General features: G+C 68.6%; 54 protein-coding genes and 1 pseudogene (1 of these 55 running past the window's edge). 22 read left to right on the plus strand and 33 right to left on the minus strand.

The features are described from left to right. The coding region (locus tag HWX55_RS20465; protein ID WP_175977075.1) for a DUF3683 domain-containing protein at positions 1-539 on the minus strand (539 nt) is incomplete at its 3' end. 588 nt (positions 540-1,127) lie between these two features. Between HWX55_RS20465 and ilvA the strand changes: the two genes are divergently transcribed. Both ilvA and queF read left to right on the plus strand, forming a co-directional pair. Further along, on the plus strand, positions 1,128-2,651 hold the full coding sequence (gene ilvA / locus HWX55_RS20470) for a threonine ammonia-lyase, biosynthetic (protein WP_124453573.1): 1,524 nt from the start codon (positions 1,128-1,130) through the stop codon (positions 2,649-2,651). Positions 2,652-2,663: 12 nt separating this feature from the next. Further along, positions 2,664-3,494 (plus strand): NADPH-dependent 7-cyano-7-deazaguanine reductase QueF, encoded by an 831-nt coding sequence (queF, locus tag HWX55_RS20475; protein ID WP_175977076.1) that lies wholly within the window; start codon positions 2,664-2,666, stop codon positions 3,492-3,494. Positions 3,495-3,557: 63 nt separating this feature from the next. On the opposite strand, the gene HWX55_RS20480 is transcribed toward queF, so the two are convergent. The 6 genes from HWX55_RS20480 to HWX55_RS20505 form a co-directional block, all read right to left on the minus strand. Next, entirely contained in the window at positions 3,558-3,995 is a 438-nt protein-coding gene (locus tag HWX55_RS20480) for a hypothetical protein (RefSeq protein ID WP_175977077.1), read from the minus strand. Next, positions 3,989-4,510 carry a peptidoglycan recognition family protein gene (locus HWX55_RS20485; RefSeq protein ID WP_175977078.1) on the minus strand — a complete coding sequence of 174 codons (522 nt, stop codon included), beginning with the start codon at positions 4,508-4,510 and terminating at the stop codon, positions 3,989-3,991. The genes HWX55_RS20480 and HWX55_RS20485 overlap by 7 nt, the downstream gene beginning before the upstream one ends. Positions 4,511-4,693: 183 nt before the next feature. After that, positions 4,694-5,047 carry a DUF1493 family protein gene (locus HWX55_RS20490; protein ID WP_175977079.1) on the minus strand — a complete coding sequence of 118 codons (354 nt, stop codon included), beginning with the start codon at positions 5,045-5,047 and terminating at the stop codon, positions 4,694-4,696. A gap of 282 nt (positions 5,048-5,329) precedes the next feature. Beyond that, a complete protein-coding gene (locus tag HWX55_RS20495; RefSeq protein ID WP_050016655.1) occupies positions 5,330-5,716 on the minus strand; it encodes a RidA family protein in 387 nt (128 codons plus the stop codon). Between the two features lie 78 nt (positions 5,717-5,794). Next, complete coding sequence (locus tag HWX55_RS20500) at positions 5,795-7,276, minus strand: D-aminoacylase (RefSeq protein ID WP_175977080.1); 1,482 nt, start codon at positions 7,274-7,276, stop codon at positions 5,795-5,797. A 2-nt stretch (positions 7,277-7,278) separates the two neighbouring features. Next, positions 7,279-8,217 (minus strand): MurR/RpiR family transcriptional regulator, encoded by a 939-nt coding sequence (locus HWX55_RS20505; RefSeq protein ID WP_175977081.1) that lies wholly within the window; start codon positions 8,215-8,217, stop codon positions 7,279-7,281. Positions 8,218-8,335: 118 nt separating this feature from the next. Here HWX55_RS20505 and HWX55_RS20510 point away from each other — a divergent pair, with 118 nt between their 5' ends. Beyond that, the gene (locus tag HWX55_RS20510) at positions 8,336-9,616 is read left to right on the plus strand and encodes an amino acid deaminase (RefSeq protein ID WP_175977082.1); all 1,281 of its coding nucleotides are present in this window, start codon (positions 8,336-8,338) and stop codon (positions 9,614-9,616) included. A gap of 157 nt (positions 9,617-9,773) precedes the next feature. Continuing rightward, a complete protein-coding gene (locus tag HWX55_RS20515; protein ID WP_089435629.1) occupies positions 9,774-10,355 on the plus strand; it encodes a DJ-1/PfpI family protein in 582 nt (193 codons plus the stop codon). A gap of 137 nt (positions 10,356-10,492) precedes the next feature. Here HWX55_RS20515 and HWX55_RS20520 read toward each other — a convergent pair whose 3' ends face one another. Both HWX55_RS20520 and HWX55_RS20525 read right to left on the minus strand, forming a co-directional pair. Continuing rightward, positions 10,493-10,939: a MarR family transcriptional regulator gene (locus tag HWX55_RS20520; protein ID WP_124557571.1), complete on the minus strand. Its 447-nt coding sequence runs from the start codon at positions 10,937-10,939 to the stop codon at positions 10,493-10,495. Between the two features lie 54 nt (positions 10,940-10,993). After that, positions 10,994-12,589 carry an MDR family MFS transporter gene (locus HWX55_RS20525; protein WP_175977083.1) on the minus strand — a complete coding sequence of 532 codons (1,596 nt, stop codon included), beginning with the start codon at positions 12,587-12,589 and terminating at the stop codon, positions 10,994-10,996. A 107-nt stretch (positions 12,590-12,696) separates the two neighbouring features. On the opposite strand from HWX55_RS20525, the gene HWX55_RS20530 reads away from it, so the two are divergent. After that, positions 12,697-13,539, plus strand: a complete 843-nt coding sequence (locus HWX55_RS20530; protein ID WP_124557572.1) for an EcsC family protein — start codon at positions 12,697-12,699, stop codon at positions 13,537-13,539. On the opposite strand, the gene HWX55_RS20535 is transcribed toward HWX55_RS20530, so the two are convergent. After that, on the minus strand, positions 13,509-14,471 hold the full coding sequence (locus HWX55_RS20535; protein WP_175977084.1) for an alpha/beta hydrolase: 963 nt from the start codon (positions 14,469-14,471) through the stop codon (positions 13,509-13,511). The two genes, HWX55_RS20530 and HWX55_RS20535, sit on opposite strands and share 31 nt — an antisense overlap. An 89-nt stretch (positions 14,472-14,560) precedes the next feature. Further along, a complete protein-coding gene (locus tag HWX55_RS20540; RefSeq protein WP_175977085.1) occupies positions 14,561-14,995 on the minus strand; it encodes a CHRD domain-containing protein in 435 nt (144 codons plus the stop codon). Between the two features lie 490 nt (positions 14,996-15,485). Between HWX55_RS20540 and HWX55_RS20545 the strand changes: the two are divergent. Continuing rightward, positions 15,486-16,498: pseudogene (locus tag HWX55_RS20545) on the plus strand (hypothetical protein). A 27-nt stretch (positions 16,499-16,525) separates the two neighbouring features. Here the strand turns inward: HWX55_RS20545 and HWX55_RS20550 are convergent. The 3 genes from HWX55_RS20550 to HWX55_RS20560 form a co-directional block, all read right to left on the minus strand. Then, positions 16,526-17,299, minus strand: coding sequence for a class II aldolase/adducin family protein (locus HWX55_RS20550; protein ID WP_175977086.1), 774 nt, complete (start codon positions 17,297-17,299; stop codon positions 16,526-16,528). Between the two features lie 236 nt (positions 17,300-17,535). Further along, positions 17,536-19,158, minus strand: coding sequence for a phospholipase D family protein (locus tag HWX55_RS20555; RefSeq protein WP_175977087.1), 1,623 nt, complete (start codon positions 19,156-19,158; stop codon positions 17,536-17,538). A 148-nt stretch (positions 19,159-19,306) separates the two neighbouring features. Then, positions 19,307-20,023 (minus strand): FadR/GntR family transcriptional regulator, encoded by a 717-nt coding sequence (locus HWX55_RS20560; protein ID WP_175977088.1) that lies wholly within the window; start codon positions 20,021-20,023, stop codon positions 19,307-19,309. Between the two features lie 128 nt (positions 20,024-20,151). Here HWX55_RS20560 and HWX55_RS20565 point away from each other — a divergent pair, with 128 nt between their 5' ends. Genes HWX55_RS20565 through HWX55_RS20580 form a run of 4 tightly spaced genes read left to right on the plus strand, consistent with a single transcriptional unit; the run spans position 20,152 to position 24,864 of the window. After that, positions 20,152-20,949 (plus strand): (Fe-S)-binding protein, encoded by a 798-nt coding sequence (locus HWX55_RS20565; RefSeq protein ID WP_175977089.1) that lies wholly within the window; start codon positions 20,152-20,154, stop codon positions 20,947-20,949. Beyond that, on the plus strand, positions 20,946-21,671 hold the full coding sequence (locus HWX55_RS20570) for a lactate utilization protein C (RefSeq protein WP_175977090.1): 726 nt from the start codon (positions 20,946-20,948) through the stop codon (positions 21,669-21,671). Before HWX55_RS20565 ends, HWX55_RS20570 begins: the two co-directional genes overlap by 4 nt. Then, a complete protein-coding gene (locus HWX55_RS20575; protein ID WP_175977091.1) occupies positions 21,668-23,113 on the plus strand; it encodes a LutB/LldF family L-lactate oxidation iron-sulfur protein in 1,446 nt (481 codons plus the stop codon). Before HWX55_RS20570 ends, HWX55_RS20575 begins: the two co-directional genes overlap by 4 nt. A 50-nt stretch (positions 23,114-23,163) precedes the next feature. Continuing rightward, complete coding sequence (locus HWX55_RS20580; RefSeq protein WP_175977092.1) at positions 23,164-24,864, plus strand: lactate permease LctP family transporter; 1,701 nt, start codon at positions 23,164-23,166, stop codon at positions 24,862-24,864. Positions 24,865-24,974: 110 nt separating this feature from the next. Here HWX55_RS20580 and HWX55_RS20585 read toward each other — a convergent pair whose 3' ends face one another. From HWX55_RS20585 to HWX55_RS20605, 5 genes are all read right to left on the minus strand, one after another. Further along, entirely contained in the window at positions 24,975-25,736 is a 762-nt protein-coding gene (locus HWX55_RS20585) for a M48 family metalloprotease (protein WP_050016683.1), read from the minus strand. A 203-nt stretch (positions 25,737-25,939) separates the two neighbouring features. Beyond that, the gene (locus HWX55_RS20590) at positions 25,940-26,722 is read right to left on the minus strand and encodes a glycosyltransferase family 2 protein (RefSeq protein ID WP_175977093.1); all 783 of its coding nucleotides are present in this window, start codon (positions 26,720-26,722) and stop codon (positions 25,940-25,942) included. Between the two features lie 125 nt (positions 26,723-26,847). Continuing rightward, positions 26,848-28,140, minus strand: a complete 1,293-nt coding sequence (locus HWX55_RS20595) for an endoribonuclease L-PSP (RefSeq protein WP_175977094.1) — start codon at positions 28,138-28,140, stop codon at positions 26,848-26,850. Positions 28,141-28,177: 37 nt separating this feature from the next. Then, positions 28,178-28,894, minus strand: coding sequence for a 3-oxoacyl-ACP reductase FabG (fabG, locus tag HWX55_RS20600; RefSeq protein ID WP_050016689.1), 717 nt, complete (start codon positions 28,892-28,894; stop codon positions 28,178-28,180). A 67-nt stretch (positions 28,895-28,961) separates the two neighbouring features. After that, on the minus strand, positions 28,962-29,246 hold the full coding sequence (locus HWX55_RS20605) for a phosphopantetheine-binding protein (RefSeq protein WP_080334357.1): 285 nt from the start codon (positions 29,244-29,246) through the stop codon (positions 28,962-28,964). 545 nt (positions 29,247-29,791) lie between these two features. Between HWX55_RS20605 and HWX55_RS20610 the strand changes: the two genes are divergently transcribed. The 10 genes from HWX55_RS20610 to HWX55_RS20655 all read left to right on the plus strand — a co-directional run bounded on the left by HWX55_RS20610 (position 29,792) and on the right by HWX55_RS20655 (position 40,181). Next, positions 29,792-30,445 (plus strand): hypothetical protein, encoded by a 654-nt coding sequence (locus HWX55_RS20610; protein WP_175977095.1) that lies wholly within the window; start codon positions 29,792-29,794, stop codon positions 30,443-30,445. Positions 30,446-30,504: 59 nt separating this feature from the next. Further along, positions 30,505-32,265, plus strand: coding sequence for an acyl-CoA synthetase family protein (locus tag HWX55_RS20615; RefSeq protein WP_175977096.1), 1,761 nt, complete (start codon positions 30,505-30,507; stop codon positions 32,263-32,265). Further along, complete coding sequence (locus HWX55_RS20620) at positions 32,262-33,239, plus strand: acyl-CoA synthetase (RefSeq protein WP_175977097.1); 978 nt, start codon at positions 32,262-32,264, stop codon at positions 33,237-33,239. Before HWX55_RS20615 ends, HWX55_RS20620 begins: the two co-directional genes overlap by 4 nt. After that, the gene (locus HWX55_RS20625) at positions 33,236-33,892 is read left to right on the plus strand and encodes an outer membrane lipoprotein carrier protein LolA (RefSeq protein WP_175977098.1); all 657 of its coding nucleotides are present in this window, start codon (positions 33,236-33,238) and stop codon (positions 33,890-33,892) included. The genes HWX55_RS20620 and HWX55_RS20625 overlap by 4 nt, the downstream gene beginning before the upstream one ends. After that, a complete protein-coding gene (locus HWX55_RS20630) occupies positions 33,892-36,360 on the plus strand; it encodes an MMPL family transporter (protein WP_175977099.1) in 2,469 nt (822 codons plus the stop codon). The genes HWX55_RS20625 and HWX55_RS20630 overlap by 1 nt, the downstream gene beginning before the upstream one ends. Next, the gene (locus HWX55_RS20635; protein WP_175977100.1) at positions 36,357-37,241 is read left to right on the plus strand and encodes a polysaccharide deacetylase family protein; all 885 of its coding nucleotides are present in this window, start codon (positions 36,357-36,359) and stop codon (positions 37,239-37,241) included. The genes HWX55_RS20630 and HWX55_RS20635 overlap by 4 nt, the downstream gene beginning before the upstream one ends. A 63-nt stretch (positions 37,242-37,304) precedes the next feature. Continuing rightward, the gene (locus HWX55_RS20640; RefSeq protein WP_175977101.1) at positions 37,305-38,528 is read left to right on the plus strand and encodes a beta-ketoacyl-[acyl-carrier-protein] synthase family protein; all 1,224 of its coding nucleotides are present in this window, start codon (positions 37,305-37,307) and stop codon (positions 38,526-38,528) included. An 8-nt stretch (positions 38,529-38,536) separates the two neighbouring features. Then, positions 38,537-39,355 carry a beta-ketoacyl synthase chain length factor gene (locus tag HWX55_RS20645; protein ID WP_175977102.1) on the plus strand — a complete coding sequence of 273 codons (819 nt, stop codon included), beginning with the start codon at positions 38,537-38,539 and terminating at the stop codon, positions 39,353-39,355. Beyond that, positions 39,352-39,855, plus strand: a complete 504-nt coding sequence (locus HWX55_RS20650; RefSeq protein ID WP_175977103.1) for a hotdog family protein — start codon at positions 39,352-39,354, stop codon at positions 39,853-39,855. Before HWX55_RS20645 ends, HWX55_RS20650 begins: the two co-directional genes overlap by 4 nt. Further along, complete coding sequence (locus HWX55_RS20655) at positions 39,852-40,181, plus strand: hypothetical protein (RefSeq protein ID WP_175977104.1); 330 nt, start codon at positions 39,852-39,854, stop codon at positions 40,179-40,181. Before HWX55_RS20650 ends, HWX55_RS20655 begins: the two co-directional genes overlap by 4 nt. 100 nt (positions 40,182-40,281) lie before the next feature. Here the strand turns inward: HWX55_RS20655 and HWX55_RS20660 are convergent, their stop codons facing one another. The 9 genes from HWX55_RS20660 to HWX55_RS20700 all read right to left on the minus strand — a co-directional run bounded on the left by HWX55_RS20660 (position 40,282) and on the right by HWX55_RS20700 (position 48,079). Further along, positions 40,282-40,488 (minus strand): hypothetical protein, encoded by a 207-nt coding sequence (locus tag HWX55_RS20660; protein WP_175977105.1) that lies wholly within the window; start codon positions 40,486-40,488, stop codon positions 40,282-40,284. Positions 40,489-40,595: 107 nt separating this feature from the next. Continuing rightward, a complete protein-coding gene (gene phbB / locus HWX55_RS20665; RefSeq protein ID WP_175977106.1) occupies positions 40,596-41,339 on the minus strand; it encodes an acetoacetyl-CoA reductase in 744 nt (247 codons plus the stop codon). A gap of 218 nt (positions 41,340-41,557) precedes the next feature. Continuing rightward, positions 41,558-42,739 carry an acetyl-CoA C-acetyltransferase gene (locus HWX55_RS20670; protein WP_089488936.1) on the minus strand — a complete coding sequence of 394 codons (1,182 nt, stop codon included), beginning with the start codon at positions 42,737-42,739 and terminating at the stop codon, positions 41,558-41,560. A 263-nt stretch (positions 42,740-43,002) separates the two neighbouring features. Continuing rightward, positions 43,003-43,587: a TIGR01841 family phasin gene (phaP, locus tag HWX55_RS20675; RefSeq protein WP_175977107.1), complete on the minus strand. Its 585-nt coding sequence runs from the start codon at positions 43,585-43,587 to the stop codon at positions 43,003-43,005. 497 nt (positions 43,588-44,084) lie between these two features. Beyond that, positions 44,085-44,849 carry a ParA family protein gene (locus HWX55_RS20680; RefSeq protein ID WP_175977108.1) on the minus strand — a complete coding sequence of 255 codons (765 nt, stop codon included), beginning with the start codon at positions 44,847-44,849 and terminating at the stop codon, positions 44,085-44,087. Between the two features lie 126 nt (positions 44,850-44,975). After that, positions 44,976-45,599, minus strand: a complete 624-nt coding sequence (locus HWX55_RS20685) for a DNA-3-methyladenine glycosylase (protein ID WP_175977109.1) — start codon at positions 45,597-45,599, stop codon at positions 44,976-44,978. Beyond that, complete coding sequence (gene mug, locus HWX55_RS20690; RefSeq protein WP_175977110.1) at positions 45,586-46,116, minus strand: G/U mismatch-specific DNA glycosylase; 531 nt, start codon at positions 46,114-46,116, stop codon at positions 45,586-45,588. The genes HWX55_RS20685 and mug overlap by 14 nt, the downstream gene beginning before the upstream one ends. A 122-nt stretch (positions 46,117-46,238) precedes the next feature. Further along, positions 46,239-46,790 (minus strand): single-stranded DNA-binding protein, encoded by a 552-nt coding sequence (locus HWX55_RS20695; protein ID WP_175977111.1) that lies wholly within the window; start codon positions 46,788-46,790, stop codon positions 46,239-46,241. Positions 46,791-46,891: 101 nt separating this feature from the next. Further along, entirely contained in the window at positions 46,892-48,079 is a 1,188-nt protein-coding gene (locus HWX55_RS20700) for an MFS transporter (protein WP_021162585.1), read from the minus strand. Positions 48,080-48,342: 263 nt separating this feature from the next. On the opposite strand from HWX55_RS20700, the gene uvrA reads away from it, so the two are divergent. Together uvrA and HWX55_RS20710 are read left to right on the plus strand one after the other, a co-directional pair. After that, positions 48,343-51,228, plus strand: coding sequence for an excinuclease ABC subunit UvrA (gene uvrA / locus HWX55_RS20705; protein ID WP_124593407.1), 2,886 nt, complete (start codon positions 48,343-48,345; stop codon positions 51,226-51,228). 240 nt (positions 51,229-51,468) lie between these two features. Beyond that, on the plus strand, positions 51,469-52,551 hold the full coding sequence (locus HWX55_RS20710) for a hypothetical protein (RefSeq protein ID WP_175977112.1): 1,083 nt from the start codon (positions 51,469-51,471) through the stop codon (positions 52,549-52,551). Between the two features lie 93 nt (positions 52,552-52,644). Here the strand turns inward: HWX55_RS20710 and purU are convergent, their stop codons facing one another. The 5 genes from purU to HWX55_RS20735 all read right to left on the minus strand — a co-directional run. Next, positions 52,645-53,529 (minus strand): formyltetrahydrofolate deformylase, encoded by an 885-nt coding sequence (gene purU / locus HWX55_RS20715; protein WP_050014896.1) that lies wholly within the window; start codon positions 53,527-53,529, stop codon positions 52,645-52,647. A 64-nt stretch (positions 53,530-53,593) separates the two neighbouring features. Beyond that, entirely contained in the window at positions 53,594-54,460 is an 867-nt protein-coding gene (locus tag HWX55_RS20720) for an NUDIX hydrolase family protein (RefSeq protein ID WP_175977113.1), read from the minus strand. Between the two features lie 5 nt (positions 54,461-54,465). Next, entirely contained in the window at positions 54,466-55,080 is a 615-nt protein-coding gene (locus HWX55_RS20725) for a LysE family translocator (RefSeq protein ID WP_050014892.1), read from the minus strand. Positions 55,081-55,158: 78 nt separating this feature from the next. Next, complete coding sequence (locus tag HWX55_RS20730; protein WP_175977114.1) at positions 55,159-55,725, minus strand: adenine phosphoribosyltransferase; 567 nt, start codon at positions 55,723-55,725, stop codon at positions 55,159-55,161. Between the two features lie 77 nt (positions 55,726-55,802). Continuing rightward, positions 55,803-55,865, minus strand: partial view of a monovalent cation:proton antiporter family protein gene (locus tag HWX55_RS20735; RefSeq protein WP_175977115.1) — the final stretch only. The gene runs 1,944 nt beyond the window's last position; the window shows 63 of its 2,007 coding nt (coding positions 1,945-2,007); its start codon lies off the right edge, out of view; the stop codon is at positions 55,803-55,805.

The raw sequence follows: 55,865 nt of genomic DNA on the forward strand, positions 1-55,865 counted from the left end.
CGCGACAGCCCGTCGAAGCGGATGTTGTCCTTCTGCGTGCAGCGGCCGAGCGCCTTGGTCGCGCGACGGCGCAGCTCGGCCATCTTGTCGAATTCGTCAGCGAATTCGTTGACCGCGCGCTGCGCGGCGGTTTCGAGCATCTCGACGCGCGACGCGCGTTCGCGGCCGGCGTCGTCGCGGTGCGCGGTGAGATCCGCGCTGCGGCGCTTGCCGATCTCGGTCAGGCGGTGGTTCAGCGCCTCGATCAGCAGCGCGCGGCGTTTCGGGTTGTCGAGCAGGTCGTCCTGCAGATACGGGTTGCGGCGCACGACCCAGATGTCGCCGAGCACTTCATACAGCATCCGTGCCGAGCGGCCCGTGCGGCGCTCGGCGCGCAGTTCGTCGAGCACCGCCCACGCCTCTTCGCCGAGCAGGCGGATCACGATCTCGCGATCCGAGAAGGACGTGTAGTTGTAGGGAATCTCGCGCAAGCGGGGCGCGGGGTCGGCGGCGACGGCGGCGGCCGCGCCATGCGGATCGAAAACTTGTGGTGCGTTCATGTTCGGACGACTCGGAGGGCCGATATCCCGTGCACGGGCGTCGGCAAGCGCGTGGGCGCAATCTTGGGGAAATCTGTTCTGTTACCAGGCGCGCGGCTGTCCTTCATGGGGCCGGAGCGGGCGACTCGCCCCTCCTGGCCGGCGACAGGGCCTGGCGGCACTCGGGACCATCAGCACGATCGCGCGCGGCGCGCATGCCGTTCGGCCGCGGGGCTGGCTGCGCGCGGCGTCGGCTTCAACGGTGCGATCCGTGGGTGCCTCTGCATCTTCCGAATCCTTGATTCAAAACGGAATTCTAACCCATGATCGGGCAGCCCGTGACACGCCGGACAGGTCGTGGGGCTATCGCCGCGAGCCGCGCCGGGCGGGCTTCGGCGCGGTTTCGTCCGACCATTCGCCGTCCGTCCGGTCGGTAACCGTGCGGTTAAACCGGTAAAGCGCGCCGGTAAAAAGCGGCGCCCGGCGGCGCGGAGGCCCCGCCCGCCCGCGCACGCGACCGCCCGCCCGACATGCCGCTTGCGTGCGGGCGGACCCTTGGCGCTATCATTGACCCTTTACCGTCTGCATCCGAACTGCACGCGAGCGCCCATGGCATCCCACGATTACCTGAAGAAAATCCTCACCGCGCGCGTCTACGACGTCGCGATCGAGACGGAACTCGAACCGGCCCGCAACCTGTCGGCCCGGCTGCGCAACGCCGTTTACCTGAAGCGCGAGGACAACCAGCCGGTGTTCTCGTTCAAGCTGCGCGGCGCGTACAACAAGATGGCGCACATTCCGACGGACGCGCTCGCGCGCGGCGTGATTACGGCGTCGGCCGGCAACCACGCGCAGGGCGTCGCGTTCTCGGCGGCCCGGATGGGCGTCAAGGCCGTGATCGTCGTCCCGGTCACGACGCCGCAGGTGAAGGTCGACGCGGTGCGCGCGCACGGCGGCCCGAGCGTCGAGGTGATCCAGGCGGGCGAATCGTACAGCGATGCGTACGCGCACGCGGTCAAGGTGCAGCAGGAGCGCGACCTCACGTTCGTCCACCCGTTCGACGATCCGTACGTGATCGCCGGCCAGGGCACGATCGCGATGGAGATCCTGCGTCAGCACCAGGGTCCGATCCACGCGATCTTCGTGCCGATCGGCGGCGGCGGGCTCGCGTCCGGCGTCGCCGCGTACGTGAAGGCGGTGCGCCCGGAGATCAAGGTGATCGGCGTGCAGGCCGAGGATTCGTGCGCGATGGCGCAGTCGCTGGACGCGGGCGAGCGCATCGAGCTGAGCGAAGTCGGCCTGTTCGCGGACGGCACCGCGGTGAAGCTCGTCGGCGAGGAAACCTTCCGGCTGTGCCGCGAATTCCTCGACGGTGTCGTGACGGTCAACACCGACGCGCTGTGCGCGGCGATCAAGGACGTGTTCCAGGACACGCGCAGCGTGCTCGAGCCGTCCGGCGCGCTCGCGGTCGCGGGGGCGAAGCTGTACGCGGAACGCGAAGGCATCGAAAACCAGACGCTGGTCGCGGTCACGTCCGGCGCGAACATGAATTTCGACCGGATGCGCTTCGTCGCCGAGCGCGCGGAGGTCGGCGAGGCGCGCGAAGCGGTGTTCGCGGTCACGATCCCCGAGGAACGCGGCAGCTTCAAGCGCTTCTGCTCGCTGGTCGGCGATCGCAACGTCACCGAGTTCAACTACCGGATCGCCGATGCGCAATCCGCGCACATCTTCGTCGGCGTGCAGATCAAGCGCCGCGGCGAATCGGCGGAGATCGCCGCGAACTTCGAGTCGCACGGCTTCAAGAGCGTCGACCTGACGCACGACGAGCTGTCGAAGGAACACATCCGCTATATGGTCGGCGGCCGCTCGCCGCTCGCGCTCGACGAGCGCCTGTTCCGCTTCGAATTCCCGGAACGGCCGGGCGCGCTGATGAAGTTCCTGTCGTCGATGGCGCCGGACTGGAACATCAGCCTGTTCCACTACCGCAACCAGGGTGCGGACTACAGCTCGATCCTCGTCGGGCTGCAGGTGCCGCAGGCCGATCGTGCCGAGTTCGAACGCTTCCTCGCGGCGCTCGGCTATCCGTATGTCGAAGAGAGCGCCAACCCGGCTTACCGCCTCTTCCTGTCGTAAAGGCGTCACACGATGAATCCCGAACATTCCCCGCTCGGCAAGGCCACCGTCTACGCGGCGCAGTACGACGCGTCGCTGCTGTTCCCGATCCCGCGCGCCGGCGCGCGCGAGCAGCTCGGCATCACGTCGGCGCTGCCGTTCTTCGGCACCGACATCTGGAACGCGTACGAGCTGTCGTGGCTCAACGCGCGCGGCAAGCCGCAGGTCGCGATCGCGACGTTCTACGTGCCGGCCGAATCGCCGAACATCGTCGAATCGAAGTCGTTCAAGCTGTATCTCGGTTCGTTCGCGCAGTCGAAGTTCGACTCGGTCGACGCGGTGCGCGACGTGCTGAAGCGCGACGTATCGGCCGCGTGCGGCGCGAGCGTATCGGTGCAGCTGGTGTCGGCGCACGATTTCCGCAAGCTGCAGATGGACGAGCTCGACGGGTTGTCGCTCGACCGGCTCGACCTCGACACCGACGTGTACGAGCCCGATCCGTCGCTGCTGTCGGCCGCCGACGGCGAGAACGAAGCGCCGGTCGAGGAGACGCTCGTGTCCGACCTGCTGCGCTCGAACTGCCCGGTCACCGGCCAGCCCGACTGGGGCAGCGTGCAGATCCATTACGTCGGGCCGCAGATCGACCATGCGGGGCTGCTGCGCTACATCATCTCGTTCCGTAATCACACGGGCTTTCACGAGCAGTGCGTCGAGCGGATCTTCCTCGACATCCTGCATGCGTGCAAACCGGTGAAGCTCGCGGTGTATGCGCGCTATACGCGCCGCGGCGGGCTCGACATCAACCCGTTCCGCACGAATTACAACCAGCCGATGCCGGATAACGCACGGACGGGGCGGCAGTGAATGAGTGGGTTGGCGGACATTTTCGGTCCGCCAACACTGCTCGCTTGCGGAAGGCGCGCTTCGCTAATTCGGTGCGAATACGTCGGCCCGGCACTTCGGACAATACAGGTAGATTGTTCGACCATCGGGCAGGGAAATGAAGCCTCGCCTTGCCTGGTCTATCCTCCATTTCGCCGCGCCACCACCCGCTAGCCGCGCTTCGCCTTCGGCATAGCAACGCGCGGCGTCCAGGTCATGGCTGTACGCCCGTTCTGTTACGCGGCCCGCACGCTTGAAAAATGCGCTGACATCCGCACGCCGAAGAACGAACGTACGACACATATCCGCCGTTTCGTCCCCGCTGATGTCAGCCGACCACGCACCGTTCCTGACGATTTCGACTGACTCCGGCACGACAATGGGTAGCGCGCCGCCAGGCGATACCCTATTGGACAGCGTGCCCGCAACCGCACTGTGGCTGAGCGCGAGCGCCAACATCAAAACTGCGATCCGAATCACCATTGCACTCTCGCCGCCTCCGTCCGGTTCTTTCGCGATACTACCGGGTGACGAAAAACCTCTGTCACCGGAACACGTAGCGTTACCGAAAGGGCGTGGATGAGCCATCGCAACGAATCGTTCTGAGCTTCCGGCGCCGCGACGTAGGTTCGTCGATCAGGGTTGGGTTCATTGAGTGGCAGAGCTTCACCGACCAATTCCACGCCAATGCTGTCCGTATTGGAAGGGTAACGGTCCGGGACCGCCTTGCGCATCTCCCGCCGGTCTTCCCCACGCGGGTCAAAACGGCGAAGTTGCTCCAGTTCGACGGGCGTGCAACGCATTTCGGCAACACAGCGCGCCTTGATTCGACCAACATGCCAAGTCTGCTTCTTCAAAGATGCGGTCTGATAAATCGTTCCATCTTTTTCAATCAGAAAATGCGCGCCAGTGGCCGACGCATTCTGATAGCTGCTGAGCGCAGAAGCCGCAGTTGAACCACCTGTTTGATGGACGACAATCCCACTAATCCTCTGCATCGCACCGCGCTCAAATTTGGATTTTTCTGGCCCGCACTACGCGCGGAGTCACAACCATCCCGCTGGAATCAATCGACAACATCCAACACCCTCCGGTTTGATTACGGTATATCGCCTTGAGCTTTCCGCCTACCGCCTACGTTCAGTTCTCCGGAAGTCATGCGCACCTGCTCACTCGACTCTTCACGATAGTTCGGTCAGTTGCCGCGCATCCCATTTCCGTTCAATCGCTGCGCGGTACAGCACCGCCAGCGTGATCGGTTCCCGTTCGAGCGTGTGCGGTTTTCGGAGCGCCCATCGGCGGAACAACGAATAGAAGCCCCCTTCGCCCTCCATCAGGAAATACCGGTGAAAATCGAAGTCGCCGGCATCGACGGAAAAACGTTCGAAAAAGCGACCCATGAAATCGTTGGCCTCGTCGCCGGTCTGGCCAAGATCCTCCCAAAGCCTCGTGGCGGCGGACAAGGGCGTCGATTTGCCAAGCCCTACCTCTGCTCTGACGAAGGCCTCGATTTCATTCCAACGCACGTTTTCCATCAAAACACCTCGCCCTCTGGATTGAAAGGCGGTTGTACCCGGCGAATCGCGCCATGCATCTGCGTCTCGCTGTCGCAGCCCGCTCGGACAGGTGCGTCTCGTTGACGTTCATTGGGAAACTTCGTTACACAATGCAAAGTTCCGGTGCCGCTCGTCCGCACTTCAACCGAGTTTGAACGCGCTCCGCCCAGCAACTCGCCCTCGCATCAACTCCGCCAAATGCAACAAGGCCGGTGCACATCAATGCACCGGCCTTGTTGTACAGCTTCCGCCCTCGCCGCGTTACTTCACCGGCGGCTTGTAAGCGATGCAATCGACCTCGACCTTGCAGTCGATGACCATGCTCGACTGCACGCACGCGCGGGCCGGCGGGTTCTCGCCGAAGTACGACACGAACACCTTGTTGAACGACGCGAAATCGCGCGCGTCGTCGAGCCACACGCCGCAGCGCACGACGTGCTCGAGGCCGTAGCCGGCTTCCTTCAGGATCGCGATCACGTTCTCGATCGTCTGCTTCGACTGCGTGACGATCCCGCCTTCGACGACCTCGCCGTTCACCATCGGCGTCTGGCCCGACACGTACAGCCAGCCGTCGGCCTCGACCGCACGCGCGAACGGCATCACCTGGCCGCCGGTCCCCTTCGCTTCGCCTACGCCATATCGCTTCATCGTTTCACTCCTCACATTTCGGTTACGGATGCGCGCGCCGATAGCGGCACGCACGGAAGATCGGAACACCCGCCGCGTTCAGAACGCCGCATCGGCACTGGCCGGCACGCGCTCGCCGCGCGCGACGAAACCGCCGGCGCGCTCGCCGGTCGGCTGGCCTTTTTCATAAGTCAGCACGCCGTTCACCCACACGGCATCGATCCCGTGCGCGGGCTGTTGCGGCTTCTCGAACGTCGCGGCGTCGATCACGCTCGCCGGATCGAACAGCACGAGATCCGCGTGGTAGCCGACATGCACCTCGCCGCGCTTCGCGATCCCGTAGCGCCGCGCGGACAGCGACGTCATCTTGCGGATCGCCTCCTCGAGCGGCAGCAGGTTGGTGTCGCGCACGTAATGGCCGAGCACGCGCGGGAACGCGCCCCACAGCCGCGGATGCGGCAGCGGATCGTTCGGCAGGCCGTCCGAGCCCACCATCGTCGCCGGATGCGACAGGATCCGGCGCACGTCGTCCTCGGACATGTTGTGGTACACGGCGCCGGCCGGGCGGATGCGCTGCGCGGCTTCCTGCTCGCTCACGCCCCAGTCGGCCGCGATCGCCTTCAGCAGCTTGCCCGCGACTTCCGGATGCGGCTCCGACCACGTAATCGTGATGTCGATGTCGCCCGTCACCTGCTTCAGGTCGAGCGTCGACGAACTGCGGCTGTACGGATAGCAGTCGCAGCCGACCGGCTGGTAGCGGCGCGCGCCTTCGAGCGACGCGAGCACCTCGGTGCTGCGCCCCCAGTTCGACGGGCCCGCGCACTTCAGGTGCGAGATCACGACCGGCACCTGCGCGTGGCGGCCGACGCGATAGGCCTCGTCCATCGCGTCGAGGATCGCGTCGAACTCGGTGCGCATGTGCGTCGTGTACAGCGCGCCCGCCTTCGCGAGCGGCTCGGCGAGCGCCATCACTTCCTCGGCCGGCGCCGCGAACGCGGAGCCGTAGGCGAGACCCGACGACAGCCCGAGCGCGCCGTTCGCGAGCGCCTCTTCGAGCTGCGCGCGCATGCCGGCGATCTCGCCGTCGGTCGCCGCGCGGTCGAGGCGGTCCATCTGGTTGTTGCGCAGCGCCGTATGGCCGACGAGCGCCGCGACGTTCACGGCCGGGCGCGCAGCGTTCACGGCCGCGACGTAAGCGGCGAAGGTCGGGTACCGGAACGCGCCGCGCTCGCCGAGCAGGTTCATCGGGTCGGGCGGATCGCCGGCAAGCGTCACCGGCGATGCGCTGATCCCGCAGTTGCCGACGATCACGGTCGTCACGCCCTGCGAGATCTTCGGGATCATCTCCGGCGCGCGGATCACGTGCGTGTCGTCGTGCGTGTGCACGTCGACGAAACCCGGCGCGAGCGCACGGCCGTTCGCGTCGACGACGTTCTCGGCGAGCCAGTTCGACAGGTTGCCGATCGCCGCGATCAGGCCGTTGCGGATCGCGACGTCGCGCGTGACGGGCGGTGCGCCGGTGCCGTCGTACAGTTGCGCGCCGACGATCAGCGTATCGGCCGCTTCGGGATGCGAATGCATGGTCAGTCTCCTACCGGTTGACGGTCGCCGCCGCCGCGGTGCGCATCGAGGGCGTGTTTGATGCGGCGCAGCGATTCCCGGCCCGCATCGCCGAGCCGCAATGCGACGCCGGTGACGAGCACGTCGATCGCCATCATCATCGCGTAGCGCGAGGTCGACGGCTTGTAGATGAAATCGGTTTCGAACGCGACGACGGGAATCAGGTGGTCGGCGAGCTTCGCGAGCGGCGACGCCGGCGCGGTGATCGCGATCAGCTTCGCGCCGTAGCGCTTCGCGAGCCGGCAGCTTTCGAGCAGCTCGGGCACGCGCCCGCTCACCGACAACGCGACGACGACGGTGTCGCCCGACAGCGTCGCGGCCACCATCCGCTGCAGCAGGCTGTCCTGGTAGCTCGCGACCGGCCGGCCGAAGCGCACGAGCCGGAAGCGCAGCTCGTCGGCCAGCGCGGTCGAGCCGCCGCCCTGCCCGTACACGTAGGTCATCTTCGCGCCGGCGAGCAGTTCGGCCGCCGCGTCGAACGACGTGTTGCGCAGCAGCTGGTGGTTGTGCGCGAGCGCGACGCGAATCTCGTCGTAGACCATCGATGCGGGGCTCGCGTCGTCGGCCGGCACGTCGTCGGACGGCACCAGGAAACGCTGGCCGACGGCCGCCGCCTGCGCGACGAGCACCTTCAGCTCGCGCACGTCGCGGCACCCGACGGCCTTCGCGAAGCGCGTGACCGTCGCGACGCTGACCTCCGCATCGCGTGCGAGCGCGCCGATGCTCGCATGCGCGGCGCGCGCCAGATCGGCGAGGATGAACGCGGCGACCTTGCGCTCGGCTTCGCGCAGCTCGGGCGCGCACTCGGCGATCCGCGCGACGATGTCGAGGACCGGCGGGGCAGCCTGAGCCGGATGAGGCTCGGCGGCAAACGGAGCGGACGGGGAAGCGGGCGTGTTCATCGACGGAAAGGGTGCGGGACTTGATGTTATTAAATAACATCACCGCGCCGATGCTACTTTCTGTACCATCTGCATGTCAACTTCAGTGCAATGCATAGTGATGATGGAGCGGGATGACATGAAAGTTACAAACTATCAGGAAGCGACGATCGATCCGTTCGGCAAGGGCCTGGGCAATGTGCCGAGCGCGAGCGTGCCGCTCGGCGACGCCGGCCGGCTCGAATGGAACCTGCTCGCGGAAGACGTCAGCCTGCCGGCCGCCGTGCTTTACGAGGATCGCGTCGAGCACAACCTGAACTGGATGCAGGCGTTCGTGCAGCAATACGGCGTCAAGTTCGCGCCGCACGGCAAGACGACGATGGCGCCGCAACTGTTCCGCCGCCAGCTCGACGCCGGCGCATGGGGCATCACGCTCGCGACCGCGCACCAGACGCAGGCCGCGTATCACGGCGGCGTGCGGCGCGTGCTGCTCGCGAACCAGCTGGTCGGCCGCCAGAACATGACGATCATCTCGGGGCTGCTGTCCGATCCCGATTTCGAATTCTTCTGTCTCGTCGATTCAGCGGAGAGCGTCGACCAGCTCGGCCGCTTCTTCGGCGACGCGAAGAAATCGCTGAACGTGCTGATCGAGCTCGGCGTGCCGGGCGGCCGCGCGGGCGTGCGCGATGCCGCGCAGCGCGAGGCCGTGCTGGCCGCGATCGCGCGCTATCCGGACACGCTGAAGCTGGCGGGCATCGAGCTCTATGAAGGCGTGCTGAAAGAGGAAGGCGAGATCCGCGCGTTCCTGCAGCAGGCGGTCGCGCTCACGCGCGAGCTGGCCGAAGCCGGCCGCTTCGCGCGCACGCCGGCGATCCTGTCCGGCGCCGGTTCGGCGTGGTACGACGTGGTCGCGGAAGAATTCAGGAAGGCATCCGACGCGGGCTTCGCGGAAGTCGTGCTGCGTCCGGGCTGCTATCTGACGCACGACGTCGGCATCTACAAGAAAGCGCAGACCGACGTGTTCGCGCGCAACCCGATCGCCCGCTCGATGGGCGAAGGGCTGCTGCCGGCGCTGCAGCTGTGGGCGTACGTGCAGTCGGTGCCGGAAGCCGACCGCGCGATCGTCGCGCTCGGCAAGCGCGATGCGGCGTTCGACGCGGGCCTGCCCGAACCGGCGCGCCACTTCCGGCCGGGCCGCGACACCGCGCCGCGCGACGTCGCCGCCGCCGAAGGCTGGGCCGTCACCGGGATGATGGACCAGCACGCGTACCTGCAGATCCCGCCGGGCGCGGACGTGAAGGTCGGCGACATGGTCGCGTTCGACATCTCGCACCCGTGCCTGACGTTCGACAAGTGGCGCCAGGTGCTCGTGCTCGATCCGCAGTTCCGCGTGACGGAAGTCGTCGAAACCTTCTTCTGACGCATGCCGCGCGCGATGCCGCCCCGCCGCTCGCGCGCGGCGGCCGTCACGCGCGCTTCAATCGGCCGGAGTACACTGCGCTTTCGTCCTCGGGGCCCGCCGCGGCCGTCATGCACGGCGCGATCGGGCCTTCAACGCTGCTTCACTGGAGAAAGCCATGGCCGCGAAGAAGATCCTGTTCCTGACCGGCGATTTCGCCGAAGACTACGAAACGATGGTGCCGTTCCAGGCGCTGCAGGCCGTCGGCCATCACGTCGATGCAGTCTGCCCGGGCAAGCGCGCGGGCGACAAGATCAAGACCGCGATCCACGATTTCGAGGGCGACCAGACCTACACCGAGAAGCCCGGTCACCACTTCACGCTGAATGCGGCATTCGACGACGTCGATGCGGCGCGCTACGACGCGCTCGCGATCGCGGGCGGCCGTGCGCCCGAATACCTGCGACTCGATCCGAAGGTGATTTCGCTCGTGCGCGAGTTCGCCGAAGCCGGCAAGCCGATCGCGGCGATCTGCCACGCGGCGCAACTGCTCGCGGCCGCCGACGTGATCCGCGGCAAGCGCATTTCGGCGTACCCGGCCTGCGCGCCGGAGGTGAAGCTCGCGGGCGGCGAATACGCGGACATCCCGGTCGACGCGGCCGTCACCGACGCGCCGTTCGTCACCGCGCCCGCGTGGCCCGCGCATCCGGCGTGGCTCGCGCAGTTCCTCGCGTTGCTCGGCACGCGCATCGAGCTGTGAACGACGTGAGATGAGTTGAAGTGAAAGCCGGCCGGCGGCGGGCACGTTCGGCCCGCTTGCCGCGCCGGCCACGATCGCCGGGGCGCGCGCCTTTCGTGCCGCCTCCTGATGCTTGTTGCGGCTTCCCTGCCTACCCTTCAGGGAGACGCCGGCGTCGATCCGACGTCCGCGATCCGCGACTCCAGCATCGCGAGCGCGCCCGACAGCGCATTCAGCACGTCGTCCGGCAACTGCGCCATCGTCTGTTCGAGAAACGCCTTGCGGCGCGGCAGGCATGCGTCGAACGCGGCGCGCCCTGCGTCCGTCAGCGTGACGTTGGTCACGCGGTTGTCGCGCGCGTCCGATTCGCGCTCGATCCAGCCGAGCGCGTCGAGCGACTTCAACTGGCGCGTGAGCGCGCCCGGATCGATGCGCAGCACCTCGACGAGCTTCTTCTGCGACGCATGCCCGTCCATCGTGTGCAGCGCGACCATGATGCGCCAGCGCGGCATCGGCTGCCCGACGTGCGCCTCGAACGCGGTCATGAATGCGCGATACGTGCGTCCGAATTGCTGCAAGATCGCGACGCGGTCCTGTTCTTCCATGCGCTGATTTCGTTCCGGTGAATCGTTGAGTCGTCGAATCGCTCGCCCGATCGGTCAATCGGCCGCGACGTGCGGTTCGATCTTGCGCCGCAGCGCGATCGGCGGCACGCGACGGCACTGCCACACCGACACCACGGCGACGACCGCCGCCATCGCGACGCCCAGGTGAATCGCGCCGACCAGCGATTCGCGGGCCGCTTCCAGCAGCAGCGCGCCATTATGCCCGGCACGCGTCAACTCCGCGACGAGACCGCCCTGCGCCGCGCGATCGATCAGGATCTGCGGATCGGCGAGCCGCGCGTGCCACTGCATCGCCTGGTCGGCCGACAGCGCATTGCGCACGCCGCCCGAATACATCTGATTGACGAGCGTGCCGGTGAGCGCGGTGCCGAGCATCCCGCCGACCATCCGCAGCGACTGCAAGAGCGCCGTCGCGATGCCGAGATGCTCGCGGCCGGCCGTCTGCTGTGCGAACACGGTCAGGTTCGGCAGCACGAAGCCGAGCCCGATGCCGCCCGCGACCATCAGCGCCATCAGCATCCAGGCCGGCGTCGCGTGGGTGGACACGACGATGCCCGCGCACGCGATGGCGAACAGCACGAAGCCGACGTGCAGCATCGTGTTCGGGTTGCGAATGCGCGTGATGACGCGACCGTTCATGATGCTGCCGATCGTGATGAACACGACGAGCGGCGTGATCACGAGCCCCGCCTCCTTCGGCGACATCCCGAAGCCGCCCTGGAACAGCAGCGGCGCGTAGAACAGCAGCGAGAACATCGAGAAACCGGCAAGGATCGCGAGCACGAACAGCGCGGACAGCGCGCGGTTGCCGAACATGTCGAACGGCAGAATCGGCTGCGCGCAGCGCTTCTCCCAGTGCCACAGGCCGATGCCCGCCGCGACCGCGACGACGAGCAGCAGCGACGCCCAGCTCGCGACGCCGTACTTCGGCAGCCATTCGACGAACAGCTGCAGCGCACCGAGCGACAGCGCGATCAGGAGCGCGCCCGGCCAGTCGAGCCGCATCTTGCGATCATGCTCGACGTGGCGCAGATGCGGCAGGTAGCGCCACACGAAGATCAACGACAGGATGCCGATCGGCAGGTTCACGTAGAACACCGAACGCCAGCCGAACGACTGGGTCAGGAAGCCGCCGAGCGACGGGCCGACCGCGTTCGCGATGCCGAACGCCGAGCTCATCAGCACCTGCCAGCGCAGCCGCACGACGGAATCGGGAAACAGGTCGGGAATGCATGCGAACGCGGTGCCGACCAGCATCCCGCCGCCGATCCCCTGCAGCCCGCGTGCGAGCACGAGGGACAGCATGTCGTTGGCCATCCCGCACAGCACCGACGCGCCGGTGAACACGACGATCGACGCGATCACGAACGGCTTGCGGCCGTAATAGTCGCCGAGCCGGCCGAAGATCGGCACCGTGATCACGGAACTGAGCAGATACGAGGTCGCGACCCACGCGTACAGGTCGAAGCCGCGGAGTTCGGCGACGATGGTCGGCAGCGCGGTGCCGACGACCGTCTGGTCCAGCGCGACCAGCATGGTGACGAACGAGATCCCGATCATCGCGAGCAGCGATTCGCGGAACGGCAGGACTTGCCCGCTCGAATGGTGGGCGGCAGTATGGACGGCCATTTTTTGTCGACGCAACTTTTGCCGGGTCAAAGAATCTCAAAATTCTAGCACGCCGGAGTAATCTAGGCTGGCGATGGGTTCAGGGCCCGTTCACGCCAAGGAGAGAGATGGAACCGATTTCAATTTCCCCCGCCGCGACGCTGTCGCCGGAGGATCGGGACGCGCTGCGGCGCGCGAAGCAGGTGCTGGAAAGCCCGTCGCTGACGATGAAGCTGACGGGCGTGCTCGGCGCGCCGGTCGAGAAAATGATCGCGCGGCTGCCGGACTTCGCGACCGGCAAGATCAACGATGCGACGCAGCTCGCGCTGCGCAAGTGCCTGAACATCGCGCTGCGCACGCTCGGCAAGCCGCAGGCGCCGGACGCCGAACCCGAGAAGCCGAGCAACCTGCTGCACAAGCTCGCGGTCGCGACGACCGGCGCGGCGGGCGGCGCGTTCGGCTTTCTCGCGCTGCCGGTCGAGCTGCCGGTGACGACCACGCTGATCTTCCGCTCGGTATGCGACATCGCACGCAGCGAAGGCGAGGACCTGACGTCGGTCGATACGCAGCTGCAATGCCTGGCCGTGCTCGGCATGGGCGGCAACCCGGACAAGCAGGAGGAGGACGCCGATCTCGGCTATTTCGTGCTGCGCGGCGCGCTCGCGCAGGCGATCTCGAAGGCGTCGTCGGACATCACGGCCAAAGGCATCGCCGCGCACAGCTCGGCGGCCGTGTTCAAGCTCGTGCAGACGGTGGCGTCGCGCTTCTCGGTGCAGGTGACCGAGCAGATGGCCGCGAAGTCGATTCCGGCGATCGGCGCCGTGCTCGGCGCGACCGTGAACACGCTGTTCATCGACCACTTCCAGCAGATGGCGCACGGCCACTTCACCGTGCGCCGACTCGAACGCAAGTACGGTTCGGTGGCCGTCAAGGCCGCCTATCAGACGATCGACGCCTCGCCCGCACGCTGAACCGCGCGCTCGACCGCGACACGGCGCACGAACGCGGCCGCGCGGTCGAGCGCATCGCGCGCTTCCGGCACCATCGGCGCGTACAGCTGCCACACGTGCGGCATGTCGGGCCACACCTCGATTTCCACCTGAACGCCGGCCGCCTTCGCCTTGTCGGCGACGCGGCGCGAATCGTCGAGCAGCACTTCGGTGCTGCCGACCTGGATGTATAGCGGCGGCAAGCCCGCGAAGTCCGCATGGAGCGGCGACGCGTACGGATGCGTCGCCGGCGCGTCGCCGAGATACAGCTTCGCGGCCTTCGGCAGCGCGGCGGCCGCGAACATCGGGTCGTGGCCGTCGTTGCTGCGCATCGTGTCGCCGGTGCCGGCCAGGTCCGTCCACGGCGAGAACAGGATCGCGCCGGCCGGCAGCGGCTCGCCGCGATCGCGCAGCGCGACGAGCGTCGCGAGCGCGAGGCCGCCGCCCGCCGAATCGCCGCCGAACACGATCGACTCGGGCGGCGTGCCGAGCGCCAGCAGTTGCCGGTACGCGGCGAGCGCATCGTCGAGCGCGGCCGGGAAGCGGTTTTCGGGCGCGAGCCGATAGTCGAGCGAGAAAGAACGCACGCCCGCGCGTTTCGTCAGCCCGAACACCAGCGGCCGATGGGTTTTCGTCGAACAGAAGTAGTAGCCGCCGCCATGGAAATACAGCAGCGTGCGGCCGGGCTCGCGCGCCGAGCTCGAGTCGGTGCGCTCGAGCCATTCGCCGCGCAGCGGCGCGTCGCCCGGGCCGTAACACTGGCGCAGCCGGTAGCCCGACGGCGGCCGGCGCGGCACGATCATCCGCAGGTCGGTAAAGCGCCGGGCACGCGCGGGGTCGAGCACCTCGCGCGTGGTTTCCGGACGAAACTGCCAGCGCAGCAGCCAGCAGGCGAACTTGCTTTGCCAACTCATCGGACACACTCCGTCATCGCAATGTGACGATGGTACGTGCGAACGCTCCCGCGTCGCTCGACAGGTGCCTCTACGCCAAACGCCGGCGCTCAGTTCGCCGGCATCATCTGCCCGCGGATCTCGCCCGACGGGTGTTCCTTCGTATGAATGTTGAAGTACCACCTGCCGCCCATCAGGTCGGTGACCTGCTCGTCGGTGAGCGCCTTCGAACCCTTGATCGGGCTCGCCAGCTCGTCCTTCGGGATCGGCACCTGCACGCCGGCGTTCTGGCCGACCGGCGCGGGCCCGTGGAAATGCGCGGCCGTGGCCGGCCCCGTGAGGTGTTCGTACGTGACCGTCCACTGCAGCATGCGGGTGGCCGTGTCGTAGGTGGCGGCGACGGCGCCCGAGCCCTTGGTCGCCGTCGGCGGCACTTCGCTCGACGGCTGCAGGTTGGCGGACAGGCGCACCGTTTCGGCAGCGGCGCTGCCGGCGGCCAGCACACCCGCGAATAACGCGACCTGGAGCAAACGCAGCTTGAGCATGGATTCTCCTTGTACGACGTGGTACGCCGCCCGGGCGGCGGCGCGTCACTGGATGGTAGTCGATTGCGGTCGATCCGGGCAGCCTGCCGAAACCTGGAAGACACCTTTGCAGCGTGCCCGCTGAATCCGTGCGCGGCCTTCCGCTACACTTCGTTTCACAGTTGCTTGTTTCCTTCGTCCGAAGGAGTCTGCGAGTATTCACGCGGCCGCCCGGCCGCGTTTTTTTTGCGCATCGTTGGCGACACGCAGCATGCCGCGCGCGAATGCCTCTTTGCGGAATATCAAGCATCGCGAATCGTTTTTCGTCTCGCTCAAGTCGCGATCGACGCGCGTACCGACGGTTGCCCGGACCCGACCGCGTATCCCGCATGTTGTCCCGATACCGGTAATACGTTATTGCGCGAACCCGGGTCGACACGTGTTTTCCCGCGCAGGACAATGACCGCGTGTTGTCGTGACTGGAAAGTGAACCGTGCCGGCCCGTCTCCCGATGCCCTGCCCGACCCGCCCCGTCCTTGCTCGACCGCTGCTGGCGAGTCTCTGCTCCGTCGCCGCCCTCTACGGCGCGCCCGTCGACGCGCAGGAGTTCTCGCTGTTCGCCGGCCCGCTGTGGGGCGGCGGGCAGCGCACGTATTCGTGGGCGTTCGATTACCAGGAAGGCTTGAGCGCGCATACCGCGCTCGGCTTCACGTGGTACAACGAAGGCCATATTCCGAATCACCACCGCGATGGCCAGGCGGTGCAGTTCTGGGCCGCATGCCGCTCGAGCATCGCCGGCTGGTGCTGTCGGCCGGCGCGGGCCCGTATCGCTACTTCGACACGGTGCCGGCCGGCGCAGGCGGCAGTGACTCGCGCAGTTATTCGAACACGCATGGCTGGGGCGTGCTGATGAGCGTGCGCGCCGCGTACTACACGTCGCACCGCTGGATCGCGCAGCTTCAGGTCAACCGCGCGCAGGTGTTCAGCGGCCCCGACACGACGTCGGTGATGTTCGGCATCGGCTACCAGCTCGATGCGCCCGACACGCCGGGCCCGCGCGACACCGCACTGCCGCGCACGCGCCAGGTCACGCACAACGAGGTCACCGCGATGCTCGGCGAGACGATTCTCAACAGCCGCTCGTCGCCGTCGACGCTCGGCGGCAGCGTCGAATACCGGCGCGGCCTCACGCGTTCGATCGACTGGACCGCGACGTGGATGTACGAAGGTGCGAAGCAGGCGGTCCGCCGCAACGGGATCGCGTCCGAGCTGTGGCTCACGCGCGCGTTCCTGAACGACAAGCTCGCGCTGTCGGCCGGCGCCGGCGCATATTTCACCGTCAACCAGCGCAATCGCGAAGGCCGGCCGGGCCCGGGCGACGGCCGCCTGTCCGGCATCGTGTCGATCTCGGCCAGTTACCGGCTCTCCGAGCGCTGGCTCACGCGCATCACATGGAACCGCGTGGTCACGCGCTACGACCGCGACACCGACGTGATCCAGGCCGGCCTCGGCTACCGGTTCTGACGGGCGCGCGCACCGGCGCCGTCCGCGTCACGCGCGGTAACCCGGATCGATCCGGTCGACGATCCGCTGCAGCGCGTCGAACGCGTCCTGCCCCGCGCCGTGCTTCGGGTCGAAATTCAGCGAATCGCGCACGCACCCTTCGAGCACGGGCGGCGCAATCGGCAGCGCATCGCCGATCGCCTGCGTCGCGACCTGCACCTCGCACGCACGGTTGAGCAGCCACATCAGCGAAAACGTCTGCGCGAGCGTCGCGCCGATCGTCACGGGCCCGTGGTTGCGCAGCAGCAGCACGGGCCGCCCGCCCGCGCTGTCGACGATGCGCCGGCCTTCCTCGAGATGCACGGTGATGCCCTCGAAGTCGTGATACGCGATCTTCCCGTACAGCTGCGCCGAATAGAAATTCGAGAACGACAGCCCGTCGCGCGAACAGCACACGGCCATCGTCGGCGTCGTGTGCACGTGCATCACGCAGTGCGCATCGGGCAGCGCCGCATGGATCGCGCTGTGGAACGTGAAACCGGCCGGATTGATCGGCCAGTCGGAATGGCCGATCACGTTGCCGTCGATGTCGATCTTCACGAGGTTCGACGCGCACACCTCGCGGTAATGGAGCCCGAACGGATTGATCAGGAAATGACCGTCGTCGCCCGGCACGCGCAGCGAGATATGGTTGTAGATCAGCTCGGTCCAGCCCAGATAATCGAAGATGCGGTAGGCGGCCGCGAGCTGCACACGCGCCTGCCATTCGGTTTCGGCGAAGCGCGCGGGGCGCGTGAACGGCTGGTTCGGTACACGTTGCATGGGGAACTCCGGTTGCGGCGGCGCGCGGCCACGGCGAGCGGCGCTGCGCATCGTCCTCATCTGCCGGCGCCGCAAGCGATGCGTGCGCCGCGTATCGGGCATGTGCGGCGCACCGTTCCGGCCCGCATTGTGCGATCCGCCGGCGCCCTTCACGATACGCATATCGTTGCGCGCACAACCATATCATCTTTCCCCGCGCACCGGTATCGCGGGTTTTGCCGGAGCCGTTCCCGCCCTTACAACTGGTCGTCGACCGGCAGCAGCGTGAAGATGCCCGTCATCACGTTGCGCAGCAGCCCCGCATGCGGGTCGACGTGATAGGTGGTCGTCTGGCCGCCTTCGGTGCCCGTCCATTCGAGCGCGGGCGGGCTGCCGTCGGTCCGCTTCGCGAGCGTGACGCGGTAGCTTTCGTCCGGCTGCGTCACGCGCGCGAAGATGGCCGCGGCCTGCTGCGCGAGCACCGGGCTGTGGATCACGAGCGCGAGCTCGGTGTTCAGGTACGCGGAACGCGGATCGAGGTTCAGCGAGCCGATCACGAGGATTTGCCGGTCGATCACGTACGCCTTCGCATGCAGGCTCGCGCGCGAGCGCGACCCGAACAGCCGCGCGGGCTGCTGGTCGGGCTGCGACTTGAATTCGTACAGCTCGACGCCGCGCTGCAGCAGCGGCACGCGGTACGGCGCATAGCCGGCCTGCACCGCGACCGCATCGGTCGCCGCGAGCGAATTCGTGACGATCGCGACGCGCACGCCGCGCGCGGCCGTATCGCCGAGAATCTTCACGCCGGCGTCGTGCGGCACGAAGTACGGCGAAAACGCGAGGAATTCCTTCTGCGCGCCGCGCGTCAGCTCCGCCAGGCGCTGCATCGGCGGGCTCACGTAGGTGCCGGTCGGCCGCGCGACCTTGGTCGGCGCATCGACCTTGAATTCGGCCGGCGCCCACACGAGTTCGAGTTCGTCGCGTGCGATCTGCCGTGCGAGCGGCGTCGCGTTCAGCGGCTTCGCGTTGTACGGATCGGCATTCTTGCGCCAGTGGTCGCGCAACTCGTCGCGCATCGCGTCGAGATCCTTCGGATCGAACTTCTGATGATTGAGCACCCGCAACGGATAGCTGCTCGCGCTCGCCCAGTATTCGTCGAAGCTCTTCGAGATGTCGTGGGTCACGGGGCCGGCCGCCAGCACGTCGAGATCGCGGAACTGGAGCGTCGGGCTCGCACTGAAGTATTCGTCGCCGAGATTGCGGCCGCCGACGATCGCGAGCTGGTTGTCCGCGATCATCGCCTTGTTGTGCATCCGGCGCGTGAAGCTGTCGATCCGCGTGAAGAAGTTGGCCGTGCGCTCGACCACGCCGCGCTGCGATGCGCCGAACGGGTTGAACACGCGGATCTCGATGTTCTGGTGCGTATTGAGCGCAGCCATCACGCGGTCGATATCGTCGAAGTTCAGGTCGTCGACCAGCATCCGCACGCGCACGCCGCGATCGGCCGCGTACAGCGCCGCGCCGAGCAGCAGCTTGCCGGTCGTATCCTCGGTCGCGATGTAGTACTGCATGTCGAGCGTCTTCGTCGCCGCCCGCGCGAGCGCGATGCGCATCTGCAACGCGGTGGCGCCGTCGGCCAGCAGCCGGAAGCCCGACTGCCCCGGATGCGCGGCTTCCGGCGCGGCCAGCGCAGCGTGCAACGGTGTCGCGGTATCTGCCGACAACGCGTGCGAGACGGGGCGATCGAGCGAGGTGGCGGGCGGATGCGTCGCGCACGCGGCGAGCGGCAGCAGCGCGCAGACGATCAGCGCGCGGGCCTGGCGGCATGCGGCGCGCCACGACGACGCGGCCGGTGCGCGCCGGATCAGGGACGTGAGCACGAAAGCTTCCTCGACAGTCGGATCAATGGGCACGTCATCGCCGCGGCGCGCGGCTGACAAGGGGTTGCGACCGATTCTAGTGGGCGCCCGACGAACCGGTCAATTGGGCCGGCCCCGCAGGCCATCGCAGCCGCTGGTCCGACCAATCTCATGACGCATCGCCGCTGCGCTCGAAATGGCTGCGCACGTAGTCGATATGCGTCTGCATCGCGGTGCGCGCCTCTTCGGGGCGGTGCGCGCAAATCGCGTCGCACACCACCCGGTGCTGCAACAAGAGCAACTCGGATGCCTGCTCGTCCACCATCGTCATTCCGGCCACGTTGATCGAAATGTGCTCGCGCAACATTCCGATCACGCTCGTATGCAGATGCAGGAACATCGTGTTGTGCGACGCGAGCGCGATCGCCTCGTGCAGCTTCGCATCGGTCGCGGCTTCGACGGCCGCATCGTCGTTCGCGTGCGCGGTTTCGAGCTCGCGCAGCAGCGCGCGAATCCGGCGCCGGTCGTTCGCATCGGCGCGCAGCGCGGCGAAATAGGCGGTCGCGCCTTCCAGCACGCGGCGGAATTCGAGGATGTCGTCGCGCAGCGCCGGATGATCGGCGACCAGTTGGCCCCACGGCGACGCGATGCCGGCGCGCAACTGGTCGGTCACGTAGACGCCCGCGCCGCGCCGGCTCTGCAGCAGCCCGCGCGCGACGAGCCGCTGGGTCGCCTCGCGCACCGTATTGCGCGCGACGCCGTACTGCTGCGCGAGCACGCGTTCGGCCGGCAGCCGCGCGCCGGCCGGCCACGTGCCGTCGAGCAGCGCCGTCTCGATCTTGCGCATCACCACTTCGGTCCGGCCCCGTGCCGTCATCGCCGCCATCGTCGCGTCTCCCCGCGGAATGCGTGCCACCCCGATTGGCCCAACCAATTTGAGCTGCGGCGCGGACGGGGGAATTATGCAGCGAAATCGACGCTCCGCACGCCGGGCCGTCACCTCTGGAGCGAGACATGAACCCACGGCCGTACCCCACCGCCCCCGCGCACGTCTATCTGTTCGCGACCTGCCTGGTCGACCTGTTCGTCCCCGAAGCGGGGCTCGACGCGGTCCGCCTGCTGGAACGCGAGGGCCTGACCGTCCACTATCCGCGCGGCCAGAGCTGTTGCGGGCAGCCGGCCTACAGCAGCGGCAATCCCGACGAAGCGCGCCGCGTCGCGGCCGCGCAGCTCGACCTGTTCGCGCAACCGTGGCCGGTGATCGTGCCGTCCGGTTCGTGCGCGGGCATGATCCGGCACCATTGGCCGGCGCTGTTCGCCGACGATCCCGTTCACGGCCCGACAGCACGCGCGGTCGCGGAGCGGACCTACGAACTCGCCGAATTCCTCGTCCACGTGCTCGACGTGCAGCTCGACGGGGTCATGGCCGACGCCGGACCCGACGAACGCGTCGTGCTGCACACGTCGTGCGCGGCACGGCGCGAGATGGGCACGCGCGTGCACGGCGTCGCGCTCGTCGACGCGCTGCCGGGCGTGACGCGCATCGAACACGAACGCGAATCCGAATGCTGCGGCTTCGGCGGCACGTTCTCGCTGAAGCATCCGGACATCTCCGGCGCGATGGTGCGCGACAAGGTCGCGTCGGCGTGCGCGACCGGCTGCGACCGGCTCGTGTCGGCCGACTGCGGCTGCCTGCTGAACATCGGCCACGCCGCGGCCAAGGCCGGCGCGGCGCTGCCCGTCGAACATCTCGCGAGCTTCCTGTGGCGCCGCACGGCCGGCGCCGGCTCGCTGCGCGGAGCGTCGAAATGAGCGCGCGCGACGCGATCCTCGCGCGGCTGCGCGCCGCCGCACCGGGCGTCGCGACGAACGCCGCGCCGGCGCTCGATGCGCGCATCGACGCGCATTACGACACGCGCCGTGCATCGGCCGGCCCCGCCGCCGATGCACGCGTGCAGGCGATGCAGACGGCGCTCGCCGCGTCGCACGCCGAAGTCTGGTGCGCAACCGCCGACGCATGGCCCGCGCAGCTCGCCGCACGTCTGGCCGACGCCGGCGTGCGCCGCTTGCTGCTCGATCCGGCCCGCGCCGAATCCACGGCGCTCGCCCGCGCGCTGCCCGACACGGTCGCGCCGGTGCCGTTCGACCGGCCGATCGACGCGTGGAAAACCGAACTGTTCGACACGATCGACGCGGGCTTCACCGTCGCACGCTCGGGCATCGCGGCCACCGGCACCCTGGTGCTCGCGCCCGATGCCGGCACCCCGCGCACGGTATCGCTGGTGCCGCCGCTGCACGTCGCGCTCGTGCATGCAAGCACGCTGCATGCGGACCTGCACGCCGCCGTGCACGCGGAGCGCTGGCCAGCCGGCATGCCGACCAACCTCGTGCTGGTGTCGGGCCCGTCGAAGACGTCCGACATCCAGCAGACGCTCGCCTATGGCGCGCACGGCCCGCGCCGCCTGTGGGTCGTGATCGTCACCGATTCGGCCGCGCCGCCGGCCGCCCCCGCTTGCGAGGACCTGCCGCGATGAGCGACCACACGCTGCAATTCGTCGCCCCCGGCGACTTCAAGACCCGTGCGCGCGCCGCGCTCGACGATCCGGCGCTGCGCCGGAGCTTTCGCGGCGCGATGGACTTCCTGCAAGGCAAGCGCGCGACGCAATTCCCCGACGACGCCGAGCTGCAGCAGTTGCGCGATCTCGGCGAAGCCGTCCGGCAGCACGCGCTCGCGCAGCTGCCCGCGCTGCTCGAGCGGCTGGAGACGAAGCTCACCGCAGCCGGCGTGCACGTGCACTGGGCCGAGACGGCCGCCGACGCGAACGCGATCGTGCTCGGCATCGCGCAGGCGAAGAAGGCGCGCCGCGTGATCAAGGGCAAGTCGATGGCGAGCGAGGAAATCGAGCTGAATCATTACCTCGCGGAGCACGGGGTCGACTGCATCGAATCCGACATGGGCGAATTCATCGTGCAGCTCGCGGGCGAGAAGCCGTCGCACATCGTGATGCCGGCGATCCACAAGACGCGCGCCGACATCGCCGAACTGTTCGAGGCGCACCTCCCGGGCACGCGCTACACGGAAGACGTCGACGAGCTGATCCAGACCGGCCGGCGCGCGCTGCGCCGCGCGTTCGCGGAAGCGGAGATCGGCCTGTCCGGCGTCAATTTCGCGGCGGCCGACACGGGCACGCTGTGGCTCGTCGAGAACGAAGGCAACGGCCGCCTGTCAACGACGGTGCCCGACACGCACGTGGCGATCATGGGGATCGAGAAGGTCGTCGAGAAGCTCGAGCACATCGTGCCGCTGTCGAGCCTGCTCACGCGCTCCGCCACCGGCCAGGCGATCACGACCTACTTCAACCTGATCTCGGGCCCGCGCCGCGACGGCGAACGCGACGGCCCGCGCGAGCTGCATCTCGTGCTGCTCGACAACGGCCGCACGCAGGCGTACGCGGACGAACAGTTGCGCGCGACGCTGCAATGCATCCGCTGCGGCGCGTGCATGAATCACTGCCCCGTCTATACGCGCATCGGCGGCCACGCATACGGCACGACCTACCCGGGCCCGATCGGCAAGATCATCTCGCCGCACCTGCTCGGCCTCGACGCGACGGCCGACCTGCCGACCGCATCGACGCTGTGCGGCGCATGCGGCGAGGTGTGTCCGGTGCGCATCCCGATCCCGCAATTGCTCGTGCGGCTGCGCACCGAAGCGAACCGCAAGCCCGACGAACCGGTCGCGCATCCGTTGCGCGGCCAGGGCGCGAACTACCACCGCACGGAAGAACTCGTGTGGCGCTTCTGGTCGGGCGCGTTCGCGCATCCGCGCGCGTACCGCGCGTTCCGCTGGGCCGCGACGCGCCTGCGGGCGCTCACGCCGGCGAAACAACTGGGCTGGACGCAGCACCGCACGCCGCTCGAACCGGCGCCGCGCAGCCTGTCCGATCTGCTGCGCGCCCGCGGCCAGCCTGAATAGCACATCCGCTTTCAAACCCGTACCCCGATAAATCCATGGAGGAGACAACCATGCAGGTTTGGCACCAGATCTACACCCCGCTCGGCAGCCTCGGGCTGTCGGCACTCGTCGCCGCGATTCCGATCATCTTCTTTTTCGTCGCGCTCGCCGCGTTGCGGATGAAGGGCCACGTCGCGGCCGCGATCACGCTGCTGCTGGCGCTCGGCGTCGCGATCGTCGCGTACGGCATGCCCGTGCCGCAGGCGCTCGCGGCGGCCGGCTTCGGCTTCGCGTACGGCCTGTGGCCGATCGCGTGGATCATCGTCGCGGCGGTGTTCCTGTACAAGATCGTCGTGAAGACCGGCCAGTTCGACGTCATCCGCGCGTCGGTGCTGTCGATCACCGACGACCAGCGGCTGCAGATGCTGCTGATCGGCTTCTCGTTCGGTGCGTTTCTCGAAGGCGCGGCCGGCTTCGGCGCGCCCGTCGCGATCACGGCCGCGCTGCTGGTCGGCCTCGGCTTCAAGCCGCTGCATGCGGCCGGACTGTGTCTGATTGCAAACACCGCGCCGGTCGCGTTCGGCGCGATGGGCATTCCGATCATCGTCGCCGGGCAGGTGACGGGCATCGACGCGTTCCACATCGGCGCGATGGCCGGCCGTCAGCTGCCGCTGCTGTCGCTCGCGGTGCCGTTCTGGCTCGTGTTCATGATGGACGGGCTGCGCGGCGTACGGCAGACGTGGCCGGCCGCGCTCGTCGCGGGCGGCAGCTTCGCGGTGACTCAGTACTTCACGTCGAACCACATCGGGCCCGAGCTGCCGGACATCACGTCGTCGCTCGTCAGCCTCGTGTCGCTCGCCGCGTTCCTGAAGGTCTGGCAGCCGAGCAGCGCGAAGCAGACGGCCGGCGGCATCGTCGCGTCCGGCGGCAGCGCGGCGCTCGCCGGCTTCGGCGCGGGCGGCAACGGAGCGGGCACGAGCCGCCAGGCGTCGCCGTACACGCTCGCGCAAACCGTGCGCGCGTGGTCGCCGTTCCTGATCCTGACGGCCGTCGTCACCGTGTGGAGCATCGCGCCGTTCAAGGCGCTGTTCGCCGCGCACGGCGCGCTCGCGTCGACCATGCTGAAGTTTCACGTGGCCGGGCTCGACCAGCTCGTCGTGAAGACCGCGCCGATCGCCGCGACGCCGAAGGCGCTCGACGCGGTGCTGAAGCTCGATCTCGTGTCGGCGGTCGGCAGCGCGATCCTCGTGACCGCATTGATCTCGATGGCACTGTTGCGGATGAAGCCGCGCGACGCGCTCGTCACGTTCGGCGAGACGCTGAAGGAACTGACGCGCCCGATCCTGTCGATCGGCCTCGTGCTAGCGTTCGCGTTCGTCGCGAACTACTCGGGGATGTCGTCGACGCTCGCGCTGATGCTGGCCGCGACCGGCGGCGCGTTCCCGTTCTTCTCGCCGTTCCTCGGCTGGCTCGGCGTGTTCCTGACCGGCTCGGACACGTCGTCGAACGCGCTGTTCTGCTCGCTGCAGCAGGCCACCGCGCATCAGCTCGGCGTGCCCGAAACGCTCGCGGTCGCCGCGAACACGACGGGCGGCGTGACCGCGAAGATGATCTCGCCGCAATCGATCGCGGTCGCGTGCGCGGCGACGGGCCTCGTCGGCAAGGAATCGGAGCTGTTCCGCTTCACGGTGCGGCACAGCCTGCTGTTCGCGGTGATCGTCGGGCTGATCACGCTCGTGCAGGCGTACGTGCTGCCGGGGATGGTGCCGTAAGCGGCGCAGGTAGGCCCCAAAGACAAAACCCCACGCCCGAACAACGGGCGTGGGGTTTTTCATGTCGCTTGCCGATCGCCGGCGCGGACGGCCGGCGATTCGTCGTGCGATCAGCTGCCCTTCGCGATGCGATCCTGGATGTGCTGCGCACGGCTCGACGACGACGGGTGCGAGCTCATCATCGAGCTCTTGCCGCCGTCCAGTTGCGCGAGCTTCTGGAACGCGGTGACGAGGCCCTTCTGGTTCATGCTCTTCTGCTTCATCAGGTCGAACGAGTAGTCGTCGGCCGCGCTTTCCTGCGTCTGCGAGAACTGCGCGTTGATGAACTTCTCGGTGATGTCGCCGAGCTGCGAGCTCGTCAGCGCCGCCACGCCCGGCGATGCCGCGCCGGCCGCGGTGCGTGCCGCGCTCACCGCGTATGCCGTCTGCATCGCCTTCTTCGAGTGACCGAGTGCGACGTGGCCCATTTCATGGCCGATCACGCCGCGCAGCTCGTCGTCGTTCATCATGTCCATCAGGCCGCTGTACACGCGCACGCAACCGTTGCCCATCGCCCACGCGTTGACGTCCTTGGTCATGTAGACCTTGTAGTTGATCTTCTGGCCGTTCAGCGTCATGTCGCCGAAGCCCTTCATCACCTTCGTCAGGCGCTTCGCGTACGCGCTGTTCGGCGCGGCGATCTTCGATTCGGCGTCGCTCGACTTGCACGACTCGTTCGACAGCGCGGCGATGTCGCTGTCCGACAGCGTCGCCGCCTTGTACAGGTTGGTCCCCGCCGACGTCAGGCTGTTCGCGTCAAGGCTCTGCACCCCGCCGCACGCGCTCAACAGAAACGCCACGCCACACGCCGCCACCGCTTTCTTGAGTTGCATCCCGGAATCCCTCGATAGTTGTATTTGGGAGCGGCGATTTTGCATAATCCGGCAGAAAATTACCAGTTGTTTACATCGGATGACACGCTCATTACTCAGCGGATTGACATGACGCGGCGATCCGGCCCCGGATTGACGACGAAAAGCATGGCAATCGCCGCGCCCGGCGCGGTGGCCGGCAACGAAAGCGGACCGGCCTTCGCTCAGGCCGTCCGGTCGCGGCGCCGCGCCAGGCGGCGCGCGACCAGCATCGGCAGCCGCATCGCGAAGCCGGCGAACAGGCGCAAGTGCATCCACGCAAGCAGCGCGTTGTCGCGGCCGTAGTGAAAATGCGACACGCCGCCTTCGTGGCGGCCGAAATAGCGCACCGGCGCGTCGATGCGGATCGGGCGCACGCCGGCCCAGCACAGCCGCACGGCCGCTTCGGGATCGAAGTCGAAGCCGCGCATCCACGGCTGGCGCCGCATGATCGCGGCCAGCGGCGCGACCGGATACACGCGGAAGCCGTACAGCGAATCGCCGATCCCGGCCCACAGCGTCTCGAGGTCGGCCCACGCGTTCGACAGCCGGCGCCCCTGCACGCGCAACTGCGGCGCGCTCGCGTCGAACTTCGGCACGCCGAGCACCATCGCGTCGGGCGCGGCCAGCGACGCCGCCATGAACGCGGGAATCAGGTCGGCCGGATGCTGGCCGTCGGAATCCATCGTCAGCACGTGCGTGAAGCCGCTCGCGGCCGCCGCGTCGAGCCCCGCGAGCACCGCGGCGCCCTTGCCGCGATTCTCCGGCAGCACGATCACGCGCAGGCCGGGATCGCGCCCGGCCATCGCCTGCAGCCGTTCGGCGCTGCCGTCGGTGCTGCCGTCGACGACGACCCACACCGGATTCCATTGCGCGCGGGCATTGCGCACGGTCGTGTCGACCTTGGCGCCCGGGTTGTAGCTCGGAATCAGGACGAGATGGGTGGACGACGCGTGCAGCTTGGACATGGGAACAGCCGATGGGGAAGACGGGGAGCCTGACAAAAGTGTATGACTTGCCGACGAACGCCGGCACGCGTCGTCGACGCCGGCCGCAGGCCCGGCCGGCTGCCCGATCGCGAGGCGCTCGCGCTTCATGACAGCCACTCCATCGCATGACCGGCGCTGGCCTCGATCTCGACCAGCAGGTCGTCGCGACACACGTCCGCATGCACGAACAGCGGCCGAACGTGAGGACCGGCCGCGTCGCGCAGCACGCGATCGATCGCGGCCAGCGCCGCGGTGTCGCCGGCGTCGCGCACGTAGACGCGATAGTTCAGGTCGGCGAGCGAGAACGGGCCGTGCCCCTGCCGCGCGGCCTGCTCGAGCACGGCCGCGAGATTCGCGACCGTCTCGCGCGTCTGCGCGACGACGTCGCCGCGATGCACGGTACGGTGCCCGACGATGCTCGCGGTGCCCGAGACGAACAGCACCGGCGCCGCATGGTCGTCGGCCCACGCGGCCGCGCGCGCGAACGTCGGCGCACGCGGGCCGTACTGCGCCGGATAGTGATACGCGCTGACCTGACGCGGATTCTCGATGGAATCGGCCGGCGTGCGGCTCGCGAGGAAATGAATCGCGAGCGGCGCGGCCGGCGATGCTTCGCCCGCGACCGGCATGACCGAACCGAGCGCGCACGCGGCCGGCACGCTGCCCGTGAGCGCGCGTCGGCACGCATCGAACGCACGCTGACGGCCGATATTGAACTGACGATAGCGCTCGATCCCGCGCTGCACCGCGTTGATCGCCGGCACGGTGTTCCAGATCCGCAGCGGATGCGGCGTGCCGAGCGTATCGAGCAGGTCGAACAGCGCGCGGTACGCGTCGAATGTCGCGCGTTCGAGCGGCGTGCCGCCGTCGTGCGGCGCGTCGTACGCCGCGTCCGTCTCGTGCACGACGAGGCTGCCGAACACGAGCCCCGCCGTTTCGCTGTAGCGGTAGTGCAGCGCACCGCGCCGTTCGCTGCGCAGGTCGTGCGCATCGCATTGCCACAGTTCGCAGACGGCAACGCCCGGTGCGGCTTCGGCACCGAGCAGCGTCATCTGCACCGGTGCGACCGGCAGGTCGGGCGCGGCATCGGTCAGCATCCGCGCCAGCGCCTGCGCGCGCGACGCGTGCTGCGTGCCCGGTGCGCCGATGCACACCGCACCCAGCGCGCCGGGAAACACGCGATCGAGTCCATCGCCCCGGCTGCGCGCGTCGTGCAGCAGCGCGACGAGCCGCGCATCGCTCATCTGGACGAGCCGCAGTGCGCGGCCGCCGACGTGCGCGAACGCCGGGGCGGCGGGCAACGGCGAACTTGGGCGCCGTTCGGCGTGGGCTGGATGCACGGACACTTCGATTTCCTCACTATGCGGCGCAGGCCGCGCGACCACGCGGCACTGCACCGCGTTGCATTACGTCAGGCCAACGCGGCGCGCTTCGTCACGCGAGCCCGCCGTTGACCGACAACACCTGCCCCGTCACATAGGCCGCGGCGTCGGACACCAGGTACGCGACCATCGCCGCGACTTCGTCGGGCCGGCCCGCGCGCTGCGCGGGCACGAGCTGCTTGATGCGTTCGGCGGGAAACGCGTGCTCGGCCATCGGCGACGCGATGATGCCGGGCGCCACCGCGTTCACGGTAATGCCGCGCGACGCGAGCTCCAGCGACAGCGACTTCGTCGCGCCGATCAGCCCCGCCTTCGCGGCCGCGTAGTTGGCCTGCCCGCGATTGCCGGTCACGCCGGCCACCGACGCGATGTTGACGATCCGGCCGCGCCGCGTACGGATCATCGGCAGCAGCAGCGGCTGCGTGACGTTGAAAAAGCCGTTGAGCGTCACGTCGATCACGCTGTGCCATTGCCGGCGCGACATGCCGGCCATCGGCGCGTCGTCGTGAATGCCCGCGTTGTTGACGAGGATCTGCACCGGCGCATCGTCGATGAACGGCTGCAGCGCGGCGAGCGTCGCATCGGCATCGGTCACGTCGAACGCGATCGCGTGCGCGGCGCCGCCGGCCGCGACGATCTGCTGCGCGACGGCCTCCGCCTGCGCGAGATGGCGGTTCGCCTGCACCCACACTTCATGGCCGGCCTGCGCGAGCGCCGTGCAGATTGCCTGCCCGAGTGCGCCGCTGCCGCCCGTCACGAGCGCCCGCATCGAATGGCTCCGTTCATCGCGTTGTCACCTCGATCGACGCGGCCGCGTCGTCCGTCGAGCGCCGCCGTCACTTCGTGCGATGCGCGGCGACATAGGCCGCCAGCGCACCGAGCGTCGCAAAGATCTTTTGGTTGTCCGGATTGTCCGAGCGCAGTTCGAAGCCGTATTTCTTCGAAATCAGCAGCGCGATTTCCAGGATGTCGATGGAGTCGAGCCCGAAACCTTCGCCATACAGCGGCATGTCGGCCGTCACTGTGTCGAGCGGGACGTCGTCGAGATTCAATTCGCCGATGATCAGCGTGGCGAGCTCTTGTTCCAGTGCGTTCATCATGGGTGCGTGCAGGCGGCCCATGGCAGCGGGAGGTGCGCGGAAACGGCAACCGTCGGGCACGCCCGGCGCGTGCGAAATCTCCGTCCCTCCGGCATCTGCCGGCTTCCCCGCCTGCGTCGTTGGGGATCGTTTGTAAAAGTTACGCGGATTCTAGAGGAAGGGTATCGGGTCGTATACCGCGAATGGTTACAAGACTGGCGAGCCATCGCCGCGGCCCGTTTCGGGCGCGAACGCACGAGACGCTTGAGCCGCTTTGGATGGAAATGGACCGACCCCGCGAAATCGTTCGTCCGGTGCCATACAATCCGTTACAAAACCCGGCCGCCGCCGCCCCGAACCCGCGCGGCCGCGGCCCTAAAATGAGCGTGCCCGACCAGCGGCCCGGACCCGCGTCCCGGCCACCATTCATATGATGTTTGACGGCCCGCCCCGCGTCCGTCCACGATCCGCCCGATGTTTCCAGTCATGCCGCATCCGCCCTTGCGCGCCGTTCCGGTTCGCCCGCCCGTCAGCCGCTGCAGCCCGGCCGCCGACCACTGCGCGCGCCGCGCGCCCGGAGGCCGCCGATGAGCCGGCTGCTGGCCGTCGTGCGCGGTGTCGCCGCAGTCGGCGCCGTGGCCGCCTACCAGGCCGGCGCGCACTACGCGAGCGCGACATCCGGCGCGCACGGCTTCGGTCTCGCGATGGCGCTCGTGCCGCCGCTGCTGCTCGCGCTGGGCGCGGCGCTGCGCTCGCCACGGCGCGCGTGGTTCGTGCCGGCCTGGCTGCTGGTTGCCGCCGCGCTGTGGGCGGCGCGCGCGCCGCTCGCGCAGCACTTCGAATGGGGCCTGTATCTGGAGCACGCGAGCTTCAACGTCGCGATGGCGCTGCTGTTCGGCCGCACGCTCGTGGCCGGCGAGGTGCCGCTGTGCACGCGCTTCGCGGCGATGATCCACGGCACGGTCACGCCGGCCGTCGCGCGCTACACGCGGCGGATCACGCTCGCGTGGACGCTGTTCTTCGTCGCGATCGTCGCCGTGTCGACACTGCTGTTCGCGACCGCGTCGATCGTCACATGGTCGACCTTCGCGAACTATCTGTCGCTGCCGCTCGTCGCCGTGATGTTCGCGGCCGAGCATGCGTGCCGGCGTTTCGCGCTGCCGCACGAGCCGCGGCCGCGGATGGTCGACGCGGTGCGCGCGTATCGCGCGTCGACCCACGCATCGCAGGGCTCGCGATGAATTCATGACCGGCGCGGCCCCGCGGCCGCGCCGGCCTCCGTTTCCGTCTTGACCGATTTATGCCGACTCACCCGCTGGTATTCCATTCCTCGCCGGACCAGACGATCGCCTGGCGCAACGGCGCGCCCGTCACCGTGCGCGCGTTCGTCGCCGACGTCGCGCGCGTGGCCGCCGCGCTGCCCGCCGGCGGCCACGTGTTCAACGTGTGCCGCGACCGCTATCGCTTCGCGGTCAGCCTGTGCGCGGCGTTCGTCGCCGGCAGGGTCAGCCTGCTGCCGTCGACGCACACGCCGGAAATGGTTCGCCAGCTCGCGTCGTTCGCACCCGACGCGTTCTGCCTGCACGACGCGCCCGATTGCACGATCGACCTGCCGCGCTTCGCGTATCCCGATGCCGCGCCCGGCGAACCGGCGAGCGACGCGCCGTTCGCCGTCCCGCAGATCGATGCCGCGCGGATCATGGCCTACGTGTTCACGTCCGGCTCGACCGGCCAGCCGGTGCCACACCGCAAGACCTGGGGCTTCCTGGTCGGCTGCGTGCGCGCGGCGGCCGATCGCCTCGGGCTGCTCGACGGCCGCGCGGCCACGCTGATCGGCACGGTGCCCGCGCAGCACATGTACGGCTTCGAGTCGACGGTGCTGCTCGCGCTGATCGGCGGCCTCGCGTTCAGCAACCGCCAGCCGTTCTACCCGGGCGACATTCGCGACGAACTCGACGCGATCCCGCAGCCGCGCGTGCTCGTCACGTCGCCGATCCACCTGCGTGCGCTGCTGTCGGCCGGCCGTACGCTGCCGCGCGCGGCGCTCGTGCTGTCGGCTACCGCGCCGCTGTCGGAAAAGCTCGCGTGCGAGGCCGAGGCCGCGCTCGGCGCGCCGCTCGTCGAGATCTACGGCAGCACCGAGACCGGCCAGATCGCGACCCGTCGCACGTCGCAAGGCGCGGCGTGGGCGCTGTTCCCGGATATCCGGCTCGACGCACGCGACGCACCGGGCGGCGACGACAGCGGGCCGACCGTGTGGGTATCGGGCGGCCACGTCGAGGCGCCGGTGCCGATGGGCGATGCGCTCGAACTGCTCGGCGACGGCCGGTTCCTGCTGCACGGCCGCAAGGCCGACCTCATCAACATCGCCGGCAAGCGCACGTCGCTCGCGTACCTGAACCATCAGCTCAACGCGATCCCGCAAGTGATCGACGGCGTGTTCTTCATGCCCGACGAAGCCGCGCCGGCGCACGGCGACACGGCGCTCGAACCGGTCACGCGGCTCGTCGCGCTCGTCGTCGCGCCGACGCTCGCGGCCGCCGATCTGCAACGCGCGCTGCGCGAGCGGATCGATCCCGCGTTCATGCCGCGCCCGCTCGCGTTCGTCGATGCGCTGCCGCGCAACGAAACGGGCAAGCTGCCGCGCGACGTGCTGGCCGCGCTCGTCGCGCAGCATGCGCGCGCGACGGTCGCAACGGCTGCAACGGCCGCGCCGCCGGCCGAGCGTGACCCGGCCGGCCCACCCGCGCTCGCGTTCACGATCGCCGCCGATCATCCCGCGCTGCCCGGCCACTTCCCCGGCCATCCGGTCGTGCCGGGCGTCGTGCTGCTCGATCACGCGATCCACACGATCGGTGCGGCGCTGAACCGTCCGCTGCACACGTGGCGGCTCGGATCCGCGAAATTCCTGAGCCCGGTCGCGCCCGGCGAGCCGCTCGCGCTCGCATACGACGCCGCGGCCAGCGGCGCGATCCGCTTCACGGTGCGCGCCGGGTCGCGCGAGGTCGCGACCGGCGTGCTGTCCGCACCGCCGGCCGCGCAGGACGGCGCGCAGCGATGAAGCGCACCGCATGGGCCGAGCGCCAGGAGCGCAGCAATGCGAGCCTGCTGCGCGCGATGACGTGGATCTCGCTGCGCTTCGGCCGACAGCGCGCGCGCATCGTGCTGCACCTGATCGCGACGTATTTCGTGCTGTTCTCGCCGGCCGCGTGCGCGGCGTCGCGCGACTACCTGCGCCGCGTGCTCGGCCGCCCCGCGCGCTGGCGCGACGTGTATCGGCACGTGTTCACGTTCGCGGCGACGATCCACGATCGCGTCTACCTGATGAACGGGCGCTTCGACCTGTTCGACATCCGGCTGCACGGCGAAACGCTCGTCGACGCCGCGCTCGCGGATGGGCGCGGCGCATTCCTGATGGGCGCGCACCTCGGCAGCTTCGAGGTCGTGCGCGCGATCGGCCGCACGCGTCCGGACCTGCGCGTGGTCGTCACGATGTACGAGCAGAACGCGCGCAAGATCAATGCGACGCTCGCCGCGGTGAATCCGGCCGCGCAGCCGGAGGTGATTCCGCTCGGGCAGGTCGACTCGATGCTGAAGGTGCGCGAGCGCCTCGACGCGAACTGCATGGTCGGCATGCTCGCCGATCGCACGCTGCTCGACGACGCGGCCGCGTCGCTGCGGCGCGTGCCGCTGCTCGGCGCGCCGGCCGCGTTTCCGCTCGGGCCGCTTTACATGGCCGCGATGCTGAAGCGCCCGGTGATCTTCATGACGGGCCTCTATCGCGACGGCAACCGCTACGACGTGCACTTCGAGACGCTCGCCGATTTCTCCGACGTGCGGCGCGATACGCGCGCGGCGGCGGTCGATGCGGCGCTCGCGCGCTACGTCGCGCTGCTCGACAAGTACTGCCGCATGGCGCCGTACAACTGGTTCAACTATTTCGATTTCTGGAAGGGCGGCGATGCCGCGGCCGCGCGCCGCGCTGTGGCGCACGCCGGCACCGACCTGCCCGCCACGAGGGATTCCGACGCATGACCGCCGTTCGCCGCCGCCCGTTTCCGTTCCCGATCGCGTTCTCGTCGCACCGCATCGTCCGCGTGGCGCGCGTGCTCGCCGCCACGGCCACCGCGATCGTGCTGGCCATGCCCGCACACGCAGCCGATGCCGGCTCGGCGTGGACCCTCGACCGGCTGATGTCGACGCTCGCGCAGCACAAGTCGGGCCGCGCGACCTTCACCGAGACGAAGACCCTGTCGATCGCCGCGCAGCCGATCGAATCGTCGGGTGAACTGATGTTCGTCGCGCCCGACCATCTGGAAAAACACACGCTGAGCCCGAAGCCCGAACACCTCGTCGTCGACGGCGACATGCTCACCGTCGAACGCAACAACCGCAAGTACACGCTTGCGCTCGCGCGCTATCCGGAACTCGGCGCGTTCATCGACAGCATCCGCGCGACGCTGGCCGGCAACCGCTTCGCGCTCGAACAGGTGTACAAGGTCGCGCTGTCCGGACGCGGCGACGACTGGACGTTGACGCTCACGCCGCTCGATTCGCGGATGCTGAAGGTCGTCAGCACGATCACGCTCGACGGCACGCGCGACGTGTTGCGCAGCGTCGCTATCCGGCAGGCCGACGGCGATCGTTCGATGATGCGCCTGCAACCCGTCGCGGCGGACGCGAACTGATGGACGATCGTACGCGCCCGTCCCCCATCGCCCGCCGCGTGCCCGCATGGCGGCAGCGCGCGGTGCTCGTATGGCTGCTCGCGCTCGTCGCGTGCGGCATCGCGATCGGGCGCGCGCACTTCACGGCCGACCTGTCCGCGTTCCTGCCGAATGCGCCGAGCGCCGGGCAACGCGTGCTCGTCGACCAGTTGCGCGACGGCATCGTGTCGCGCCTGATCCTCGTCGCGATCGACGGCGGCGACGCGCGCACGCGCGCCGCGCTGTCGCGGCGCGTGGCCGGCACGCTGCGCACCGATCCGCAGTTCGCGGCCGTTCACAACGGCGAAGCCGCGAACGACGCGCGCGACCGGCAATTCATCTTCGACCATCGCTATCTGCTGAGCCCGGCCGTCACGCCGCAGCGCTTCAGCGCCGACGGCCTGCACCAGGCGCTCGGCGACAGCCTCGACCTGCTGGGTTCGTCGGCCGGCCTCGTCGCGAAGACGATGCTGCCGCGCGACCCGACCGGCGAAGTCGCCGCGCTCGTCGACGGGCTCGACAGCGCGGCCGAACCGGCGAGCCGCGACGGCGTGTGGGCGTCGCGCGACGGCACACGCGCGGTGCTGGTCGTGCAGACGGCCGCCGCCGGCTCCGATACCGACGCGCAAGCCCGCGCGATCGATGCCGTGCGACGCGCGTTCGCGGCCGCGACGCGGGCCGTGCCGAACGCAAACGCCGCGACGCTCGCGATGACGGGCCCCGGCGTGTTCTCGGTCGACGCGCGCGATACGATCCGGCACGACGTCGAACGGTTGTCGACGGCGAGCATCGTGCTGATCGTCGCGCTGCTGCTCACGCTGTACCGGTCGCCGCGCACGCTCGCGCTCGGCCTGCTGCCGGTGCTGACCGGCGTCGCGGCCGGGATCGCGGCGGTCGGCGTCGCGTTCGGCACGGTCCACGGGCTGACGCTCGGGTTCGGGACGACGCTGATCGGCGAAGCCGTCGACTATTCGATCTACCTGTTCGTGCAATCGGCGCAGGCCGGCACGCGCGGCGCGGCGCGCCCGGCCAACGCGACGCGCGCATGGGTCGCCGCATACTGGCCGACGATCCGGCTCGGCGTGCTGACGTCCGTGTGCGGCTTCGCGTCGATGCTGTTCTCCGGCTTCCCGGGCCTCGTGCAACTCGGGCTCTATTCGATCGTCGGGCTGACGGCCGCCGCGCTGGTCACGCGCTTCGTGCTGCCGCACCTGCGCGGCGAGCGTGTCGCGATCCGCGACGTCTCGCGCGTCGGCGCCGTGCTCGCGCGCGCGGCCGACGCCGCGCCGCGGCTGCGCTGGCCGCTCGCGGTGCTCGTGCTCGCCGCATGCGCGACGCTCGCGCTGCATCGCGACGGCCTGTGGAGCCACGAGCTCGCCGCGCTCAGCCCGGTGCCTGCGTCGGCGCAGGCGCTCGACGCGCGGCTGCGCGCCGATGTCGGCGCGCCCGACGTGCGCTACCTCGTCGTGATCGCCGCGCCGACCGAACAGGCCGCGCTCGAAGGTGCGGAAAAAATCGCCGCGCAGTTGCAGCCGCTCGTCGACCGCGGCGCGCTCCGCGGTTTCGAAAACCCCGCCCGGTACCTGCCGAGCGATGCCGCGCAGCGCGCACGCCAGGCGAGCCTGCCCGATGCGGACGCGCTCGCCGCACGGATGCGCTCGGCCGTCGCGCACCAGCCGATCGCGGTGAAGCCCGACCTGTTCGCGCCGTTCCTCGCCGACGTCGATGCCGCGCGCCACGCGCCGCTGCTCACTCGCGCGGACCTGCGCGGCACGTCGATGGCGCTCGCCGTCGATGCGCTCTTGACCGAACGCGACGGTCGCTGGAACGCGATGCTGCCGCTGCGGGCGCCGGACGCCACGCGCGCGAAGCAGCCCACGTCGAGCCTCGACGCCGCGCCGATTCGCGCCGCCGTCGCGCGCGCGGGCGTGCCCGATGCGCTATTCGTCGACATGAAGGCCGAAGCCGATCGCCTGTACGTGAGCTACGTGCACGAGGACCTCCGGCTGTCGCTCGCAGGATTCGCCGCGATCGCCATGCTGCTGCTGATCGCGCTGCGCTCGCCGCGCCGCGCCGCCCGCGCACTCGCCCCGCTCGTCGCGGCCGTGCTGGTCGTGACGGCCGGCTTCGCGCTCGCCGGCGTGCCACTGACGATCCTGCACCTCGTCGGGATGCTGCTGATCGTCGCGGTCGGGTCGAACTACGCGCTGTTCTTCTGCCGGCGCGACGACGCGCAGCCCGTCACGCCGTACACGCTCGTGTCGCTGCTGATCGCGAACCTCGCGACGGTCGCCGGCTTCGGGCTGCTCGCGCTGTCGCGCGTGCCGCTGCTCGAAACCTTCGGGCTGACCGTCGGCCCCGGCGCGATGCTCGCGCTCGCGTTCGCGGCGATTCTCGCGCCGCGCGCCGCAACGACGGTTGGCCATCGCGAACAAGGAGGCCGCGCATGAATGCGCCGTCGTCGATTCCGCCACGCCACGCCGACACCACGCGGCGCTGGAAACCCACGCCGCTGATCGCGGGCGCCGCCGCGTTGCACGCGGGTGCGGCCGCGGCCGCGATCGCGCAACCGGCCACGTGGCCGTGGGCCGTCGGCGGCGTGGTCGCGTCGCATCTCGCGCTGACCGCGGCCGGCCTGTGGCCGCGCAGCACGCTGCTCGGCCCGAACTGGACACGCCTGCCGGCCGGCGCGGGCCGCCGCATCGCGCTGACGATCGACGACGGCCCGGACCCGGACGTCACGCCGCGCGTGCTCGACCTGCTCGACCGTTACGACGCGCGTGCGACGTTCTTCTGCATCGGCGATCTCGCGCGCCGCCATCCTCACTGGATCGAGGCGATCGTCGCGCGCGGCCATGCGATCGAGAATCACAGTCAGCGGCACCGCCATACGTTCTCGCTGTCGGGACCGGCCGCGCTGCGCCGCGAGATCGCGGCCGCGCAGCAGACGCTGACCGACCTCGCCGGCACGCGCCCGCTGTTCTTCCGCGCGCCGGCCGGCCTGCGCAATCCGTTTCTCGAACCGGTGCTATGCGAATTCGGCCTGCAACTGGCAAGCTGGACGCGGCGCGGCTTCGACACGCGGGCACACGACGCCGCGACCGTTACGCGCCGCCTGCTGCACGGGCTCGACGCGCGCGACATCCTGCTCGTGCACGATGGTCACGCGGCGCGCGATGCGCGCGGCGAACCGGTCGTGCTCGACGTGCTGCCCGCGGTGCTGCGCGCAGCCGCCGACGCGCAGCTGCACTGGACCACGCTGCGCGCGGCGCTGGCGCCCGAACCACCCGGCCAGCCGGGCGTCCCGGCACCCCCGTTTGATAAAATCTGACCGCGAACGGCGCGCGTGCCAGCCCTGCTGCAGCGCCCGTTCCGGCCACCGGATGCGACCCTCGTGAACCCTCTCCTGCTCTCGCACTTCACCGCCACCAGCTGCATCGGCCGCGGCCTCGACGCGACCCTCGATGCGTTGCGCGACGCCCGCGGCGGGCTCGTGCCGTGCAATTTCGAGCGTGCGGATCTCGACACGTGGATCGGCGCGGTGGACGGTGTCGATGCGCAGCCCGTGCGCGCCGATCTCGCCGACTTCGAATGCCGCAACAACCGCCTCGCGCAACTCGGCCTGACGCAGGACGGCTTCGACGCGCGCGTCGCGGCGGCGGTCGCACGCTACGGCGCCGCACGCGTCGGCGTGTTCGTCGGCACCAGCACGGCCGGCATCCTCGAAACCGAACGCGCGTATCAGCGCCGCGACCCGACGAGCGGCGCGCTGCCGGCCGATTTCCGCTACGCGCACACGCACAACCCGTATTCGCCGGCCGCGTTCGTGCGCGCGTATTTCGCGCTGCGCGGACCGGCGATGGCGATCTCGTCTGCGTGCTCGTCGGGTGCGAAGGTGTTCGGCTCCGCGCGCCGCATGATCGAGGCCGGGCTGATCGACGCGGCCGTCGTCGGCGGCGTCGATTCGCTGTGCCTGACCACGCTGTACGGCTTCAACTCGCTCGAACTGCTGTCGCGCGAGCCGTGCCGGCCGTTCGACGTCGCGCGCGACGGCATCTCGATCGGCGAAGCCGCCGCGTTCGCGCTCGTCGAACGCGTCCCTGCGCCGCCCGCCGCGCTCGACGGCGACGCGATCCTGCTGCTCGGCATCGGCGAATCGAGCGACGCGCACCACATGTCGTCGCCGCATCCGGAAGGGCTCGGCGCGCGCGCGGCGATCGAGCAGGCGCTCGCTTCCGCCAGCCTCGGCGCGCACGACATCGACTACGTGAACCTGCACGGCACCGCGACGCCGAGCAACGATGCGGCGGAAAGCCGCGCGCTCGGCGCGCTGTTCGCCCGCACGCCGTGCAGTTCGACGAAGGGCGCGACCGGCCACACGCTCGGCGCGGCCGGCGCGCTGGAGGCGATCGTCGCGGCGCTCGCGCTGCGCGAGCAGTTCGTGCCGGCCGGCGTCAACACGACCCAGCCCGACCCGGCGCTCGCAGCCGATTACGTGCTCGCGAGCCGCGACACGCGCGTGCGCGCCGTCCTCTCCAATTCGTTCGGCTTCGGCGGCACGAATTGCAGCCTGATCTTCGGCCGCGCCCAGCATGCGGCCGGTCGCGCTCGCCGTTGAGGCCCGCCATGACGCTCACCGCCTTCATCGAAAACATCGGCCTCGTCGGGCCGGGATTGAACGACTGGCCGCACGCGGCCGACGTGCTCGCGGGCCGCGCGCCCTACGTGCCTGCCCGCACCGAGCTGCCGCCGCCGGCCGGGCTGCCGTCCGCCGAACGGCGCCGCACGGGCCCGGTCGTGCGCACCGCGCTCGCGGTCGGCCACGAAGCGGTGGCCGCGAGCGGCCGCGACGCCGCGACGCTCGCGACCGTGTTCAGCGCGTCCGGCGGCGACGGCCAGAACTGCCACGCGATCTGCGAAACGCTGGCCGGCGACGATCGCCAGCTGTCGCCGACCCGCTTCCACAATTCGGTGCACAACGCGCCGGCCGGCTACTGGAGCATCGCGACCCGCGCGACGGCGACGTCGAACGTGCTGTGCGCGCACGACGGCAGCTTTGCCGCCGGCCTGCTCGACAGCCTGTGCCAGGTCGTCGTCGATCGCGTGCCGAGCCTGCTGATCGCGTACGACACCGACTATCCGGAACCGCTGCGCACGGTGCGGCCGATCGGCGACGCATTCGGCGTCGCGCTCGTGTTCGCGCCGGAAGCGAGCGAACGCGCGCTCGCCCGCATCGACGTGCAGCTCACCGATGCGCCCGCGACGACGCTCGCGCATGCCGGACTCGACGCGCTGCGCGCCGGCAATCCGGCCGCCCGCGTGCTGCCGCTGCTTGATGCGCTCGCCGCGCGGCGCTCGACGCGCGTCGTGCTCGACTACCTGGACGATACGCGCGTGCAAGTCGACGTCGCGATCTCCGAATCCTGCGCGGAGCGCGCGCGATGACCGCACCGGTCGGATTGACCCCGCCGCTCGACCATGCGTGGATTGCCGCGCACGTTCCGCACGCCGGCGCGATGTGCATGCTCGATTCGGTCGATGCATGGGATGCCGAACGAATCCGCTGCACCGCGACGAGCCACCGCGATCCGCACAACCCGCTGCGCGCGCACGGGCGGCTCGCGTCGGTTTGCGGGATCGAATACGCGGCGCAGGCGATGGCCGTGCACGGCGCGCTGCTCGGCGCGCACGAAGCACGGCCGCGCGTCGGCTATCTCGCGAGCGTGCGCAACGTCGACGCGTTCGTCGACCGGCTCGACACGTTCGAAGCGCCGCTCACCGTCGATGCGCAACGCGTCAGCGGCGACGGCCGCTCGGTGCTGTACGGCTTCGCGCTGCGCTGCGGCGAGCGCGTGCTGCTGTCCGGCCGCGCGGCGGTGATGCTCGACGCATCGGCCGCCGGCGCGCTTCAACCGGCACCTGCCGGCAACACGAATCCTCGATGACGAGGCTTACCTCAAGGAAACCGGTCGTGAAAGTTCGTCAGTTCATTGGCGCAGCGCTCGTTCTGGCGCTGCTCAGCCCGCTCGCACACGCGGACATGTCGGAAGTGAAGCAGGACATCAAGCGCGATTCGAAGGAAGCCGCGCACAAGACCGGCGAGGCCGCACGCAGCTTCGGCCACGCGACCGCGAGCGCCGCGAAGGCGGTCGGGCACGGGGTCGCCCATGCGTCGCGCGAAGGCTGGGAAGCCACCAAGCGCACGACGAAGCGAATCTTCCACAAGAACGACGCGGGCGAGTCGGCTGGAAAGGGCGAAAAGAACGACTGATCGCGCATCCCGCGCGCTACCGACGGCATGCGCGCGGGACGTGACCGCTCATCGACCGCTCGCCGATCGTTCACCGCTTGCGACGCGACCGGCTCAGCCGTCAGCGTGCCCGGCGCATGCGGCGCGGCGATCTTTCCGGCCTGCGCGCGAAACACTTGCCGTACGCGACGAACCGGCAATCGCGATGATCGAAGTTCCGCAGCAGCCGCGCGCGGCGCCGCTCGAGCCAGTAGAGCGAGATCGCCATCGTCAGCGCGATGGCCAGCGCCGAGCCGCCGATCACCAGTCCGATCCAGGTGTCGCCCATGCGTTCTCCGGAATGCGAGGCCGAAGCGGCGCGCCTGCCGCCGCTCCGGCGCGGGATAGGGGGAACGCGACCCGCACGGGCGCGAATGCCGTGCGGGCCGCCGCACGTCACTGCATGTGCTGACCGCCGTTGATCGCGATGTTGGAGCCCGTCACGAAGCCGGCCTCCTCCGAGCACAGATAAGCGACCAGCGCCGCGACTTCCTCGGGCTTGCCGAGCCGACCCGCCGGGATCTGCGGGAGGATCTTCGTGTCGAGGATGTCCTGCGGGATCGCAGTGACCATCTTCGTCGCCAGGTAGCCCGGCGACACCGTGTTCACCGTCACGCCCTTGCGCGCGACCTCGAGCGCGAGCGATTTCGTGAAGCCGTGCATGCCGGCCTTCGCGGCCGCGTAGTTGGTCTGGCCGACCGAACCCTTCGAGCCGTTCACCGACGAGATGTTGACGATGCGGCCCCAGCCGCGCTCGACCATGCCGTCGCAGACCGGCTTCGTCATGTTGAACACGGAATCGAGGTTCGTGCGGATCACCGCGTCCCAGTTGACCTTGTCGAGCTTGCGCAGCGTCATGTCGCGCGTGATGCCCGCGTTGTTCACGAGAATGTCGACCGGGCCGATGTCCCGCACGATCTTCTCGATGCATTGCTGGCACGAGTCGTGATCGGCCACGTCCACCGGGTACGCATGGAATTCCCGGCCGGCCGTATGCATCTCGGTCAGCCAGCGGTCCGCGCCGGCGTTGTTCGGCGAATACGTGACGACTACCCGATGACCCGCGTCGTTCAACCGGATGCTGACCGCCTCGCCGAGGCCGCCCATCCCACCTGTCACAACAGCGATTCGCTTAGTCATACTATGAATTACCGACAAAAAAGTAATCGATGAAAGGCGGGGCGGCGGCCTCGCACACGCTGCCGCCCCACCGCTTCGATGCGCGTCCGCCCGCGTCGCGGGCGCGGCACGCACCGGTACCTCGCGCGTGTTGTTGACTGCCTCTGTTGCGCGAAAACCGCCCGGCTCGCCCGCGACGCCGATTCGCGCCGCGAGCGGACCGTATCGTCAGCCGCTGCTCAGACGCGCTCGACCGCGAGCGCGACGCCCATCCCGCCGCCGATGCACAGCGACGCCAGCCCGCGCTTCGCGTCGCGCTTGACCATCTCGTGCAGCAGCGTCACCAGGATCCGGCAGCCCGACGCGCCGATCGGGTGGCCGATCGCGATCGCCCCGCCGTTCACGTTCACCTTCGACGTGTCCCAGCCCATCTGCTTGTGCACCGCCAGCGCCTGCGCCGCGAACGCTTCGTTGATCTCCATCAGGTCCAGGTCGCCCGGCGTCCAGCCCGCGCGCTCCAGCGCCCGGCGCGACGCCGGCACCGGCCCCATGCCCATCACGCTCGGATCCACGCCCGCGTTCGCGTACGCCTTGATCCGCGCCAGCGGCGTCAGGCCCAGCGCCGCCGCCTTCTGCGCCGACATCACCAGCACCGCCGCCGCGCCGTCGTTCAGCCCCGACGCGTTCGCCGCCGTCACCGAGCCGTCCTTCGCGAACGCCGGCTTCAGCCCGGCCAGCGACTCCGCCGTCACGCCGTGACGCACGAACTCGTCGGTCGCGAACTGCAGCGGCTCGCCCTTGCGTTGCGGAATCGACACCGGCACGATCTCGTCGTTGAAACGGCCCGCCTTCTGCGCGGCTTCCGCCTTGTTCTGCGACAGCGCCGCGAACGCGTCCTGCTCTTCGCGCGTGATCCCGTATTCCTTCGCGACGTTCTCCGCCGTGATGCCCATGTGGTACTGGTTGTACACGTCCCACAGCCCGTCGACGATCATCGTGTCGACCAGCTTCGCGTCGCCCATCCGGAACCCGTCGCGCGAGCCCGGCAGCACGTGCGGCGCCGCGCTCATGTTCTCCTGGCCGCCCGCGATCACGATCTCCGCGTCGCCCGCGACGATCGCGTTCGCCGCCAGCATCACGGCCTTCAGGCCCGAGCCGCACACCTTGTTGATCGTCATGCCCGGCACCGCGCTCGGCAGCCCCGCCTTGATCACCGACTGCCGCGCCGGGTTCTGCCCCGAGCCGGCCGTCAGCACCTGGCCCATGATCACTTCGCTGACCTGGTCGGGCTTCACGCCCGCACGCTCCAGCACCGCGCGGATCACCGTCGCGCCCAGTTCCGGCGCCGCAATCTTCGCGAGCGAGCCGCCGAATTTGCCGACCGCGGTCCGCGCGGCCGATACGATCACTACATCCGTCATGTTCAGTTCCTGCATCGAAGTCAGTTCCTCGTGGCGACGCCGGCACGAGACGGTCGCACATGGCGATGGCGCCGCCCGCCGCCGTATTGGCGGGCAGCTTCCGTCCGCATCGGCGGCACGGCACACCGCCGCACGGGCAACCGTGCACGGGCGTCTGGCGGCGAACCGGATGTTTGCCGGGCCGCGCGTGGCACACGCGGCGGCCGGCGCCATCCGGCGCCGATCAATCGTGTCGCGCCTGCGCGCGACACGCATTCACGCGGTTACGCAGCCGAGTCGCGCGCAGCCGCAGCGTCCTTGCGGGCGGCCGCCGCCGTCTGCTTCGCGCCGCGCGTGGCCGTTTCGCTGACCGCATCGAAGCCGCTCTGCGCCGCCTCGATCGCCTGCCCCGTCGCTGCGCGCACGGAGTCGGCCGCGGCGCTCGCCGCCGACAGCGCCGAATTCAGCGCGGCCACTACCGGCGCCGAGCCGGCCGGCGCGTGCTTCGTCAGTTCGCCGAGCACGTCCTTCAGGCGTTTGTCGTTCTGTTCGTACTGCGCCTGCGCGACCTTCGCCCATTCGGACTGCGTCGACACCGCGATGTCGAACAGATGGCGGCCGTACGACACGACCTTGCCGGTCGCGTCCTGCGGCACCGCGACCTGCTGCACGAAGCCCGCGGCCGGGTTGTTGCTGCTGAACGCGTTCTTCAGCTTGTCCTCGTATTCCTCGAGCGCCGTCCGGGCCGCTTGCAGGTTGAGTTCGACGACAGCCTCGAAACCGTGGATCGCCGGACGGGCGATCGCAAACCACGCGGCGATACCGGATTGATAATCGGCGGCGAGTTTTTCGGGGGCAAATACGGACATCGGGCACGCTCCTGTTGGCAATGCGAGAGACGACGTAAAGAAAAACGGAAGCTTGATCGACCGCTGCTTCCTTATTGACAACCCGCACCTGTTTCAGCGCGGGCAGTGGAAGGAAGTCATTCTAGATCGATTAATTGTCAATTAAATGGCATTAATACTAGGTATAAACCCTTATTACCCTTTTGACCAGCAGCCGAAGCCGCAGGCGCGGCGAAATCTCAGACAAGACGCCACCCTCAGCGACCCGCCATGCGTTTTTACCTTTTTGCAGCATAGCGCATCGTGACGTGGCGCAATATTTGCCAATTCATTATTCCGTTTATTAGAAAACCGGCCTCCATTGAAAATGGAGTGATCGTTTATGTAATATTTTTTCTCGATTTGTTGTGAAATCGTTTTCTCGATTATTAATGACGAAATCAATAATCGGATGAATGGCCGGTCGCGACAAAAAAGGCCGCTCGAAGCGGCCTCGGTCGATGTGGTCGCACGCGGGATCAGCCGGCCAGTTCGCGATGCAGCGCGCGGAACTCCTGCGCGAGCTTGTGCGCCGGCTCGAGATGGATCACCGGCGTCGACTGCTGATGCGATTCGCGGATCTTCACCGACGCGGACAACCGCGACGCGAGCACCGGCAGCCCTTCGTCGACGAGCTCGTCGACCAGCCGTTGCGGCAGGCTCGCGCGTGGCTGGAACTGGTTGATGACGATCCCTTCCACCTCGAGCGCCGCGTTGTGGTCCTGCTGGATTTCCTTCACGTTCTCGAGCAGCGTGTACAGCGCGCGGCGCGAGAAATCGTCGCAGTCGAACGGGATCAGGCAGCGCTCGACCGCGATCAGCGCCGAGCGCGTATAGAAATTCAGCGCGGGCGGCGTGTCGATGTACACGGCGTCGTACATGTCGAGTTCGTTCAGCGCGTCGCGCAGCTTGTAGATCTTGTAGCGCGATTCGAGCTTGCCGTGCAGCGTGTCGAGATCCGGATGCGCGGGCATCACGTCGAGCCCGTCGAACGGGGTCGCGTGGATGAACGACGCGACGTCGACCGGACGGAAGTTGAAGGTCAGCGCGGTTTCGAAGAAGCCGGCGACGCCCGGTTGCGCATCGTCCGCGGCGTCGCCGAGCAGGTAGCGCGTCGAGTTCGCCTGCGCATCGAGATCGATGACGACCGTGCGCAACCCTTCGCTCGCGCTGATCGCCGCGAGGTTGCAGACGATCGTCGACTTGCCCACGCCGCCCTTCTGGTTGAATACGACCCGCCGCATGGTGCCTCCTCGATCGAAACGTCGAAACGGCCAGCTTAGCCGATCAATAATGGCGACCGCGTGACGCAGGTCGAATTGGACGCGACGAGTGCGCGACTCGAGTACGCGACTTGGACGCGCGACGTGTCAGACGCGCGGCACGGCGCCCGACACGTACCGGTTGCCGGGCACGCTCCACCGCCACGGCAGATCCTGGCCGACGCGAATGCCGATGCGCGGCCCGCCCGCCAGATCGGCGGGCGGCGCCATCCCGTCGTCGACGATCGCGAACCCGTCGCGCGCGCCGACCAGGTCGACGCCATCCTGCGCGCCGCCGATCCCCATCGCCTGCGTCAGCCGGGCCGGCCCGCGGCACAGGTCGCGATCGCGCGTGCGCGGCGGCCGCGCCGCCCGCATCTGGTCGAGCCCGTGCAGCGGCTCCAGCGCACGGATCAGCACGCCCGTTCCGGCGCCGTCCGGGCCGCACACGCAGTTGCAGCACCAGTGCATTCCGTACGTGAAATACACGTAGAAGTGCCCGGGCGGCCCGAACATCGTCGCGTTGCGCGGCGTCTTGCCGCGATAGGTGTGCGCGGCCGGATCGAGCGCGCCCGCATACGCTTCCACTTCGACGATGCGGCCGGCCCGGCCGTCCGCGGACGCGAGGATCTTGTTGAGCAATTGCGGCGCCACCTCGGTGGCCATGCGGTTGAAGAATGCGCGCGGGACGATGGCGCCCGGCCACGGCGCCGGCGTCTTACCGCGTCGCATCGTGCCGCTCGGTCATCGCCGCGAGATGAAGCTCGCGATACGCGTCGACCAGATCGTCGAGCCCGAATGCGAGGTTTCTGCCGCTGGGGTTCGGCAGCACCCACACGCGTGCATGCCCGATGCGGGCCGGCTGCAACCCCCACGCGACCTCGCGTTGCCCCGACAGCGCCGAATACGCGGCCTTGCCGAGAAACGCGACGAAGCGCGGCGCATGCTGCGCGACCTTCTGCTCGAACCCGGCGCCCGCGGCCGCGAATTCCACGCGCGACAGTTGATCGGCGCTCGCGGTCGGCCGCGACACCACGGCCGTCAGCCCGCAGCCGTAATCGAGTATTGCGCGGTCGTCCTGCGGCGAAAGTTCCGTCGGCGTGAAGCCCGCGAGATGGATCACGCGCCAGAAGCGGTTGTTTCGCCCCGCGAAGTGATGGCCGGTCGCGGCCGCGAGCAGGCCGGGATTGATCCCGCAGAACAGAACGTCGAGATGGGGCGCGATGAGGTCGGCGAGTGCGTCAGCCACGTTTGATCCGGAGAGCGGCGTGCAGGCACGACGTAAACGAAACAAGGCCCGAAAACCCGGGCAAAGCGGCTGGCTTGACTCGGACATTCGGGCCCATCGTGATGCGAGGGTGCGACCGGCGATCAGAACGGAATATCGTCGTCCATCTCGTCGAAGCCACCGCCTGCCGGCGCGCTCGGACGGCTCTGGCCGCCGCCACCCGCGCCGCCGCGCGCAGCGCCGCCGGCACGGCCACCGCCGCCACCGCCACGCTCCGCCTGCTCGCCGCGACCGCCGCCACCACCGTAGCCGCCGCCATAACCGCCTTCGTCACCGCCGCCACCGCCGCCGCCCGAACCGCCGCGGCCGCCGAGCATCTGCATCTGTTCGGCGACGATTTCGGTCGAGTAACGGTCCTGGCCGTCCTGGCCCTGCCACTTGCGCGTACGGATGCGGCCTTCGATATAGACCGACGACCCCTTCTTCAGGTATTCGCTGACGATCTCCGCCAGACGGCCGAAGAACGCGACGCGATGCCACTCGGTCATTTCCTTGAAATCGCCGCTTGCCTTGTCCTTGTAGCGGTCGGTCGTCGCGAGACGGATGTTCGCAACCGCGTCGCCGCTCGGCAGGTAACGGACTTCAGGATCGGCGCCGAGATTGCCGACGAGGATGACCTTGTTGACGGATGCCATGTGTTTCTCCAGTAAATTCGATGCCGGGCCGCCCGCGCGTAGCGCCGGAACGAGCCCGCCGGACAGGCCGGCGCGCGGCCGATGCCTGCCCGAAACAAGATTCAGGCCTTGCGCGGCGGCGCTTTCATGCTGGCCGCGATTATAAGCCACGCGGCAACGAGCCCCGAGCACGTATAAAAGACCGTGTTCGCGCCGCCGTGCTTCAGCAGCCAGCCGCCGACGATGCCGCCGAGCGCGAGCCCGATCGACTGCGTGGTGTTGTAGACGCCCGTGGCCGCGCCCTTGCGCGAACCCGGTGCGAGCTTCGACACGAGCGACGGCTGCGACGCTTCCAGGATGTTGAACCCGAGGAAGTACACGAACAGGATCGCCGCCACAATCAGAATGGTATGCGGTGCGCTGCCGAGCAACAATTGGCCGATCAGGATAGCCAGAATGCCGCCGAGCAGCACCGGCTTCATCTTGCCCCGTTTTTCCGCGACGATGATCGCCGGCACCATCATCACGAACGCGAGCCCCATCACCGGCAGGTAGACCTTCCAGTGCGCGGCGACCGGTAGCCCGCCGTCCACCAGGAGGCGCGGCACGACGAGGAACAGCGCCGTCTGCGTCGCATGCAGCACCAGCACGCCGAAGTTCAGGCGCAGCAGCTCGACGTTGTGCAGCACCTCGGCGAACGGCGCGGGCACGTGCACGGGCTTCGCCGCGTCGGGCACGATCCACAGCACGACGCCGATCGCGAGGATCGACAGCACGCCGACGATCGCGAACAGCCCGCTCATCCCGACCCAGTGGAACACGATCGGCGCGCCGACGATCGCGACCGCGAACGACACGCCGATCGAGCCGCCGACCATCGCCATCGCCTTCGTGCGGTTCTGCTCGGAGGTCAGGTCGGCGATGAACGCGAGCACCGCCGACGACACGGCGCCCATCCCCTGGATCACGCGGCCGACGATGATCCACGTGATGTCGTGCGCGAACGCGGCGACGAAGCTGCCGAGCGCGAAGATCACGAGGCCCGTGGCGATCACCGGCTTGCGGCCGAACTTGTCGGACGCCCAGCCGTAGAAGATATAGAACAGCGACTGCGTGACGCCGTAGGCCCCGAGCGCGATCCCGACGAGCAGCACGTTGTCGCCGCCCGGGATGGTTTTCGCGTAGACCGAGAACACCGGCATGATCATGAACAGGCCGAGCATGCGCAACGCGAAGATCGCCGCGAGCGACGTGGTCGCGCGCAGTTCGGGCGCAGTCATGCGGGAAGACGTGGCAGACGGATTGGACATCGGGAATGAATTTCGAATGATCGGAATGTCCGCCCGGCGGCGGGCGGCGGAAGATCAGGACCGGCGGCCTGGCGGCCTTTCGTGCGACACGTCGGGGCCGGATGCAGGCGGCCTGCGGGCCGCGCGGAACGTGCGGCGCGACCGCTTTTCCCGGCGCAGGTGTCGCCTTGCTGCCACCTGCTGTAAAGGCTGGGGGCCGTAAACGACGGTCTCGAAAAGCCGTTATAGTAGCAGGTTTGGTTCCCTCCATTTTCGCCAGGTTCATGGAACAGATCCGTATCCGTGGGGCACGCACCCACAACCTGAAAAACGTCAATCTCGACCTGCCGCGCCACAAGCTGGTCGTGATTACCGGGTTGTCCGGGTCGGGCAAGTCGTCGCTCGCGTTCGACACCCTTTATGCCGAGGGCCAGCGCCGCTACGTGGAAAGCCTGTCCGCGTACGCCCGCCAGTTCCTGCAGCTGATGGAGAAGCCCGACGTCGACCTGATCGAGGGGCTGTCGCCGGCGATCTCGATCGAGCAGAAGGCAACGTCCCACAACCCGCGTTCGACCGTCGGCACGGTCACGGAAATCCACGACTACCTGCGACTTTTGTACGCACGGGTCGGCACGCCGTACTGCCCCGACCACGACATCCCGCTCGAGGCGCAGAGCGTGTCGCAGATGGTCGACGCGGCGCTCGCGCTGCCCGAGGAAACCAAGCTGATGATCCTCGCGCCTGTCGTCGCGAACCGCAAGGGCGAGCACGCCGAGCTGTTCGAGGAAATGCAGGCGCAGGGCTTCGTGCGCTTTCGCGTGCGCTCGGGCGGCGGCGCCGCGAATGAAGGCGTCGCGAAGATCTACGAGGTCGAGTCGCTGCCGAAGCTGAAGAAGAACGACAAGCACACGATCGACGTCGTCGTCGATCGCCTGAAGGTGCGTCCGGACATGAAGCAGCGGCTCGCCGAATCGTTCGAGACGGCGCTGCGCCTCGCCGACGGCCGCGCGATCGCGCTCGAGATGGATACCGACCGCGAACACCTGTTCAGCTCGAAGTTCGCGTGCCCGATCTGCTCGTACTCGCTGCAGGAGCTCGAGCCGCGCCTGTTCTCGTTCAATAACCCGATGGGCGCGTGCCCGGAATGCGACGGCCTCGGCCAGATCACGTTCTTCGACCCGAAGCGGGTCGTCGCGCACCCGTCGCTGTCGCTGGCCGCCGGTGCGGTGAAGGGCTGGGACCGCCGCAACCAGTTCTACTTCCAGATGCTGCAGAGCCTCGCGGCGTTCTACGAATTCGACATCGACGCCGCGTTCGAGGATCTGCCCGAAAAGATCCGCAAGGTGCTGCTGTTCGGCTCGGGCAAGCAGACGATCCCGTTCTCGTACATCAACGAGCGCGGCCGCACGACGATCCGCGAGCACGTGTTCGAAGGGATCATCCCGAACCTCGAACGCCGCTATCGCGAGACCGATTCGGTCGCGGTGCGCGAAGAGCTGTCGAAGTACCAGAACAACCAGCCGTGCCCGTCGTGCGACGGCACGCGCCTGCGCCGCGAGGCGCGCCACGTGCGGATCGGCACCGGCGACCATGCGCGCGGCATCTATGAAATCAGCGGCTGGCCGCTGCGCGACGCGCTCGGCTATTTCGACGGGCTGACGCTCGACGGCGCGAAGCGCGAGATCGCCGACAAGGTGATCAAGGAAATCGTCGCGCGCCTGACCTTCCTGAACAACGTCGGCCTCGATTACCTGTCGCTCGAGCGCAGCGCCGAGACCTTGTCGGGCGGCGAGGCGCAGCGCATCCGGCTCGCGTCGCAGATCGGCTCGGGGCTCACCGGCGTGATGTACGTGCTCGACGAGCCGTCGATCGGCCTGCACCAGCGCGACAACGACCGTCTGATCGCGACGCTCAAGCATCTGCGCGACCTCGGCAACTCGGTGATCGTCGTCGAGCACGACGAGGACATGATCCGCACGGCCGACTACGTCGTCGACATGGGCCCGGGCGCGGGCGAGCACGGCGGCGTCGTGGTGGCCGAAGGCACGCCGAAGCAGGTGCAGTCGAACCCGCAGTCGCTGACCGGCCAGTACCTCGTCGGCAAGCGCGTGATCGAGTATCCGGACGAACGCATGTCGCCCGATCCGGAGCGGATGCTGCGCATCGTCGACGCGCACGGCAACAACCTGAAGCACGTCGATCTCGAGCTGCCGGTCGGCCTCTTGACCTGCATCACCGGCGTGTCGGGCTCCGGCAAGTCGACGCTGATCAACGACACGCTGTATCACGCGGTCGCGCGCCACCTGTACGGCTCGTCGGCCGAGCCGGCGGCGCACGAGGCGATCGAGGGCCTGGAGCACTTCGACAAGGTGATCAACGTCGACCAGTCGCCGATCGGCCGCACGCCGCGTTCGAACCCGGCCACGTACACGGGCCTGTTCACGCCGATCCGCGAGCTGTTCTCGGGCGTGCCGACGTCGAAGGAGCGCGGCTACGATCCGGGCCGCTTCTCGTTCAACGTGAAGGGCGGCCGCTGCGAATCGTGCCAGGGCGACGGCGTGCTGAAGGTCGAGATGCACTTTTTGCCGGACGTGTACGTGCCGTGCGACGTGTGCCACGGCAAGCGCTACAACCGCGAAACGCTCGAAGTGCAGTACAAGGGCAAAAACATCAGCGAAGTGCTCGACATGACGGTCGAGCACGCGTACGCGTTCTTCAGCGCGGTGCCGGTCATCGCGCGCAAGCTGAAGACGCTGCTCGACGTCGGCCTCGGCTACATCCGCCTCGGCCAGTCGGCCACGACGCTGTCGGGCGGCGAGGCGCAGCGCGTGAAGCTGTCGCTGGAGCTGTCGAAGCGCGACACCGGCCGCACGCTGTACATCCTCGACGAGCCGACCACCGGCCTGCACTTCCACGACATCGCACTGCTGCTCGAAGTGATCCACCGGCTGCGCGACCAGGGCAACACGGTCGTGATCATCGAGCACAACCTCGACGTGATCAAGACGGCCGACTGGGTGATCGACCTCGGCCCCGAAGGCGGCGCCGGCGGCGGCCAGATCATCGCGCAGGGCACGCCCGAGCAGGTCGCGAAGACCAAGGCGAGCTTCACCGGCAAGTACCTCGCGCCGCTGCTCAAGCGTCCGACCCGCAAAGTCGCGGCCGGCTGACGCCGGTTCCGCCCTTCCCGCGCGCGGCCGCCCGGCCGCGCGCGCGTCGAGGGCGGCCGCGCCCCCTCGTTTTCCCTTCTGCGTTTACACCACGCGCCAAACGGCCCGTTTGCGGCCCATAATGGCAGCTATACTTTACGGCCGTAAGGTTCGCCATCCGCACCAATCCGGTGCGGCGCCGGGCGACCCGCGCTCTGCCGCGTGCTCCGCGGCACGACACAGGGACAACAGGAATCGACGATGGAGAAGCAACAAGAGTCGCGCGACACGCAGAACCGCGAGCCGCACCTGCGCAGCGTGCGGCTGACGAGCGACTTGAGCCTGCCGAAGCTGTCGGCGCTCGAGATCGGCAGCTATCTCTTCGCGCTCGTCATGATGTGGCTCGTCCTCGAGCTCAAGCTGCTCGGCGGGATGCTGGCCGGCCTGCTCGTCTATCAGCTGATCCACACGATCGCACCCGTGATCGAGCGCCATACCACCAGCATGCGCGCGCGTTGGGTCGCGGTCGTGCTGCTGTCGATCGCGATCGTCGGCGCGCTCACCGGCCTGACGCTGGCCGTCATCGAGCATTTCGAGCACACGGTGCCAAACCTGCAGAGCCTGCTCGGCCAGCTGATGCAGATCGTCGAGCAGACCCGCGCACGCACGCCGGCCTGGATCGCCAATCTGCTGCCCGTCGACGTCGAGCAGATGAAGACGAAGGCGGCCGTGCTGATGCACTCGCACATGGACCAGCTCCAGCAAAGCGGCAAGAGCGTCGCGCGCGGCTTCGGCCACGTGCTGTTCGGGATGATCATCGGCGCGATGATCGCGATCGGCGTCGAGCAGGGCAAGGTGCGCCGGCCGCTGTCCACCGCGCTCGTCACGCGCGTGTCGCGCTTCGCCGACGCGTTCCGCCGCATCGTGTTCGCGCAGATCAAGATCTCGGCGATCAACGCGGCATTCACCGGCATCTACCTGCTCGTCGCGCTGCCGATCTTCCATCAGCGGCTGCCGCTGTCGAAAACGCTCGTGCTCGTCACGTTCATCGTCGGCCTGCTGCCCGTGATCGGCAACCTGATCTCGAACACGCTGATCGTCGCGGTGTCGCTGTCGGTCAGCATGGGCACCGCGATCGCGTCGCTTGCGTTCCTCGTGGTCATCCACAAGCTCGAATACTTCCTGAACGCGAAGATCATCGGCGGCCAGATCGAGTCGCGCGCATGGGAGCTGCTGCTCGCGATGCTGATCATGGAAGCCGCGTTCGGGCTGCCGGGCGTGGTCGCCGCGCCGATCTTCTATGCGTACCTGAAACGCGAGCTGTACCTGCTGCGGCTGATCTGAAGCCGCTCGCTCGCGCACGGCAAACAAAAACGCCGCGCCCCGTGAAGGGCGCTGCGTTTTCGCTTGCGCAGCCGGCCTTTCGCGGCCGACGGATCAGCGGAACACGACCGTCTTCGTCCCGTTCAGCACGATCCGGTGCTCGACGTGCCACTTCACCGCCCGCGCGAGCGTCACGCACTCGACGTCGCGGCCGATCGCGGTCAACTGGTCGGGCGTCATGCTGTGGTCGACGCGCTCGACTTCCTGCTCGATGATCGGGCCTTCGTCGAGATCGGTCGTCACGTAATGCGCGGTCGCGCCGATCAGCTTCACGCCGCGGTCGAACGCCTGGTAGTAAGGCTTCGCGCCCTTGAAGCTCGGCAGGAACGAATGGTGGATGTTGATCGCGCGCCCGGCGAGCTGCGCGCACATGTTCGGCGACAGGATCTGCATGTAGCGCGCGAGCACGACCAGATCGGCCTGGTGCTCGTCGATCACTTCCAGCACGCGCGCTTCCTGCGCGGCCTTCGCGGCATCGGACGAGCCGCCGATCAGCGGGAAGTGATGGAACGGAATGTTGTAGCTCGCCGCGAGCTGGTAGAACTCCTTGTGATTCGACACGATCGCCGGAATCTCGATCGGCAGCTGGCCGGTGCGATAGCGGAACAGCAGGTCGTTCAGGCAGTGGCCGATCTTCGACACCATGATCACGACGCGCGGCTTCACGGCCGCATCGTGCAGCTCCCAGCGCATCGAGAACTGTTCGGCGAGCGGCGCGAATTCCTTGCGAAGCGTGTCGAGCGCCGACGCGGCATCCTCGCCGCCGCCGTCCTGCTCGAAGTGCACGCGCATGAAGAACTCGCTGGTGCGACTGTCGCCGAACTGCGCGGAATCGAGGATGTTGTTGCTGCGCTCGAACAGGAAGCCCGAGACCGCATGGACGATGCCGTGCCGGTCAGGGCACGACAGTTTCAAGATAAAGCTGTGATCGGTCGGCATGACCGCTACTCCCATTGTTTCCGTATTCGTCAAATTGCCCGCTTGCGCCGCCCGGTGGCGCGCGTCACGCGCCCGGCACGAACAGCGCGTCGATGCCGGCCGCGTCGGCCGCCGCAATCCAGCGATGACGCAGCAGCGTGTCGAGCGTCGCGAGGCTCGCATCCATCGTCGCGCGGCCTTCGCGCAGCCAGCCGATCACCTCGGGCACGCCGGCCAGCAGGTGCTCGGCCACTTCGCCGTCCTGGTTGCGCGGCGCGAAGTCGTGCGGCAGCGGCAGGTCGTACACGAAGATCAGTTCCGACTGCGTGCCTTCCGGCAGCGAGTTCAACACCTGCACCGCACGGCCCGCGATCGCGCGCGCCGCCAGGTCGGCCGGAATCCCCGCTTCTTCCCAGCATTCCTTCGCGAGCGTCTCGTGAACGCCGAGCCCCCAGCCGATCCCGCCGGCGACGACGTTGTCGAGCATGCCGGGATCGGTCGCCTTGGTCGCGCTGCGACGGCCGAGCCATATCTTCGGCGCGGCCGCGGCGGCCGGCTCGCCCGGCGTAACCGCATATTCTACGATGCCGTTCACGTGCACCGCATAGGTCTGCGTGCCGAAGAAGCGCGACGCGGCGCGCTCGATGTACGCGAGCGGCGGATCGTCGAAGCGGTTTCGGATCGCGTAGATCTCGTCGCGCCAGCCGGGAATCGCGCCTTCGGCCGCGAGCGCGCCGATCGCGCTGGCCAGCGCCATGCTGCGCGCGTCGACCGAATCGTAGCGCGCCGACAGCACGACCCGCTCGGCGGTCAGCTCGAACACGTCGGGCCAGCGCGCGAGCTTCGCGACGTCCTGGCGGCGCACCCAGCCGACCGCCTCGCCGGCGATCTCGAAACGCAGGTGCGCGGCCGGATCGAAGCGGCGCGCGGCCGCGATGCACGGAAACGTCATCGCGCTCAGTCCTTCAGCGCGACGCGGATGCCGATCGCGATGAACGTCGCGCCGGCGATCCGGTCGAGCCACACGCCGGCCTTCGGGCGGCGCTTCAGCCACGCGCCGATCATGCCCGCGCCGACGCCGAACAGCGAGAAGACGGCGGCCGTCTGCAGCATGAACAGCGCGCCGAGCTCGAACATCTGCAGCGTCACGCTTTGCGCGCCGTGCGGATCGACGAACTGCGGCAGGAACACGACGAAGAACAGCGTGACCTTCGGGTTCATCAGGTTGCCGATCACGCTCTGCCGGAAGATCGTGGCGAGCGGCTGCGGCGGGCGCGCATGCGCGTTCGCGAGCCCCTGGCTGCGCAGCGCCTTGATGCCGATCCACACGAGGTACGCGGCGCCCGCGAGCTTCAGGATCTGGAACGCGACCGGCGACGAACGCAGCACGGCCGCGACGCCGAGCGCCGCGAGCGTCGTGTGGAACAGGATCCCGGCCGTGAAGCCGAGCGCGGCGACGAAGCCGGCCGCGCGGCCCTGCGAGATGCCGCGTGCGAGCACCTGCAGGTTGTCGGGACCCGGCGCGAACGTGATCGCGACCGACGTGGCGAGAAACAGCATGAAGTTGGGCATCGTGACCTCGCTGCGGAAGGTGAACCAAGCGTGAACCGGGGCAAGCCGGCGCGGCTGGCCCCGGGAGCGGACCGGCGTTCAGTGGCCGGCGAATTCGGTAACGGTATAGACCGGCAGTCCGGCGTTGCGCAGCAGCGTCGAGCCGCCGAGATCGGGCAGGTCGATGATCGACGCGCCTTCGACGACCACCGCGCCGAGCCGCTGCAGCAGGTTGCGCCCCGCCATCATCGTGCCGCCGGTCGCGATCAGGTCGTCCATGATGATCACGCGATCGCCCGGCTTGCACGCATCTTCGTGGATCTCGACCGTCGCGCTGCCGTATTCGAGGTCGTACGATTCCGAGCGCGTCTTGTACGGCAGCTTGCCGACCTTGCGGATCGGCACGAAGCCGACGCTCAGCTCGTACGCGACGATCGGCGCGATGATGAAGCCGCGCGCGTCGAGGCCCGCAACGTAGTCGAGCTTCGCGTCGACATAGCGTTCGACGAACAGGTCGACCAGGATGCGCAGCGCCTTCGGGCTCTGCAGCAGCGTCGTGATGTCGCGGAACTGCACGCCCGGCTGCGGCCAGTCGGGCACCGTGCGGATCTGGCTGTGGATGAAGGCGACCGGATCGAGCGGTGCGCCCGGCGACGAATGCGGCATGAAACTCTCCGAAAAAAACGGTGCGCGAAGATCGGGCACCGTTTCTGATCAATACGGGTCAGGTTGTGAATCGCGGCTCACGCAGCCGCGGCCGGCGGGTCGCGCCGATGGCGCGACAACCGCTCCTCCGCGAGCGCGAG

Origin of the sequence: Burkholderia sp. BCC1047, assembly GCF_902833155.1 — a bacterium.
In the GTDB taxonomy this organism is placed as follows: Bacteria; Pseudomonadota; Gammaproteobacteria; order Burkholderiales; family Burkholderiaceae; genus Burkholderia; species Burkholderia sola.

Excerpts from the sequence above, each read along its gene's own strand:
- HWX55_RS20480 (WP_175977077.1), bottom strand. The coding sequence starts at position 3,995 with ATGGTGATTCGGATCGCAGTTTTGATGTTGGCGCTCGCGCTCAGCCAC.
- HWX55_RS20490 (WP_175977079.1), bottom strand. The coding sequence starts at position 5,047 with ATGGAAAACGTGCGTTGGAATGAAATCGAGGCCTTCGTCAGAGCAGAG.
- HWX55_RS20570 (WP_175977090.1), top strand. The coding sequence starts at position 20,946 with ATGAGCGCGCGCGACGCGATCCTCGCGCGGCTGCGCGCCGCCGCACCG.
- HWX55_RS20530 (WP_124557572.1), top strand. The coding sequence starts at position 12,697 with ATGGAACCGATTTCAATTTCCCCCGCCGCGACGCTGTCGCCGGAGGAT.
- HWX55_RS20535 (WP_175977084.1), bottom strand. The coding sequence starts at position 14,471 with ATGAGTTGGCAAAGCAAGTTCGCCTGCTGGCTGCTGCGCTGGCAGTTT.
- HWX55_RS20720 (WP_175977113.1), bottom strand. The coding sequence starts at position 54,460 with ATGACGTTTCCGTGCATCGCGGCCGCGCGCCGCTTCGATCCGGCCGCG.
- HWX55_RS20495 (WP_050016655.1), bottom strand. The coding sequence starts at position 5,716 with ATGAAGCGATATGGCGTAGGCGAAGCGAAGGGGACCGGCGGCCAGGTG.
- HWX55_RS20685 (WP_175977109.1), bottom strand. The coding sequence starts at position 45,599 with ATGCGACGCGGTAAGACGCCGGCGCCGTGGCCGGGCGCCATCGTCCCG.
- HWX55_RS20605 (WP_080334357.1), bottom strand. The coding sequence starts at position 29,246 with ATGGGCCGCCTGCACGCACCCATGATGAACGCACTGGAACAAGAGCTC.
- HWX55_RS20670 (WP_089488936.1), bottom strand. The coding sequence starts at position 42,739 with ATGACGGATGTAGTGATCGTATCGGCCGCGCGGACCGCGGTCGGCAAA.
- HWX55_RS20630 (WP_175977099.1), top strand. The coding sequence starts at position 33,892 with ATGGACGATCGTACGCGCCCGTCCCCCATCGCCCGCCGCGTGCCCGCA.
- queF (WP_175977076.1), top strand. The coding sequence starts at position 2,664 with ATGAATCCCGAACATTCCCCGCTCGGCAAGGCCACCGTCTACGCGGCG.
- fabG (WP_050016689.1), bottom strand. The coding sequence starts at position 28,894 with ATGCGGGCGCTCGTGACGGGCGGCAGCGGCGCACTCGGGCAGGCAATC.
- HWX55_RS20540 (WP_175977085.1), bottom strand. The coding sequence starts at position 14,995 with ATGCTCAAGCTGCGTTTGCTCCAGGTCGCGTTATTCGCGGGTGTGCTG.
- HWX55_RS20730 (WP_175977114.1), bottom strand. The coding sequence starts at position 55,725 with ATGCCGCATTCGTCGCCGGGCGCACCGCTCGATCCGGTCGCCTTCATC.
- HWX55_RS20610 (WP_175977095.1), top strand. The coding sequence starts at position 29,792 with ATGAGCCGGCTGCTGGCCGTCGTGCGCGGTGTCGCCGCAGTCGGCGCC.
- HWX55_RS20590 (WP_175977093.1), bottom strand. The coding sequence starts at position 26,722 with ATGTCCAAGCTGCACGCGTCGTCCACCCATCTCGTCCTGATTCCGAGC.
- HWX55_RS20725 (WP_050014892.1), bottom strand. The coding sequence starts at position 55,080 with ATGCCCAACTTCATGCTGTTTCTCGCCACGTCGGTCGCGATCACGTTC.
- HWX55_RS20505 (WP_175977081.1), bottom strand. The coding sequence starts at position 8,217 with ATGAACACGCCCGCTTCCCCGTCCGCTCCGTTTGCCGCCGAGCCTCAT.
- phaP (WP_175977107.1), bottom strand. The coding sequence starts at position 43,587 with ATGTCCGTATTTGCCCCCGAAAAACTCGCCGCCGATTATCAATCCGGT.
- phbB (WP_175977106.1), bottom strand. The coding sequence starts at position 41,339 with ATGACTAAGCGAATCGCTGTTGTGACAGGTGGGATGGGCGGCCTCGGC.
- HWX55_RS20575 (WP_175977091.1), top strand. The coding sequence starts at position 21,668 with ATGAGCGACCACACGCTGCAATTCGTCGCCCCCGGCGACTTCAAGACC.
- HWX55_RS20565 (WP_175977089.1), top strand. The coding sequence starts at position 20,152 with ATGAACCCACGGCCGTACCCCACCGCCCCCGCGCACGTCTATCTGTTC.
- ilvA (WP_124453573.1), top strand. The coding sequence starts at position 1,128 with ATGGCATCCCACGATTACCTGAAGAAAATCCTCACCGCGCGCGTCTAC.
- HWX55_RS20660 (WP_175977105.1), bottom strand. The coding sequence starts at position 40,488 with ATGGGCGACACCTGGATCGGACTGGTGATCGGCGGCTCGGCGCTGGCC.
- HWX55_RS20485 (WP_175977078.1), bottom strand. The coding sequence starts at position 4,510 with ATGCAGAGGATTAGTGGGATTGTCGTCCATCAAACAGGTGGTTCAACT.
- HWX55_RS20710 (WP_175977112.1), top strand. The coding sequence starts at position 51,469 with ATGGAGAAGCAACAAGAGTCGCGCGACACGCAGAACCGCGAGCCGCAC.
- HWX55_RS20520 (WP_124557571.1), bottom strand. The coding sequence starts at position 10,939 with ATGGAAGAACAGGACCGCGTCGCGATCTTGCAGCAATTCGGACGCACG.
- HWX55_RS20580 (WP_175977092.1), top strand. The coding sequence starts at position 23,164 with ATGCAGGTTTGGCACCAGATCTACACCCCGCTCGGCAGCCTCGGGCTG.
- HWX55_RS20680 (WP_175977108.1), bottom strand. The coding sequence starts at position 44,849 with ATGCGGCGGGTCGTATTCAACCAGAAGGGCGGCGTGGGCAAGTCGACG.
- HWX55_RS20615 (WP_175977096.1), top strand. The coding sequence starts at position 30,505 with ATGCCGACTCACCCGCTGGTATTCCATTCCTCGCCGGACCAGACGATC.
- purU (WP_050014896.1), bottom strand. The coding sequence starts at position 53,529 with ATGCCGACCGATCACAGCTTTATCTTGAAACTGTCGTGCCCTGACCGG.
- HWX55_RS20650 (WP_175977103.1), top strand. The coding sequence starts at position 39,352 with ATGACCGCACCGGTCGGATTGACCCCGCCGCTCGACCATGCGTGGATT.
- HWX55_RS20515 (WP_089435629.1), top strand. The coding sequence starts at position 9,774 with ATGGCCGCGAAGAAGATCCTGTTCCTGACCGGCGATTTCGCCGAAGAC.
- HWX55_RS20620 (WP_175977097.1), top strand. The coding sequence starts at position 32,262 with ATGAAGCGCACCGCATGGGCCGAGCGCCAGGAGCGCAGCAATGCGAGC.
- HWX55_RS20625 (WP_175977098.1), top strand. The coding sequence starts at position 33,236 with ATGACCGCCGTTCGCCGCCGCCCGTTTCCGTTCCCGATCGCGTTCTCG.
- HWX55_RS20560 (WP_175977088.1), bottom strand. The coding sequence starts at position 20,023 with ATGGCGGCGATGACGGCACGGGGCCGGACCGAAGTGGTGATGCGCAAG.
- HWX55_RS20645 (WP_175977102.1), top strand. The coding sequence starts at position 38,537 with ATGACGCTCACCGCCTTCATCGAAAACATCGGCCTCGTCGGGCCGGGA.
- HWX55_RS20525 (WP_175977083.1), bottom strand. The coding sequence starts at position 12,589 with ATGGCCGTCCATACTGCCGCCCACCATTCGAGCGGGCAAGTCCTGCCG.
- HWX55_RS20500 (WP_175977080.1), bottom strand. The coding sequence starts at position 7,276 with ATGCATTCGCATCCCGAAGCGGCCGATACGCTGATCGTCGGCGCGCAA.
- HWX55_RS20635 (WP_175977100.1), top strand. The coding sequence starts at position 36,357 with ATGAATGCGCCGTCGTCGATTCCGCCACGCCACGCCGACACCACGCGG.
- uvrA (WP_124593407.1), top strand. The coding sequence starts at position 48,343 with ATGGAACAGATCCGTATCCGTGGGGCACGCACCCACAACCTGAAAAAC.
- HWX55_RS20695 (WP_175977111.1), bottom strand. The coding sequence starts at position 46,790 with ATGGCATCCGTCAACAAGGTCATCCTCGTCGGCAATCTCGGCGCCGAT.
- HWX55_RS20550 (WP_175977086.1), bottom strand. The coding sequence starts at position 17,299 with ATGCAACGTGTACCGAACCAGCCGTTCACGCGCCCCGCGCGCTTCGCC.
- HWX55_RS20510 (WP_175977082.1), top strand. The coding sequence starts at position 8,336 with ATGAAAGTTACAAACTATCAGGAAGCGACGATCGATCCGTTCGGCAAG.
- HWX55_RS20700 (WP_021162585.1), bottom strand. The coding sequence starts at position 48,079 with ATGTCCAATCCGTCTGCCACGTCTTCCCGCATGACTGCGCCCGAACTG.
- HWX55_RS20655 (WP_175977104.1), top strand. The coding sequence starts at position 39,852 with ATGACGAGGCTTACCTCAAGGAAACCGGTCGTGAAAGTTCGTCAGTTC.
- HWX55_RS20585 (WP_050016683.1), bottom strand. The coding sequence starts at position 25,736 with ATGCAACTCAAGAAAGCGGTGGCGGCGTGTGGCGTGGCGTTTCTGTTG.